59 protein-coding genes (1 of these 59 running past the window's edge) are annotated in these 49,810 nt (G+C 61.8%); 26 read left to right on the forward strand and 33 right to left on the reverse strand.

The features are described 5' to 3' along the window. On the reverse strand, positions 1-358 hold the beginning of the coding sequence (locus K3180_RS08010) for a lysine--tRNA ligase (protein WP_221539752.1). It extends 1,271 nt beyond the left edge of the window; 358 of the gene's 1,629 nt are visible here — the first part of the coding sequence; its start codon is at positions 356-358; its stop codon lies beyond the left edge, outside the window. A gap of 851 nt (positions 359-1,209) precedes the next feature. Between K3180_RS08010 and K3180_RS08015 the strand changes: the two genes are divergently transcribed. The 3 genes from K3180_RS08015 (at position 1,210) to K3180_RS08025 (ending at position 5,093) form a co-directional block, all read left to right on the forward strand. Further along, positions 1,210-3,975 carry an ATP-dependent DNA helicase gene (locus tag K3180_RS08015; RefSeq protein WP_221539754.1) on the forward strand — a complete coding sequence of 922 codons (2,766 nt, stop codon included), beginning with the start codon at positions 1,210-1,212 and terminating at the stop codon, positions 3,973-3,975. After that, on the forward strand, positions 3,972-4,502 hold the full coding sequence (locus tag K3180_RS08020) for a SixA phosphatase family protein (RefSeq protein WP_221539756.1): 531 nt from the start codon (positions 3,972-3,974) through the stop codon (positions 4,500-4,502). Before K3180_RS08015 ends, K3180_RS08020 begins: the two co-directional genes overlap by 4 nt. A gap of 84 nt (positions 4,503-4,586) precedes the next feature. Then, positions 4,587-5,093: a ComEA family DNA-binding protein gene (locus K3180_RS08025; protein WP_221539758.1), complete on the forward strand. Its 507-nt coding sequence runs from the start codon at positions 4,587-4,589 to the stop codon at positions 5,091-5,093. Here K3180_RS08025 and K3180_RS08030 read toward each other — a convergent pair. Together K3180_RS08030 and soxR are read right to left on the reverse strand one after the other, a co-directional pair. Next, positions 5,078-5,662 carry a protein-methionine-sulfoxide reductase heme-binding subunit MsrQ gene (locus K3180_RS08030; RefSeq protein ID WP_247710410.1) on the reverse strand — a complete coding sequence of 195 codons (585 nt, stop codon included), beginning with the start codon at positions 5,660-5,662 and terminating at the stop codon, positions 5,078-5,080. The two genes, K3180_RS08025 and K3180_RS08030, sit on opposite strands and share 16 nt — an antisense overlap. A 52-nt stretch (positions 5,663-5,714) precedes the next feature. Then, entirely contained in the window at positions 5,715-6,152 is a 438-nt protein-coding gene (gene soxR, locus K3180_RS08035) for a redox-sensitive transcriptional activator SoxR (protein WP_221539760.1), read from the reverse strand. 119 nt (positions 6,153-6,271) lie between these two features. On the opposite strand from soxR, the gene K3180_RS08040 reads away from it, so the two are divergent. Further along, positions 6,272-6,643: a VOC family protein gene (locus K3180_RS08040; RefSeq protein ID WP_221539763.1), complete on the forward strand. Its 372-nt coding sequence runs from the start codon at positions 6,272-6,274 to the stop codon at positions 6,641-6,643. Positions 6,644-6,699: 56 nt separating this feature from the next. Here the strand turns inward: K3180_RS08040 and K3180_RS08045 are convergent, their stop codons facing one another. Further along, positions 6,700-7,152, reverse strand: a complete 453-nt coding sequence (locus tag K3180_RS08045) for a tRNA (cytidine(34)-2'-O)-methyltransferase (RefSeq protein ID WP_221539765.1) — start codon at positions 7,150-7,152, stop codon at positions 6,700-6,702. A 48-nt stretch (positions 7,153-7,200) separates the two neighbouring features. Beyond that, complete coding sequence (ubiA, locus tag K3180_RS08050; RefSeq protein WP_221539768.1) at positions 7,201-8,115, reverse strand: 4-hydroxybenzoate octaprenyltransferase; 915 nt, start codon at positions 8,113-8,115, stop codon at positions 7,201-7,203. Between the two features lie 39 nt (positions 8,116-8,154). Between ubiA and K3180_RS08055 the strand changes: the two genes are divergently transcribed. The 3 genes from K3180_RS08055 to K3180_RS08065 are packed head-to-tail and all read left to right on the forward strand — an operon-like array spanning position 8,155 to position 10,641. Beyond that, the gene (locus K3180_RS08055) at positions 8,155-8,910 is read left to right on the forward strand and encodes a 16S rRNA (uracil(1498)-N(3))-methyltransferase (protein ID WP_221539770.1); all 756 of its coding nucleotides are present in this window, start codon (positions 8,155-8,157) and stop codon (positions 8,908-8,910) included. A 41-nt stretch (positions 8,911-8,951) separates the two neighbouring features. Beyond that, entirely contained in the window at positions 8,952-10,322 is a 1,371-nt protein-coding gene (locus tag K3180_RS08060) for a glutamate--cysteine ligase (RefSeq protein ID WP_221539772.1), read from the forward strand. A 16-nt stretch (positions 10,323-10,338) separates the two neighbouring features. Beyond that, complete coding sequence (locus K3180_RS08065) at positions 10,339-10,641, forward strand: putative quinol monooxygenase (RefSeq protein WP_221539774.1); 303 nt, start codon at positions 10,339-10,341, stop codon at positions 10,639-10,641. A 21-nt stretch (positions 10,642-10,662) separates the two neighbouring features. Here K3180_RS08065 and K3180_RS08070 read toward each other — a convergent pair whose 3' ends face one another. From K3180_RS08070 to K3180_RS08085, 4 genes are all read right to left on the reverse strand, one after another. Next, positions 10,663-12,015 (reverse strand): outer membrane protein assembly factor BamB family protein, encoded by a 1,353-nt coding sequence (locus K3180_RS08070; RefSeq protein WP_221539776.1) that lies wholly within the window; start codon positions 12,013-12,015, stop codon positions 10,663-10,665. A 17-nt stretch (positions 12,016-12,032) separates the two neighbouring features. Beyond that, a complete protein-coding gene (locus tag K3180_RS08075; protein WP_221539778.1) occupies positions 12,033-12,800 on the reverse strand; it encodes a tetratricopeptide repeat protein in 768 nt (255 codons plus the stop codon). Positions 12,801-12,932: 132 nt separating this feature from the next. Then, positions 12,933-14,036, reverse strand: a complete 1,104-nt coding sequence (locus K3180_RS08080; RefSeq protein ID WP_221539779.1) for a glycosyltransferase family 4 protein — start codon at positions 14,034-14,036, stop codon at positions 12,933-12,935. Then, positions 14,033-14,902: an alpha/beta fold hydrolase gene (locus tag K3180_RS08085; RefSeq protein WP_221539781.1), complete on the reverse strand. Its 870-nt coding sequence runs from the start codon at positions 14,900-14,902 to the stop codon at positions 14,033-14,035. Before K3180_RS08085 ends, K3180_RS08080 begins: the two co-directional genes overlap by 4 nt. A gap of 80 nt (positions 14,903-14,982) precedes the next feature. Between K3180_RS08085 and K3180_RS08090 the strand changes: the two genes are divergently transcribed. Both K3180_RS08090 and astD read left to right on the forward strand, forming a co-directional pair. Continuing rightward, positions 14,983-16,383, forward strand: a complete 1,401-nt coding sequence (locus K3180_RS08090) for a protein adenylyltransferase SelO family protein (protein ID WP_221539864.1) — start codon at positions 14,983-14,985, stop codon at positions 16,381-16,383. 89 nt (positions 16,384-16,472) lie between these two features. After that, on the forward strand, positions 16,473-17,909 hold the full coding sequence (astD, locus tag K3180_RS08095; protein WP_247710421.1) for a succinylglutamate-semialdehyde dehydrogenase: 1,437 nt from the start codon (positions 16,473-16,475) through the stop codon (positions 17,907-17,909). A 101-nt stretch (positions 17,910-18,010) separates the two neighbouring features. Here the strand turns inward: astD and K3180_RS08100 are convergent, their stop codons facing one another. Next, positions 18,011-18,418 carry a glycine zipper 2TM domain-containing protein gene (locus tag K3180_RS08100; protein WP_247710411.1) on the reverse strand — a complete coding sequence of 136 codons (408 nt, stop codon included), beginning with the start codon at positions 18,416-18,418 and terminating at the stop codon, positions 18,011-18,013. Positions 18,419-18,659: 241 nt separating this feature from the next. On the opposite strand from K3180_RS08100, the gene rarD reads away from it, so the two are divergent. Further along, positions 18,660-19,562 (forward strand): EamA family transporter RarD, encoded by a 903-nt coding sequence (gene rarD / locus K3180_RS08105; RefSeq protein WP_221539788.1) that lies wholly within the window; start codon positions 18,660-18,662, stop codon positions 19,560-19,562. Here rarD and pyrC read toward each other — a convergent pair. Then, a complete protein-coding gene (pyrC, locus tag K3180_RS08110) occupies positions 19,540-20,586 on the reverse strand; it encodes a dihydroorotase (RefSeq protein WP_221539790.1) in 1,047 nt (348 codons plus the stop codon). The two genes, rarD and pyrC, sit on opposite strands and share 23 nt — an antisense overlap. 39 nt (positions 20,587-20,625) lie before the next feature. Between pyrC and ygfZ the strand changes: the two genes are divergently transcribed. Further along, entirely contained in the window at positions 20,626-21,366 is a 741-nt protein-coding gene (gene ygfZ / locus K3180_RS08115; protein ID WP_221539792.1) for a CAF17-like 4Fe-4S cluster assembly/insertion protein YgfZ, read from the forward strand. Here the strand turns inward: ygfZ and K3180_RS08120 are convergent. Further along, complete coding sequence (locus tag K3180_RS08120; protein ID WP_221539794.1) at positions 21,356-21,949, reverse strand: TetR/AcrR family transcriptional regulator; 594 nt, start codon at positions 21,947-21,949, stop codon at positions 21,356-21,358. The genes ygfZ and K3180_RS08120 overlap by 11 nt on opposite strands. A gap of 115 nt (positions 21,950-22,064) precedes the next feature. Here K3180_RS08120 and K3180_RS08125 point away from each other — a divergent pair, with 115 nt between their 5' ends. Further along, the gene (locus K3180_RS08125) at positions 22,065-22,943 is read left to right on the forward strand and encodes a metal-dependent hydrolase (RefSeq protein WP_221539796.1); all 879 of its coding nucleotides are present in this window, start codon (positions 22,065-22,067) and stop codon (positions 22,941-22,943) included. 56 nt (positions 22,944-22,999) lie between these two features. Here K3180_RS08125 and K3180_RS08130 read toward each other — a convergent pair whose 3' ends face one another. The 3 genes from K3180_RS08130 to rplU form a co-directional block, all read right to left on the reverse strand. Then, the gene (locus K3180_RS08130; RefSeq protein WP_221539797.1) at positions 23,000-23,539 is read right to left on the reverse strand and encodes a GNAT family N-acetyltransferase; all 540 of its coding nucleotides are present in this window, start codon (positions 23,537-23,539) and stop codon (positions 23,000-23,002) included. 204 nt (positions 23,540-23,743) lie between these two features. After that, the gene (gene rpmA / locus K3180_RS08135) at positions 23,744-24,013 is read right to left on the reverse strand and encodes a 50S ribosomal protein L27 (RefSeq protein ID WP_221539800.1); all 270 of its coding nucleotides are present in this window, start codon (positions 24,011-24,013) and stop codon (positions 23,744-23,746) included. A gap of 12 nt (positions 24,014-24,025) precedes the next feature. After that, positions 24,026-24,550 (reverse strand): 50S ribosomal protein L21, encoded by a 525-nt coding sequence (rplU, locus tag K3180_RS08140; RefSeq protein WP_221539801.1) that lies wholly within the window; start codon positions 24,548-24,550, stop codon positions 24,026-24,028. 125 nt (positions 24,551-24,675) lie between these two features. On the opposite strand from rplU, the gene K3180_RS08145 reads away from it, so the two are divergent. Both K3180_RS08145 and K3180_RS08150 read left to right on the forward strand, forming a co-directional pair. Continuing rightward, entirely contained in the window at positions 24,676-25,272 is a 597-nt protein-coding gene (locus K3180_RS08145) for a hypothetical protein (protein ID WP_221539802.1), read from the forward strand. Next, on the forward strand, positions 25,269-25,949 hold the full coding sequence (locus K3180_RS08150; protein ID WP_221539803.1) for a Crp/Fnr family transcriptional regulator: 681 nt from the start codon (positions 25,269-25,271) through the stop codon (positions 25,947-25,949). Before K3180_RS08145 ends, K3180_RS08150 begins: the two co-directional genes overlap by 4 nt. A gap of 6 nt (positions 25,950-25,955) precedes the next feature. On the opposite strand, the gene K3180_RS08155 is transcribed toward K3180_RS08150, so the two are convergent. The 8 genes from K3180_RS08155 to K3180_RS08190 all read right to left on the reverse strand — a co-directional run bounded on the left by K3180_RS08155 (position 25,956) and on the right by K3180_RS08190 (position 30,548). Further along, on the reverse strand, positions 25,956-26,381 hold the full coding sequence (locus K3180_RS08155) for a hypothetical protein (RefSeq protein WP_221539804.1): 426 nt from the start codon (positions 26,379-26,381) through the stop codon (positions 25,956-25,958). Positions 26,382-26,456: 75 nt separating this feature from the next. After that, complete coding sequence (locus K3180_RS08160; RefSeq protein WP_221539805.1) at positions 26,457-26,924, reverse strand: molybdenum cofactor biosynthesis protein MoaE; 468 nt, start codon at positions 26,922-26,924, stop codon at positions 26,457-26,459. Continuing rightward, on the reverse strand, positions 26,917-27,159 hold the full coding sequence (locus tag K3180_RS08165) for a MoaD/ThiS family protein (protein ID WP_221539806.1): 243 nt from the start codon (positions 27,157-27,159) through the stop codon (positions 26,917-26,919). The genes K3180_RS08160 and K3180_RS08165 overlap by 8 nt, the downstream gene beginning before the upstream one ends. Further along, positions 27,156-27,461 (reverse strand): Rossmann fold domain-containing protein, encoded by a 306-nt coding sequence (locus tag K3180_RS08170; RefSeq protein WP_221539807.1) that lies wholly within the window; start codon positions 27,459-27,461, stop codon positions 27,156-27,158. The genes K3180_RS08165 and K3180_RS08170 overlap by 4 nt, the downstream gene beginning before the upstream one ends. Continuing rightward, on the reverse strand, positions 27,458-27,832 hold the full coding sequence (locus tag K3180_RS08175) for a dihydroneopterin aldolase (RefSeq protein ID WP_221539809.1): 375 nt from the start codon (positions 27,830-27,832) through the stop codon (positions 27,458-27,460). The genes K3180_RS08170 and K3180_RS08175 overlap by 4 nt, the downstream gene beginning before the upstream one ends. Before the next feature lie 11 nt (positions 27,833-27,843). Beyond that, positions 27,844-28,731, reverse strand: a complete 888-nt coding sequence (locus tag K3180_RS08180) for an RsmD family RNA methyltransferase (RefSeq protein ID WP_221539811.1) — start codon at positions 28,729-28,731, stop codon at positions 27,844-27,846. Further along, a complete protein-coding gene (thrC, locus tag K3180_RS08185) occupies positions 28,731-30,122 on the reverse strand; it encodes a threonine synthase (RefSeq protein WP_221539813.1) in 1,392 nt (463 codons plus the stop codon). Before thrC ends, K3180_RS08180 begins: the two co-directional genes overlap by 1 nt. 48 nt (positions 30,123-30,170) lie before the next feature. Next, on the reverse strand, positions 30,171-30,548 hold the full coding sequence (locus K3180_RS08190) for an ArsR/SmtB family transcription factor (RefSeq protein WP_221539814.1): 378 nt from the start codon (positions 30,546-30,548) through the stop codon (positions 30,171-30,173). Between the two features lie 49 nt (positions 30,549-30,597). Between K3180_RS08190 and K3180_RS08195 the strand changes: the two genes are divergently transcribed. Further along, on the forward strand, positions 30,598-31,077 hold the full coding sequence (locus K3180_RS08195; protein WP_221539816.1) for an SRPBCC family protein: 480 nt from the start codon (positions 30,598-30,600) through the stop codon (positions 31,075-31,077). Position 31,078: 1 nt separating this feature from the next. On the opposite strand, the gene K3180_RS08200 is transcribed toward K3180_RS08195, so the two are convergent. From K3180_RS08200 to coxB, 8 genes are all read right to left on the reverse strand, one after another. Beyond that, positions 31,079-31,654, reverse strand: a complete 576-nt coding sequence (locus K3180_RS08200) for an SURF1 family protein (RefSeq protein WP_221539818.1) — start codon at positions 31,652-31,654, stop codon at positions 31,079-31,081. Then, positions 31,654-32,043, reverse strand: coding sequence for a DUF983 domain-containing protein (locus K3180_RS08205; RefSeq protein ID WP_221539820.1), 390 nt, complete (start codon positions 32,041-32,043; stop codon positions 31,654-31,656). The genes K3180_RS08200 and K3180_RS08205 overlap by 1 nt, the downstream gene beginning before the upstream one ends. Then, a complete protein-coding gene (locus tag K3180_RS08210) occupies positions 32,043-32,864 on the reverse strand; it encodes a cytochrome c oxidase subunit 3 (RefSeq protein WP_221539821.1) in 822 nt (273 codons plus the stop codon). The genes K3180_RS08205 and K3180_RS08210 overlap by 1 nt, the downstream gene beginning before the upstream one ends. Positions 32,865-32,941: 77 nt before the next feature. After that, positions 32,942-33,505, reverse strand: coding sequence for a cytochrome c oxidase assembly protein (locus K3180_RS08215; protein ID WP_221539823.1), 564 nt, complete (start codon positions 33,503-33,505; stop codon positions 32,942-32,944). Positions 33,506-33,628: 123 nt separating this feature from the next. Then, positions 33,629-34,549, reverse strand: a complete 921-nt coding sequence (locus K3180_RS08220) for a heme o synthase (protein ID WP_221539825.1) — start codon at positions 34,547-34,549, stop codon at positions 33,629-33,631. A 31-nt stretch (positions 34,550-34,580) separates the two neighbouring features. Beyond that, positions 34,581-35,540 carry an alpha/beta fold hydrolase gene (locus tag K3180_RS08225; RefSeq protein ID WP_221539827.1) on the reverse strand — a complete coding sequence of 320 codons (960 nt, stop codon included), beginning with the start codon at positions 35,538-35,540 and terminating at the stop codon, positions 34,581-34,583. Between the two features lie 82 nt (positions 35,541-35,622). After that, positions 35,623-37,338 (reverse strand): cytochrome c oxidase subunit I, encoded by a 1,716-nt coding sequence (gene ctaD / locus K3180_RS08230; protein ID WP_221539829.1) that lies wholly within the window; start codon positions 37,336-37,338, stop codon positions 35,623-35,625. Positions 37,339-37,374: 36 nt separating this feature from the next. Next, entirely contained in the window at positions 37,375-38,433 is a 1,059-nt protein-coding gene (coxB, locus tag K3180_RS08235; protein WP_247710412.1) for a cytochrome c oxidase subunit II, read from the reverse strand. Positions 38,434-38,646: 213 nt separating this feature from the next. On the opposite strand from coxB, the gene pyrE reads away from it, so the two are divergent. The 10 genes from pyrE to K3180_RS08285 all read left to right on the forward strand — a co-directional run bounded on the left by pyrE (position 38,647) and on the right by K3180_RS08285 (position 45,383). Next, the gene (gene pyrE / locus K3180_RS08240) at positions 38,647-39,228 is read left to right on the forward strand and encodes an orotate phosphoribosyltransferase (protein WP_221539831.1); all 582 of its coding nucleotides are present in this window, start codon (positions 38,647-38,649) and stop codon (positions 39,226-39,228) included. Continuing rightward, on the forward strand, positions 39,225-39,965 hold the full coding sequence (locus tag K3180_RS08245) for a pyridoxine 5'-phosphate synthase (protein WP_221539833.1): 741 nt from the start codon (positions 39,225-39,227) through the stop codon (positions 39,963-39,965). The genes pyrE and K3180_RS08245 overlap by 4 nt, the downstream gene beginning before the upstream one ends. 163 nt (positions 39,966-40,128) lie before the next feature. Next, positions 40,129-40,530 carry a holo-ACP synthase gene (gene acpS, locus K3180_RS08250; RefSeq protein WP_221539869.1) on the forward strand — a complete coding sequence of 134 codons (402 nt, stop codon included), beginning with the start codon at positions 40,129-40,131 and terminating at the stop codon, positions 40,528-40,530. Then, entirely contained in the window at positions 40,527-41,408 is an 882-nt protein-coding gene (lepB, locus tag K3180_RS08255; protein WP_221539835.1) for a signal peptidase I, read from the forward strand. Before acpS ends, lepB begins: the two co-directional genes overlap by 4 nt. Beyond that, entirely contained in the window at positions 41,405-42,544 is a 1,140-nt protein-coding gene (locus K3180_RS08260; RefSeq protein ID WP_221539837.1) for an AI-2E family transporter, read from the forward strand. The genes lepB and K3180_RS08260 overlap by 4 nt, the downstream gene beginning before the upstream one ends. Position 42,545: 1 nt before the next feature. Continuing rightward, positions 42,546-43,784 carry a DUF3089 domain-containing protein gene (locus K3180_RS08265; protein WP_221539839.1) on the forward strand — a complete coding sequence of 413 codons (1,239 nt, stop codon included), beginning with the start codon at positions 42,546-42,548 and terminating at the stop codon, positions 43,782-43,784. Next, positions 43,763-44,251 (forward strand): Holliday junction resolvase RuvX, encoded by a 489-nt coding sequence (gene ruvX / locus K3180_RS08270; protein WP_221539841.1) that lies wholly within the window; start codon positions 43,763-43,765, stop codon positions 44,249-44,251. Before K3180_RS08265 ends, ruvX begins: the two co-directional genes overlap by 22 nt. Further along, entirely contained in the window at positions 44,251-44,403 is a 153-nt protein-coding gene (locus K3180_RS08275; protein ID WP_221539843.1) for a hypothetical protein, read from the forward strand. The genes ruvX and K3180_RS08275 overlap by 1 nt, the downstream gene beginning before the upstream one ends. 115 nt (positions 44,404-44,518) lie before the next feature. Then, a complete protein-coding gene (locus K3180_RS08280) occupies positions 44,519-44,977 on the forward strand; it encodes a PaaI family thioesterase (protein ID WP_221539844.1) in 459 nt (152 codons plus the stop codon). After that, positions 44,970-45,383 carry a PaaI family thioesterase gene (locus K3180_RS08285; RefSeq protein WP_221539846.1) on the forward strand — a complete coding sequence of 138 codons (414 nt, stop codon included), beginning with the start codon at positions 44,970-44,972 and terminating at the stop codon, positions 45,381-45,383. Before K3180_RS08280 ends, K3180_RS08285 begins: the two co-directional genes overlap by 8 nt. Here K3180_RS08285 and K3180_RS08290 read toward each other — a convergent pair. After that, positions 45,380-47,587, reverse strand: coding sequence for a transglycosylase domain-containing protein (locus tag K3180_RS08290; protein WP_221539848.1), 2,208 nt, complete (start codon positions 47,585-47,587; stop codon positions 45,380-45,382). The genes K3180_RS08285 and K3180_RS08290 overlap by 4 nt on opposite strands. A 50-nt stretch (positions 47,588-47,637) precedes the next feature. After that, positions 47,638-48,630, reverse strand: coding sequence for a cobaltochelatase subunit CobS (gene cobS, locus K3180_RS08295; RefSeq protein WP_221539850.1), 993 nt, complete (start codon positions 48,628-48,630; stop codon positions 47,638-47,640). A gap of 55 nt (positions 48,631-48,685) precedes the next feature. Here cobS and K3180_RS08300 point away from each other — a divergent pair, with 55 nt between their 5' ends. Beyond that, positions 48,686-49,531, forward strand: coding sequence for an oxygenase MpaB family protein (locus K3180_RS08300; protein WP_221539852.1), 846 nt, complete (start codon positions 48,686-48,688; stop codon positions 49,529-49,531). The last annotated feature ends 279 nt before the right edge of the window (positions 49,532-49,810 follow it).

The following is a 49,810-nucleotide window of genomic DNA, read 5'->3' on the forward strand; positions in this document are numbered from 1 at the left end:
CGGGCACGCGCGAAAGCGGCAGATGCAGGTTTTCCTGCAACAGTTCGCGGTTGGGCACATTGTCGGGCACCTTGCGCAGCCCGTCCATATCGTCCGAGAAGGCGACGAGACGCGTCTTGCCGTCTTCGGGCTTCGCCCCGATCATCGCCTCGAAGGCCCGGCGGACCAGCGTGGTGCGCAGCACTTCCTGGAAGGTGCCGATATGCGGCAGGCCGCTGGGGCCATACCCCGTTTCGAAAAGGACGGGTGAGCCATCGGGCTTCACGCCATCGGGATACCGTTTGAGCAGCCGCTGCGCCTCCTGGAACGGCCAGGCCTTGGACACGCGGGCGGCGGTAATCAGATCGGTTATGCTCATGAACGATGCCTCTCGCCGAACCGCGTTCCTGTTGCAAGTGCGAAGAGAGTCGCGGCATTCAGTTACGCGGCAGGAAAACTGAAACATGGACCACATGGACCACTGTCCAAAGGAAGAAAAACCGGCGGGCAGCCTGCGACCTCCAACGGCGGCTTTCTATTGGAGAAGCGGTCTTCCATTCCAGCTCGATACTTCGCCTGGGGGGTGTAGGACAGCTGCTGGGTTCAAAGGGCTGAAAGCAGTTTGACCAACAAGGGCGGTCACATCGGCACGACCCCATCCCAAGCGTGCTGTCCCAAAACGGACCCGTCGCATCTTGAGCAGGAAATAACTTTCGATTCCGCGTACACTGATTGCGGGACGGCAGGCCACCCGGCGCTTCTGCGACCCGGCGCCGGGAGTCCAACTCCCCAGGTGGTTTGTCGTTCCACCCACTCTGTTGAGATGCCGGATGGAGGATGCCTCCCGCCTCCTCGCCGTCCCTGTCCGACGCGCAAAAGGGACGCCCAACTCGGTAGTGGACGCCCCTTCCGCTGCGACACCTAGGGAGGGTCGGGAGACAAATCAGGTAGTCGCAGGTCTCCAGCCACGCAGTTCGGGCCAGATATTGGTATATTGGCTAAGATCGATCCGCGGCTTGCGGCTCATGTGTCCGGGTCTGGTCATGCCTCTAAGAACGGGCATAGTTTTGCCACAGTTCCTGTAATGACCTGTTCAGGAACAAGGAACATATTGTTTTTAATCCCTTTCCACTGTGGAAATCGGGACCGGTTGCCGACTCCTTGCGGTGAACCGAATGACCTCCGGCACATTGCTGCGCGCTTCTGTTTACTTTTCGTTCTGCCGCTTTCATGGTCTCAAGCGTGATCCAGGCGCTACCCCTACCTGCCCTTCATGCCAGCCACGCGGGGACCTGGCTGCGCGATGCGAACGGGTCGACGCGCGGCTGTTCCAAGGGTGAAGCGGTCATGGCCGCGGCCGATACGCCGCTGCTACTCATGAACGCGCCGCTCGTGGCCAGTCGGCTCGGCTATCCCGACCTTTCGGGACTCGATCTGCTGGAACTGTTCGCCTTCGTCCATCCCGCAAGGTTCTGCGTACCCACGCCCAAGGGCCTGGCGCATGCGCTGAACCTCGACGAACCGGAAGACGATGCAGGCGTGCCGTTGCTCTTGCAGCAGGCGGCAGGCGCTCTGGTGGCGCAGTGTGAGCGGGAAGACTGGGCCGAACGGGAGGGGGCGTGGTCCTCGCTGCAATCGCTCAGCCGGCTGCGCTGGCCTTGGGCCAATGTCCTCGCCCCTCATGTGCGCAAGCCGGAAAAGGCCGAGAAATGGCTGTTCACCCGGCTGCCCGAATGGGAGGAGACTCCGGAACGGCCACAGCCCGCACAGGTCCTGATCGAAGAACCGGAGATCGAGGCGCATCTCGAACGACTGACCGGAGAAGGGGCGGAACGGCGCGAAGGCCAGCGACAATTCGCACGCGGCGCGGGAAGCGTCTTCGCCCCGCGCGACCGGCAAAAACGCCCGCACGTTCTACTCGCGCAGGCGGGAACCGGCATCGGCAAGACGCTGGGCTATCTCGCCCCCGCCTCGCTCTGGGCCGCAGCCTCCGGCGGGACGGTATGGGTCAGCACCTACACCAAGAACCTGCAGCGACAATTGCGCCGCGAAAGCGGGCGGGCCTGGCCGATGACGCGCGAGGACGGTTCGCCGCCGGTAGTCGTGCGCAAGGGCCGCGAAAACTATCTCTGCCTGCTCAATCTGGAGGATGCATTGCAAGGCGGTTTCGCCGGCCGCGCCGCCATCCTCGCACACCTCGTGGCGCGCTGGGCTGCCTATACGCAGGACGGGGACATGATCGGCGGCGACCTGCCCGGCTGGCTCGGGACCCTGTTTCGCAAACGCGGCATCGCGGCGCTGACCGACCAGCGCGGCGAATGCGTCTATGCCGGCTGCCCGCACTACCGGAAATGTTTCATCGAACGCAGTGCGCGCAATGCCGCGCAGGCCGATCTGGTTATTGCCAATCACGCCCTGGTGATGGTCAACGCAGCACGGGGCCGCGACGTGGCAAGCCGCCCTACGCGCATCGTCTTCGACGAGGGTCATCACGTCTTCGACGCTGCCGACAGCACCTTTTCCGCCGCGCTGACCGGGCAGGAAGCTATCGAACTAAGGCGCTGGATCATCGGGCCCGAACGCAATTCGCGCGGGCGCCGGAGGGGGCTTGCCGCAAGACTTGCCGATGTCGCGAGCTATGACGAGGCGGGCGGCGACGCGGTAGAGGCCGCAGTCGAGGCAGCGGAGGCGCTCCCTTCGGACGGCTGGCTGGGAAGACTCGCCGAAGGTGCGCCGTCGGGTCCGCTCGAGGCGCTTCTGGGCCAGGTTCGCGCCGTCACCTACGCCCGTGATGAAAGCGGGCAGGAAGCGGGCTACGGCATCGAGACCGAGACCGCGCAGCTTCCGGGCGAACTGGTGGAAGCGGCGGGCACTGCCGCGCAGGCGCTGGCACAAATTCGCCAGCCGCTGCTGAAGCTTGCCGGACGGCTCGAAGCTGTAATGGAAAATGCGCCCGACTGGCTCGACGGACAGGACCGCGCGCGGATCGAGGGTGCGCGCCATTCGCTCGCCTGGCGGATCGACCTCATCGCGGCATGGGAAGCGCTGCTGGGCCGGCTGGGCGGGCCCGCGGACGAGGAATTCGTCGACTGGCTGGCCGTCGACCGCAACGATGCGCGCGAATTCGATGTCGGGCTCTACCGGCACTGGCTCGACCCGATGAAACCCTTCGCCAAGGTGGTTCTCGAGCCCGCGCACGGTGTCATGCTGACCAGCGCAACGCTGACCGACCGCGACGAGAGCGGGCACGACTGGCCGCTGGCCATCGCCAAGAGCGGCGCGGCGCATCTCGATCTCGTGCCGAAAACCGCACAGGCCGACAGCCCTTTCGATTATGCGAGCCGCGCCGAGGTGCTGATCGTCACCGATATCAAACGCGGAGACATTCCCGCCCTGGCGGGTGCCTATGCCCGGCTTATCGAGGCAAGCGACGGCGGCGTCCTGGGCCTGTTCACTGCAATCCGCCGGATGCGTGCGGTTTACGGCCGGATTGCGGATCGCCTCGCCAGGGCCGGGCTGCCGCTTTACGCGCAGCATGTCGATCCGATCGATACCGGCACGCTGACCGACATTTTCCGTGACGATGCGCGCGCCAGCCTGCTCGGCACGGATGCCCTGCGCGACGGAGTGGACGTGCCCGGGCGGTCCCTGCGCTGCGTGGTGATGGAAAGTGTGCCCTGGCCCCGCCCCACCATCCTGCATCGCGCCCGCCGCGCGGCCGCAGCCGAGGAGGCAGGGGGCGCGCAGAAATACGACGATCGCATCATTCGTGCACGGCTGGCACAGGCATTCGGGCGGTTGATCCGCAGCCGCGAGGATTTCGGGCATTTCGTCGTTCTATCGCCAGCCTTTCCCAGCCGCCTGCTTTCCGCTTTCCCCGAAGGTACACCCGTCATACGCCTGACGCTTGCGGAAGCTTTACAGCGCGTGACGAACGGTGTTGGAGAGCCCGCAGCGCAAGCCGCAGAAACGCCAACGGAGAACGAACGGCAGTGAAAGTCCTGGGATTATTGCGTCATGCCAAGTCCGACTGGGGCGAGAGCGACAAGCGCGATTTCGACCGGGGTCTCAACCGGCGTGGTCGCAAGGGGGCCGAGCTGATCGGGGCGCATATCCGCGATCACGGCGTCAAATGGGACAAGCTGCTCGCCAGCCCTGCGCAGCGGGTAAAGACGACCCTTGAAGAGGCCGACATCGGTCCCGAGCCGGAATGGGAGGACAGTCTCTATCTCGCCTCCACCGAAACGATCTGCGACCTGATCCGTGAACAGGGCGGCGATGCGGACCGCCTGCTGCTGGCAGGCCACAATCCGGGTTTCGGCGACATGGTTTTCGAACTGGTCTCCCCCCGAAACGAAAACGCCCTGTTCGACGAGGCCAAAGTCAAGTTTCCCACCGCTGCTTTCGCAGTATTCGAACTAGACATAGACGACTGGGCCGACCTGGCGCCAGGCTGCGGCAAGCTGGTGCATTTCGCCCGACCGCGCGATCTCGATCCAGAACTTGGTCCCGAGCACGGATAGGCAACACGCGGATTGCCGAAACTCCCCTTTCATTCTACGCACATTCCGCTAATGCGAATACTTATCAGTAAGAGGAGCATTTCTATGCGTAAGATTTCCATCGTTACCGCGCTTGCCAGCGCAGCCATCACTCTCTCCGCTTGTTCGGGCGGAAATGACGAAGCCGCCGAGGACACGACCGCCGAAGCTCCGGTGGCCGACTCTGCCGAGGCAGAGGCCCCGAACAGTGTGGCCGATGCCAACACCGCAACCGAGGAAGAGCTTGCCGGAATGATAGGCATGTCCACCGAACTCGCAGCAGCGATCGTTGCCGGCCAGCCCTATGAAAACGTCAGCGCCTTCAATGCCAAGCTCCTCGAAACGCTGAGCGAAGAAGAGGCGGCCACTGTGCGCGAAACGCTGTTCGTTCCGGTCAACCTCAACACCGCCAGCGAAGCCGACATCAAGCTGATCCCCGGCATGACCGACAAGATGGTCCACGAATTCCTCGAATATCGTCCCTATGAGGACATGGCCGAATTCGACCGCGAGATCGGCAAGTATGTCGACGAGGCCGAAGTCGCCCGCTTCCGCAGCTACGTCACTCTCTGACGCCACTGGATCACGATCCGCACCAACTCGATCACGGCCAGGATACCCACGTGGATCCAGGCCGTGGTCGGGTCGAATGCCGACCAGACCCAATGCAGGAAGGTCAGCACCGCCGCGGGATAGACCAGCCGGTGCAGCGACTTCCATGATCGCTTGAGCATCCGCATCGATAGATCGTTCGAGGTCACTGCCAGCGGCACGAACAGCGCCAAGGCCAGCCAGCCGACGAGGATGAAGTCCTGATCGAGCTCGGCGAGAACCAGCCCGAGCGATCCCTTCTTCCACAAATACATCACCGTATGCCCCGCCGCATAAGCGAAGCTGGCCACACCCAGATCGCGTCGGCGCCGCATGAGCCAGATCGCCCATCCCTGCTTGCGAAACAGCAATTTGATCGGCGTTACCGCAAGCGTCGCCATCAGTAGCCACGCGGCCCAATCTCCGCTCTCCCTAATGGCATGGCCGTATCCATACTCGTCAGGCGTCATGAGCCAGCGCCAGCCGATCCAGAGCCCCGGCAGAGCAAGGACGAGCCAGAGAAATGGCCGGGATTTCAGGATCGATTTCAAGACGACATCCAGCTTGGCACGGGCATCATCACGCTATGGTAGGTCCGGCATCCTACCGCAAGACCCGCGGGCCGACGCCGCCTTCACCCCACTTGTCGCCGGCGTTGTAGAGCGCGCATTTCTTCAGGCTGAGGCAACCGCAGCCTATGCATCCATCGAGATCCTCACGCACCTTTTCGAGCGCGGCAATCTGCGCATCGATCCGCTGCCGCACCTCCCCGCTGATCTTCTTCCAGTCCGCTGCGTTAGGCGTGCGTCCTTGCGGCAGGTCCGCCAGCGCATCCTCGATTTCTCCCAGTGACAGTCCGAGCTTCTGCGCGATCAGTATGAAACTGAGCCGCCTAATGTCGCTGCGCAGGAAACGGCGCTGGTTGCCGGACGTGCGCAGGGGTTCGACCAGTCCCTTTTCCTCGTAGAAACGGATGGCCGAGACGGACAGACCGGTACGGCGGGCAAGATCGCCGATCGGCAGGAGATCGTTCGCTTTCATCGATTACAGAGATAGTGCAAGTGAGGCTTGACCTCAACTTAGCTTGAGGTTGCATATACCCATGCATCGCAACCAGCGCCGCGTCTCTGTGAGGTCGGCGCGACACAAGGAGATGCATCATGGCACAAGGACGCCTCGAACACGCCAATATCTCGGTCACCGATCCGGAACGGAGTGCCGCGTTGTTGATCGATCTACTCGGCTGGCACGAACGCTGGCGCGGGCCATCCCAACTCGGCGGGCGCTCGGTCCATGTCGGCGCGGAGCATGACTATGTCGCGCTCTATACTGGCGAGCACGTTAAGGGCGAATATCGCAAGGGCCAGCCGCTCAACCATATCGCCTTTACCGTCGAAGATCTCGATGCGGCGGAAGAAGTGGTCAAACGCCATGGCCTGGAGCCCTTCGGACATGATGATTACGACCCGGGTAGGCGGTTCTATTTTTTCGATTGGGACGGGATCGAATTCGAGGTGGTCAGCTATGAATGAGTTCATGCCTCGCCGCCCGCTGTTCGGCTCACGAGAACACATGAAAGAGCGTGACGTCAGCCCGGAAGAGTCCCCGACTGCCGCAGTGCCTCTGCCAGAGCGATCGCAGCGCTTGTCGCCAGGTTGAGCGAACGCACCTCGGGTCGCATAGGCAGCCGCACGCTGGCATCGACGGACGCGCGCACCGCGTCCGTCACACCCGCGCTCTCCTTGCCGAACAGCAGCACATCGTCGGGGCGATATTCGAAATCGTAAGACGACTGGGTCGCTTTAGTGGTGAACAGCACCAGGCGGCACCCGGCACGCGCCTGACGGAAAGCCTCGAAACCGCTGTGCCGCACCACCTCGACTTGGTCGATGTAATCCATCGCGGCGCGCCGCACACGCCTGTCGTCCCATGCAAAGCCCATGGGTTCTATCAGATCTACGCCCGCACCCATGCAGGCACCGAGCCGCATCACGGCACCGACATTTCCGGCAATCTCGGGTTCGAACAGGGCTATGCGCATGGCTTCAGAGCAGCCCCACCCGACCGTTGCCCTTGGTCCTGATGCTCATCACGCATTGCCTACGACGAAGCAGGCGGCGGCGACCAGCGCGCCTGCCCAGCGGTTCGAACGGAAGCGTTCAAGCGGGTTGGCGGGATCGTCTCCATCGAGAGTCGAGACTTGCCACGCCAGATGGCCGGCCGCCGGGATCAGCGCCAGCAGCGCAATCCAGTCTGCGCGGTAAAGCCAGAAAGCCAGCGCCCACAGCGCCACCGCCCCGGTGTAGAACAGCGCAACGCCACCCTGGACCTGACCGCCGAGTCGCAGCGCGGAGGAGCGGATACCGACCAGCGCATCGTCCTCGCGGTCCTGCATGGCATAGATCGTGTCGTAGCCGATGACCCACAGCGCCGCACCCGCATACATGGCGGCCAGCGCATCGAGATTGTCGGCGCGGAGCTGGGTCCAGCCCACCAGCAGCCCCCATGTAAACACGAGGCCGAGCCAGGCCTGCGGCCACCATGTAATCCGCTTCATGAAAGGATAGGCGGCGACCATGGCGAGACTGGCCAATGCGACGATCTGCGCCAGCGTACGCAGTTGCAGCAGTACGACCAGCCCGACGAGGCAGAGCGCCAGCAACCAGCCCCAAGCGAGTTTTTTCGGCACCCGTCCGCTAGCCACCGGGCGGCTGGCAGTGCGGGCCACCTTCCGGTCAAGATCGGCATCGACGATGTCGTTATAGACACAGCCCGCCCCGCGCATGGCGATACTGCCCAGCAACAGCCAGCCGAGCAGCGCCCATTGCCAGCCGGCACCTGTCAGCCACACGCCCCAGACGCAGGGCCAGAACAGCAGCCACCAGCCGATCGGCCGGTCGAATCGTGCGAGCTGCGCAAGGTCTCGCAGGCGCTGCGGCAGGCGCCCGACGAGCCCGCGATGCTCGCTGTCCGGTACGATATCATTCGAAGCTGGTTCGCTCATGGGTTGCTCCCTACCCTCACCCGTGCCACCTGCAAAGCCATGCCCGCAACTCCCGCCTGGCCGCCCAAGAGCGCACCGCGTCTGTTCGTCGACAGCCTCTTGTCCGAAGGTGCGGAGGTGCGCATCGAAGGCAATCAGGCGCATTACCTCGGCAAGGTCATGCGTATCTCGCCAGGCGATACGGTGATCCTGTGCGATAACGAAACCGGCGAATGGGCCGCGGAAGTTATCGATGCAGCCAAACGACATATCACCCTGACGGCGCGGCAACATCTGCGCGAGCGGGAGGAGGTCCCCGACTTCTGGCTCTGCGCCGCGCTTCTGAAAAAGGACCGGTTCGACATGGTGCTGGAAAAGGCGACCGAGCTGGGCGTCGCCGCGATCCATCCCATCGTCACCCGCCGCTGCGTGGCCGACAAGCTCAATTCCGAGCGCGCTTCCGCCATCGTGACCGAGGCGGCGGAGCAATGCGCGCGCACCGCGCTGCCCGCAGTGGCCGAGCCGCGCAAGCTCGATGCGCTGCTGCGTGACTGGCCCGAAGACCGGATACTTTTCTTCGCCGACGAGGAAGGCGGTGAACCTGCCGCAGACGCCTTCTGTTACGCCGAAGGTCCCGCTGCCCTGCTCACCGGCCCGGAAGGCGGGTTCGACGACGAAGAACGCGCGGCGATTCGCGCGCATCCCAATGCCCGGCCCATCAGCCTCGGTCCGCGGATTTTGCGCGGCGAAACTGCCGCTCTTGCCGGCATCTCCGTATGGATGGCGGAAGCGGGTGACTGGATCGACGCAGAATAATTCTCTTTCCTCGCGAGGTTGGGTTTCCTAACGCAACTTTCATGAGCACGCGCGACACATCCGCCAGGGAAGACCCGATCATCGAGAGCCGCGACCAACTGGTCGCCCCGATGCAAAAGGGAGAGAAACCCAAGGCGGACTGGCGTATCGGAACGGAGCATGAAAAGCTCGTCTTCAACAGGTCGGACCACCGCGCTCCATCTTACGAGGAAAAGGGCGGTATACGCGATATCCTGCTGAGTTTACGGCAGTTTGGATGGGAACCTGTGGAAGAAGGCCGCAAGGTCATCGCCATGCGCGGCGAGGACGGCACCGTCAGTCTGGAGCCTGCGGGCCAGCTGGAACTTTCCGGTGCGCCGCTGGAGAATCTCCACGAAACCTGCGCGGAAACCGGCCGCCACCTCGATCAGGTGAAGCAGGTCGGTGAAGCCTGCGATGTCGGTTTCCTCGGTCTCGGCATGTGGCCGGACAAGACCCGCGAAGAGCTGCCCATGATGCCCAAGGGCCGCTACGAAATCATGAAACGGCATATGCCCCGAGTCGGCACGCTGGGCCTCGACATGATGCTGCGGACCTGCACGATCCAGGTCAATCTCGACTATTCTTCCGAAACCGACATGGCGCAGAAATTCCGCACCGGCCTCGCGCTGCAGCCGCTGGCCACCGCGCTGTTCGCCAATTCGCCCTTCACCGAAGGCAAGCCGAACGGCTACCTATCCTACCGCAGCCATATCTGGAGCGACACCGATCCGCACCGCACGGGCATGCTGCCTTTCGTGTTCGAAGACGGTTTCGGCTACGAACGCTGGGTCGATTACATGCTGGATGTGCCGATGTATTTCGTCTTCCGCGACGGGAAATATATCGATGCGGCGGGCCTCAGTTTTCGCGATTTCCTCAAGGGTGAACTTTCGGTCCTTCCGGGCGAGAAGCCGACCGAAAGCGATTGGTGGGACCATCTCTCCACCGCCTTTCCCGAAGTGCGCCTGAAGAGCTTCCTCGAAATGCGCGGGGCGGACGGCGGGCCGTGGAGCCGGATTTGCGCCCTTCCCGCCTTCTGGGTCGGCCTGCTCTACGAGCAGACCGCGCTCGATGCGGCGTGGGACCTCGTCAAACACTGGACGATGGAAGAGCGCGAGGAATTGCGCAACGCGGTTCCGAAACTGGCTCTCGATGCGCCCATTCCCGGCGGGGGCAAGCTACAGGATCTTGCGAAAGACGTTCTCAAGATCGCACGTTCGGGGCTGACCGCACGCGCCCGCGTCAACGCGTCGGGTGATAACGAGACCGGTTTCCTCGAGACGCTCGACGAGATCGTGGCGAGCGGCAAGGTGCCCGCGCAGATACTGCTCGACCGTTATCATGGGGAATGGGGCGGCGATATCAGCCGGGTTTACAAATACAGCTTCTGACCAAGGGAAAGCGTGGATGATCCAGATCAACGGAACGATCAAGCTGGGGCGCACGATCGACGCCACGATGCAGAAATCCCTTGTCGAGATGGTCCGCGCCAGCCGCGCCGAAGACGGTTGCCTCGATTACAGCTTTGCGCGCGATCTTGCCGATCCGGACACGCTGGTCCTATTCGAACGCTGGCGCGACCGTGCAGCGCTGGATGCACATGGGCAATCCGCGCACATGGCGGAATTCCAGAAGGTCATGGCGGCCAACCCGCCCGCCTCGCGCGATCTCAGGATCTACGAGACCGACGAGGGCCAGCCGCTCGGCTGACCCCCGGCACATCAGGCGCGTCTAGCGGAAAGCCGTGATCCGACCGCTGTCGTCGAGCACGTAGAGCGTATTGTTGGCAACGATCGGGGGAAGGCTGATCGGCTGTTCCAGTTCGCGGAACAGGGTGGCCGAACCTTCGCCCGTGCTTACGGTGTAGATCTGGCCTTCTGAATTGACCGCCCACAGGCGATCGCCTGCGAGAACCGGCCCCTGCCAGAAGATCGGATCCTCCTTGTCTTCCTCGTCACGGAAGCGCGGAAGCTGGGTGAGCCAGCGAACCTTGCCGGTGCCGCGCGCAATCGCCAACATGCGTGCATCGTCGGTCAGCGCGAAGATCCAGTCACCCGCAATCGCAGGGGTCGAAATGCCCGCGACCGTAAGTTCCCACAGGCGCTGGCCTGTGACCAGTTCGTAAGCTGCCATCCGACCGCCTTGGCCGAGCGCGAAGACCTGGCCCCTGTCGATAATCGGATCGGCATCGATATCGCTCAACGCCCCGACTTGCGTCGAGATCGAGGTGCGTGCCAACGCATCGGCCCACAGGCTGCGGCCGTTTTCGTACCGATAGGCAACCAGTTCACCCGAAGTATAGCCGGCGACCACTGTCCCGTTTCCGGCTGCAGGTGCGGCAACTCCGAATACGCCCGCCATCGTGGTGGAACCGGATTCCTGCCACACTTGGCGTCCGTCGGCAGCGTTCAGCGCAAAAAGCTGGTTATCCTGGGACATGACAAAGACATTGCCAAAAGAAACCGTAGGGGAACCGCGCAGCGGTCCGCCGGGCTTGACCTTCCAGAGTTCGGCACCGTTGTCGGCGTCCAGCGCATAGACGTTACCGGCACCATCGGTGCCATAAACCCTGCCACTATCGAAGCTCACCCCGCCGCCGAAGGCCGAAGGGCGCGTGTCGTCGGTCAAATCACCCTGATAGGCCCAGATGCGAGATCCGGTCTGTGCGTCGAAAGCGGAAACCTGCCCGTCCGCGCCGACGGCAAAAAGCTTGCCGCCTCCCACGACCGGTGCCGCACCCAGGCGGCGCTTGTTGCTGGCGCCTTCGACCTGGGCGGTGAAGGCCTGCGCGGGAGTCGCCCCGAGAGCCAGATGGCCGTAGCTCTTGCTCGCGGTCCCGCCAGCCTGACCCCAGGTATCGTTGGACCGGGCTGCCGGAAGCGTGACCGCCGTTCCCGCCAAGGCAGGGTCGACTTTTGCGCCGCTTTCGATCCGCGAAAGGATCGGCTGGCGGTCGCCTATGGTAGGCGTGTCCTTCTTTCCGTCGCCGCCGCCGAACAGGCCGCCACTGCACGCTCCAAGCGCAACCGCGGAGGTTGCAAGGATCGCGCCTCTGAAGAGGGATTTAGCGTAGTTCTGGCTCATCGAGTTTCCGTTTCGTGTCATTCGGTGCCTTCACCGCCTGCGCCTTGCGCATCGAGGATATCCTGCACATCGTCGACTGCGTCGACGCCAAGGATACCCGCCATGTTGAGCATGCGGGCCCGGGCCGGTTCGGGAGTATTTTCGTCTCGCGCTATCTCGGCAAACAGCGCACCAGCTTCGTCGCGCTGGTTCTGTGCGAGATAGGCGTGTGCGACCAGTTCGCCCGCGCTGGCGAAGAACGGTTCGCCCGGGACAGCGAGCGGCTTCATCGCAGCGATGACCTCGGCCGGTTCCGTCTGGTCGAAAAGCAGAGCCGTGCGGCGGATGAGCGCAAGGTTCCGCATAACGTCCGGCGCGTTTTCGTCATCGGCAATCTCGCCGAACAGGGTGGCCGCCTGTGCGGCATCCCCGCCTTCGGCGGCAATTCCGGCCCTCAGCATCTTCGCGCTGATGGCGGGCGTACCCTCTCCCTCGAACGCTTCGAGACGCGCGGTTGCGGTATCGACGTTCCCGGCTTCCAGCTGGTCGAGCGTCGTGACGAGTTCCTCGCTCGATGATTCAAGCGCCGTTTCCTGGCGGTTGTCCCAGTAGAGATAGCCGGCGAAGGACAGAAGTCCGATCACTACCACCCCGATGAGCGGCTTGCCGTAGCGGTCCATGAAGCTTTCGAGATCGCCCTGGCGAACGGCATCGTCGACTTCGCGCAGCAGTGCTTCCTGCTCTGCTGCGCTGGCTTTCGCCTTTTTCTCTTCACGGGTGAGTTCGGTCTTGGGTGTTCGTGCCACTGCGGCGCGGTCTCCGGTCCTTGGATATCAGGTCTGCGGGTCTTTAGGCATGGCACCTTCGAAGGGCAATGCCTTGGCGACCGTGCACCAACGCCTGTCCCCGTTCGCGTGAATGTGCGATGAAAGCCACTTTCAAAATTCGCGTCTCATTGCGCTGGAATAGAGACGCCGGAAGGTGGCGATCATCTTGTCTCGGTCGAATTCTCGTACGGCCTGGACCCGGTTCGCCTCGCCTATGGCCTTGCGCAAGCCCCCGTCTTTGGCGAGCGCGTGGAGATTTGCCGCAAACATGCTTTCGCTGGCACCTTCCGTCAGCCACTCGCGATTGGGTTCGCTTACGATATCTGCAGTTCCGCCTTCCCGGGGCGTGATGACCGGCACGGACGCCGACATCGCCTGTACGAGCCGTTCCGGAAATATCGATGATACGCCCGGATCGACGAAGATGTCGAACAGGCCGAGCACGCGCGCCGGCTCCTTCACCGCGCCGGGGAAATAGACCCGGTCGTTCAGGCCGAGCCGGTCGATTTCCGCCTCGACGCCAGTTGTATTCTGTCGTTCTCCCAGAACAATCAGCTGCCACTTCTCGTCCAGGTTGGCGAATGCCCTCACCAGACGCTCAATTCCGGACGCGCCGGGATCATCGGGCCATGTGCCGACCCAGTTCTCACCGGGATGCTTGATAAGACGGAATCCGTCGTTTTTCGGCTTCTTGGCGAAAGCCTTGGTGTCGATTCCCGGAGCGATGCGTTTCACCCGGCCTATAGGCTGTTGCCAGTCGACCAGCGCGGCCTCTTCAAGCCTTTCGCCCGGTACAACGACACCGGCGGATTTCCCCAGCGCGATCCGGCGATACCACTTGCGGCGAAAGGTGCGCCGCTGATCCGGCGCATATTCGTGATGCACCAGCGGCGGCAGGTTCATCGCATCCTTGAACAGCGTATGAGCCATCGCAACGTCGAGCGCTTCCGGCCCGTGGGTCAGCACCAGATCGAACGGGGTTATCGCGCGCGCCAGCTTGAGCATGCGGCCAGGCATAGGCAGGCCCTCCAGCGCGGGGAAGTTGCTTGCAGGCTTGAGATAGGCGCTCCGGCGAAGCCCGGTCGGCAATTCTCCGTCCTGGGTCACCAGCGTGTGTCGCAACTTGTTGCCGAAGGCAGATATCAGCTCGACTGAAGCGCCTTGGGGAAGGACATGGAGGATGTGCGGCGCCAGCTCGCCTTTCCCACCACTCATCCCACTTTGCCGAGCAGTGCATCGATGGCACTGCGCACTTCAGGCTCGTCGAGCGTCGGGGCATGTCCGGCATTCGGGACCACGACGATATCGGCGCCGGGGGCGCGGCGCTGCATTTCGGCCAGCGTCTCTTCGCTCAGGATCGTGGAAAGCGCGCCGCGGACGAGTACCAACGGCTTTCCGGCCAATGCCTCGAAGCCGGGCCAGAGATCGGGCGGAACCGCATTTTCATCGGCCTCGTTGAAGGGATCGGCGATCTTCATATCGTAATCGAAGGCGATCCGGCCGTTGTTGCACAGCGTCATCGAACGCTTGGCCATCCTGATCCAGTCTTTCGTGTCGAAGGTGGGGTGCGAATCGCCATGGACCTCCTCGAGCGAACGTGCGGCATGCATCCATGTCGGAAAGCTGCCGCCCTTGCCGAGATAGGTCTTGATCTTGTCGATCCCCTGAGGGTCCACGACCGGGCCGATATCGTTGATGACCGCTCCGGCAATCCGATCGGGCGTGAACTGGGCGATCAGCATGGTCATCAGACCTCCCATCGATGTTCCGATGGAAATGAAGCGCTTCATTCGCTCCTGTTCGAACAACGCCATGACGTCCGCGATATAGGTCGGCACGGCGTAACTCGCGCTGTCTTCGGCATAGGCGCTTTGCCCGCGCCCGCGCATATCGGGCACGATGACCCGGTGCCCCAGCGTCGCAATATGCGGCGCCAGCGCATCGAAATCGCGGCTGTTCCGGGTGAGACCGTGCAGGCAGACGACCGGAACCTTGCCTGTATCGTCGCCCGCATAATCGCGGAAATACAGCTCCAAACCGTCGGGGCTTTGCCAGCTGCGTTCGATGAATTCGCTATTCATGATTGTTCCGGTAGCGCCACTGCGCGCAAATTTCGAGAGACGACTTGCATGGATGGTGCATGACCCCCATCCCCTATGGCATGCCCAATCCCCCAGCACCTTCCGAATATCGCCCCGACACGCCGATTCTGGGGGTCGCGGACTGGCTGGCAGATCCGGTCCAGCCGGCCGATTTTCCCGAAACGCAGCTGCGCTTCCGCAATGATCGCTGGGCAAAGGCTGTAGGGCTTGCAGGTTTGTCCGACGCAGAATGGCTCAGCCATTTCGGGCGTTTCGAACCGCTTGAGGGCAATCTGCCCCAGCCGCTCGCGCTGCGGTACCACGGCCACCAGTTCCGCGTGTACAATCCGAAAATCGGTGACGGCCGCGGCTTTCTTTTTGCGCAGCTACGCGACGGCGAAGGCCGTTTGCTCGATCTCGGCACCAAGGGATCGGGCCAGACCCCCTGGAGTCGGGCAGGAGACGGTCGGCTTACTCTAAAGGGCAGTGTGCGCGAGATCCTCGCCACCGAAATGCTCGAAGCACTGGGCGTCAATACTTCCAAGACCTTCAGCATCGTGGAAACGGGTGAGGAATTGGTCCGCGGGGACGAGCCTTCGCCCACCCGTTCCGCAGTGATGACACGGCTCAGTCACGGCCATATCCGCATCGGTAGCTTCCAGCGCCTGCTCGCGCTCGAAGAAAAGGCGCATATGGAACAACTGGTCGACTATTGCCTCACCCAGTTCCCCGGCCCTCCTCCGCCGGAGGACGCACCTGGACGTAACGAACCGGCCGTGAAGTTGATGCATCTGGTCGTCGAACGCCTCGCCGACCTTGCGGCAAGCTGGATGGTAGCAGGCTTCGTCCACGGCGTCCTGAACACGGACAATATGAACATCACGGGCGAAAGCTTCGACTACGGCCCCTGGCGGTTCCTGCCCAGATGGGAGCCGGGATTCACCGCCGCCTATTTCGATCACGCGGGGCTATACGCCTTCGGACGCCAGCCGGAGGCACTGCATTGGAACTGCGGCCAATTCGCGATTGCACTGCGGCTGATCGCCGATGCGCCGCCGCTGATTGCCGCGATGGAACGCTTCGGGTCTCTTTACATGGAAGCCGTTGCGCGGCGGTGGTGCTGGCGGCTCGGTATCGAAAGCAAGGGACTCGAAGTAGACAGCAAGCTTGTCGGGGCCTGCGAGGCATCGATGGCGGAGAGCGGCGAACAACCGGACGCCTTCTTCTATCGCCATCGCGGCGGAAAGGATGGCGATGACGAACTCGGCGATCTGCTCTCCACCTATCGTGCGCTCGGTAGTAGCCATCCATACTGGTCGGAAGGCAACCCTGAAAGCTTGGTATTCGACGAGGTCGAGGAGATCTGGTCCGCGATCGACGAGCGCGATGACTGGCAACCGCTATATGACAAAGTAGAGCGTCTGCGCCGCATGGGCGAGGCTCATGGGGTGGCTCCTGCCCCTGCAGCACACAGCGCCTAGACTCAATTTGACGCGCCATGGCAGAAAGCACATAGGCCATTTCATCCAAGGCAACCGTTTCAAGGACAGGCTATTCAGTGTCGGACAAGATGATTTCCACCGAACCCGCCACAGGCAACCAGATCTGGCGCGGCAAGGTCGGCAATGTCGATGAAGTCCTTGAACGCGCGGTCGCCGCCAAACGTGGATGGGCCACTGAATCCGTCGCGCGGCGGATTGAATTCGTGCGCCGTTTTGCCAACCAGGTTCTCAAGCACGCCGAACCCTTCGCCGAACTGATCGCGCGCGAAACCGGAAAGCCCCTGTGGGAAGCTCGCACCGAGGTCGAAGCAGTCAAGAACAAGGTCGAGATTTCAATCACGGCCTATGCCGAACGGACGGGCCAGAAAAAACTCGACAGTGCACTGCAGGGCAGCGCCGCCCTGCGCCACAAGCCGCACGGTGTGATGGCGGTGCTTGGACCCTATAATTTTCCCGCGCACCTTCCCAATGGTCATATCGTCCCTGCACTCATCGCGGGCAACGTCGTGGTCTTCAAGCCGAGCGAGAAAACGCCTGCAGTGGGCGAATTCCTGACCAAGCTGTTCCATGAAGCAGAAGTACCGGAAGACGTGGTGCAATGCCTCCACGGCGGCCCCGACGCCGGCAAGGCGCTCGTCGCGCATGATGCGGTCGACGGCGTTCTGTTCACCGGTTCGGCCCCGGCGGGCATCGCGATCAACAAGAAGCTCGCATCCAATCCAGCAAAGATCGTTGCGCTGGAAATGGGAGGGAACAATCCCATTGTCATGCTTGATACGCCAAAGATCGAGGATGCGGCCGTTACGATTATTCAGTCGGCTTATACAACGGCCGGTCAACGCTGCACTGCTGCGCGTCGCCTTATCGTGCTGGACAGCGTATACGATGAGATTGTTCCCGCTGTAAAAAGGCTTGCCGAGCGTCTTCTGGTCGACGAACCGTTTGCCGAGCCGCAACCGTTCATGGGTACCGTGATCGACAATGCAACCGCCGAAATGCTGATGGAAAGCCAGGAGGCTCTGCTATCGCACGGCGGAGAAGCGATCCTGGGCATGACCCGTCCACAGGGAAAATTGCCTTTCCTCACGCCCGGCATCGTCGAAGTGACCGCAATCGACGAACGGCCGGACGTCGAATTGTTCGGCCCGTTGCTGCAGGTAATCCGGGTGAAGGATTTCGACGAAGCGATCGCCGAAGCCAATAATACGCGTTACGGCCTATCGGCCTCGCTGGTCGGCGGTAAACCCGAAGATTTCGAACGCTTCTGGAGCGAAACCCGTGCCGGGATAGTCAACTGGAACCGTCCGACCAACGGCGCTTCCTCTGCCGCGCCCTTTGGTGGGATCGGCCTTTCCGGCAACCACCGCCCTGCGGCCTATTATGCTGCGGATTATTGCGCTTATCCGGTCGCAAGCACAGAGATGGATCAGCCGCGCGCCAGTATCGGCGTTGGCCTGAAAGACGCCAGCAAGCCCATTCGCAAGACCAAGGACGCGCATAAATAAAGGGCGCCGCCGGTTCCTCTTATATTAAGGATACCGACGACGCCCACAACGACCCGAAGGCCGCCTTCGAACTGCGGGTGGGCGCAGTTCGAAGATCGTAATTATCCGCAGCGCGTGCTGGAACGATCGATTGACCGACCCAGGAGTGCGCCGGCTGCTCCGCCAAGGATGGCACCGAGCGTCCGATCACCACCACGGCCGGCTACTTCGTGGCCAAGCAATGCACCCACCCCGGCTCCGACCAGCAGGCCGGTAGTGCCATCATCCTTGCGGCAATAGTAACGGTTGTCGCGGCCGCGCCAGATACGGGTGTCGCGGCGCACTGGCTGCCCCCAATCACGCGAGTAGCCTTGATAATAACCGCGCTGACGATCACGCCCGTAGTATTGGCGCTTGTTATGACGCTTGCGCCCATGCTCGAAGACCGTTCCGCTGGCGATATCGATATATCCCTGTGGCGCCGCGCTTGCAGGCGCGACATTGGAAGGCACGGCAGCGGAAGCCGGCATTGCCAAGCTTAGACCGGCTGCTGCGAAAGCTAGTGATAGAGCTTTTGTAATTTTTGGCATGGCGCTCGTCCTTTGGTCGTTTTCGACTCGCTGGTTGCTGATGCCGTTCATCAATAACGATGGTTTTCTGAACCAATTGCAACCGAAGCGTCAGATTTGAGATAATCGACCAGCCGTGCAGAGCTGATGGACGAAATGAGGCTTGCAGGCCCTTACAGGCCCACCTAGGCGCTCGGAGTTCATGGAAACGACAGGAACCGAACACCCGAAGACGGGTCTCTGGGCAGCCGTTGGCGCCTATCTGATCTGGGGGTTTTTGCCGCTCTACCTGATTCTGGTGCGCAGCGTTCCGGCGATGGAATTCGTCGGCTGGCGGATTGTCTGGACTCTGCCGCTGTGCCTGGTGATCGTGACCGTGCGCAAGCAGTTGCCGCAATTGCGTGCGGCATTGGCCAATCGCAGGACGATGGGTTGGCTCTTCATCTCGGCCACCCTCATTGCGGTGAACTGGATCGTCTATGTATGGGCGATCCAGAGCAATTACGTCTATGCTGCGAGCCTCGGTTACTACATCAACCCGCTGATCAATGTCCTGCTCGGCACCCTGCTTTTGAAAGAGAAGCTTTCGCGTTTCCAATGGGCGGCCGTTGCGCTTGCAGCGATCGGCGTATCGTTGCTCCTTGGCGGCGCTCTGACCACGCTCTGGATCAGCCTTACACTGGCATTGAGCTTCGGAACCTACGGTCTCATACGCAAGCAGGTGGATGTAGGCGCCCTGCCCGGCCTGACCATCGAATCCCTATTGCTGCTGGTCCCCGCCTCCGGCGTGATCTGGTTCTACTCGGGCACACCTGGAGGTTCGTCATTCGCCCAGTCGACCGAGCTTAGCCTCGCGATCATGCTGGGCGGTGTACTCACGGCGATACCGCTGCTTATGTTCGCCATCGCCGCCAAACGACTTCCTTATTCGACGCTCGGTTTTATTCAGTTCCTCGCTCCGAGCATCGTCTTCGTTCTCGGACTGACCGTCTTCGGCGAGGAATTGAAACCCGTCCAGGCCGCATGCTTTGCCTGTATCTGGGCAGCGGCGGCGATCTTCGTGTGGGATCTGTGGTCGCGCTCTAGGAAGCCAGCCGCCATTTGAGTGTTTCGCCCGCGTGGAAGGGCACGATGGCTGCTTCTCCGCCTTCCACTTCGGAAGGAACTTCGACCGGCCTTTTTTCCAGCGTGATGCGCGCCTCGTTCACCGGCAAGCCATAGAATGCGGGACCATTGAGGCTGGCAAATCCCTCGAATTGCTCGAGCGCATCTTCCTCGTCGAAGACCGTGACGTAGCTTTCGAGAGCGAAGGGTGCGTTGAAAATGCCCGCGCAGCCGCAGTCACTTTCCTTGGCGTAACGATGGTGCGGCGCGCTGTCCGTCCCGAGGAAGTATTTCGCCGAGCCGCTCGTCGCCGCCTTGCGCAGCGCCAGGCGGTGTTCCTCGCGCTTGGCAACCGGCAGGCAGAACATGTGCGGGCGGATACCGCCGACGAGGATCGCGTTGCGGTTGATGTGCAGATGCTGGAGCGTGATCGTCGCCCCGACCCTTGGCCCGGAAGCATCGACGAACTGCACTGCCTGTTTCGTGGTGATATGCTCGAAGATAACCTTCAACTCGGGCAAACGCTCGACAAGGGGGGCGAGGACTTGGTCGATGAATACCGCCTCGCGATCGAAGATATCGATTTCAGCGTGGGTAACCTCGCCGTGAACGCATAGCGGCATTCCGATCTGCGCCATGCGCTCGAGAACGCCAGATATATTTGCAACGTCTGTCACGCCATAAGCGGAATTGGTCGTCGCCCCCGCAGGATAGAGCTTCGCCGCTGTAAGCACGCCATCGGCGAAGCCCGCGGCCAGATCATCGGCATCGGTTTCGTCCGTGAGATAGGCGGTCATCAGCGGAGTGAAATCCAGCTCTTCGGGCACGGCCTCGAGAATCCGAGCGCGATAGGCGGATGCAAGCGCGCTTGTAGTCACCGGCGGGGCGAGGTTCGGCATTACGATGGCGCGTGCGAACTGGCGCGCGGTATGCGGCACGACTGCGCGCATCGTGTCACCGTCTCGGAAATGGAGATGCCAGTCGTCGGGGCGGCGGATCGTCAGCGATTCGGTGGCGGTACTCATGGCGGTTGCCTATGGCGGCAGGCAGCCTATCTGTCACCCATGACAGCTACCCGCCTGACCAACCGCGCGGTCATCCGCCTCTCCTCGCAGGACGATAGCGAAAGCGTCGCCGATTTTCTCCAGGGACTGCTGACCAACGATGTGAAGCAGAAACTGCCGGTCTATGCCGGCTTGCTGACTCCGCAGGGCAAGGCGCTGTTCGACATGATCGTCTGGCCCGCAGGCAACGGTCAACTCCTGCTCGACTGCGAAGCGGAGTTTGCCGAGGAACTGGTCAAGCGCCTCTCGCTCTATCGACTGCGCCGGAAAATCGACATTGCGGTGGACGAAAATGTCGGTGTGCACTGGGAGAAGCATGGTGGCGACGGCGGCGCGCCCGATCCGCGGCTCGCTGCAATGGGCCAGCGCTGGCTTGCCCCCGTGTCCGATGGCGACAAGGCGATAGATGATGCGTATATCGCCCACCGCCTATCGCTCGGCGTACCCGAAGGTCGTGCCGAACTGGGTGACATATTGTGGCTCGAGACCAATGCCGTCGAGCTACACGGCGTCACTTTCGACAAGGGTTGCTATATCGGGCAGGAAAACACTGCGCGGATGAATTGGCGCAGCAAGGTCAACCGGCGGCTGGTGGTGGTGCCGTTCGACATGTCGGAAGAGAAACGCCGCAATATCGGCTATCCCGATCTTGGCTTCGCCGTCGATCACTTGCGTGTGAGCGACATCGATCCGCTGATCGCTCCCGACTGGATGCGTTCGGGCCTGGTACCTAAAGAATAGTCGTTTCGAGCGAGCGGACCAGCATCCGCTCCGCCCGGTCTCGCGCAGCGGTTTCAGGGAGGCCCAGCGAGCGAGCGAGCGCTGATCCGATCAGCGCATCGCCCATTGCCATCAGCACGAGTGCCAGCGTTTCCTCATGGACCTGGGTCGCGTTGCCCGAATGCGCGGCTTCCTCAGGCGCTATCTCGTCAACCAGTGCATGGATCGTTTCGACGATAGGGGTCAATGCATCTTCATTGCCGGTCAGGATCATCCAGCTGGCGAGCGCGCCTGCACCTTCCTTGTCGAAAGCATCGAATGCGAGATCCACGACTTCGCGCGGGTGGCCAAGGCCGGCCCGGCTGGCACGCACGGCATCGGCAATGGTGGAGCAGACAGCCTGAGCCAGATGGCCCGCGAGCTCTTTCTGCAATCCGGCAGCCGAACCGAAATGGTGCAACAGATTGGCATGGGTACGTCCGATCCGGCCCGCCACGGCCTTGAGCGTAACCGATTGCGGCCCGGTCTCGATCAGCAGGCTGCGCGCCGCTTCGAGTGCGGCGAGACGGGATTCTTCTGGAGATAGACGTTTGCGGGTTGCCATGGCCACATAGCGTTATCGTATCGACCGTTTAACGCAAGGCGTTAAGCTCACGTTATTGACATGAATGTAAGTAACAACTACTGACATCAATGTAAGTTAACCCGGAGCCGTCCCGATGAACGCCCCCGCGCATTTCGATCACTCACAAACCAAATCTACGCCCACTCCGGGAGACCTCACGATCACCGTTCGTGACGAGCGCTTCAATCGCGCCACTACCCCGCGTCGCTGGTGGGCGGGCGAGCCATTCGGCACAGCCTGGCACAATGCCCTGTCTGCCACCTTCCCGCGTGGCGAAGCCTTCTTCATCGAAGCCGTAAAGGCGCATCGCGACGGCGCCGATCCGCAGCTTGCGGCAGAGATCCGCGCTTTCGTAAAGCAGGAAATCAATCACACCCGCGAACATATCGCCTTCAACCGTCTCGCCGAGGATCATGGCTATGACATCAAGGCGATCGACAGGCGGGTGGAGCAAATGCTCGCCCTGACCAAGGATCGCCCGGTCATCGTGAACCTCGCCGCAACCATGGCGCTCGAACATTACACCGCCATGATGGCGAGCGAGTTCTTGGCCAATCCGCAGCATTTCGAGGATGCCGATCCGGAAGTACGCGCGATGTGGGAATGGCATGCGATCGAAGAGATCGAACACAAGGGCGTCGCTTTCGACACCTGGAACCATGCCACGAAGGACTGGTCGAAGTGGCGGCGCTGGAAGCTGCGCAGCCTGATGATGCTGATCGTCACCTTCAACTTTTTCCGCAACCGCTGGATCGATACACTCGAACTGCTCGCTCAGGACGGGATCAAAGGCGGAAAGGCCAAATGGGGTCTGCTCAAATACCTTTTGGTCAGCCCGGGCGTGGTGCGCCGGATCTTCCCCGCATGGCTCGCCTACTTCAAGCCCGGCTTCCACCCATGGGATCACGACGACCGTGAATTGATCGGCAAGTACGAAGGCGAATTCGAAGCCGCTCTCATCCCGGCAGAATAATTTCGCGCGCCTCGCCAGAGAAACAAGGGCCCCGCGATTATTTGCGGGGCCCTTTTCTATGCCGCCTGGAGCGGAGCGGCGATCTCGTCGCCTAAATCGATGCGATAGAGCATGCATTGAGCCTCTTCGCCGCGTCCGCAGCTATGCCGCAGCGCGACCTTGCCGGTGGGCCGGAAGCCTAGTTTACGAAGCACCCGGCCAGATGCCGGATTGTCCGTGAAATGGCCCGCGCTCAGGCTGTTGTGGCCGAGCAGACGCGCGATCTCCATAACCCCGCGCGCCGCTTCGGTGGCATATCCCTGCCCCCAGAATGGCCGGGCGATCCAGTAACCGAGCTCTGTGCCGTCCACTCCGGGATCGATTCCGATGCAACCGATTAGGTCAGAACCAGCGGCTGTCGGACGGGTAATCAGGAACACCGGATGGCGCGGATCGTGATCGCGCTGGACGAAGCTTCGGGCATGTTCGGGAAGATAGGGCCAGGGCGCCGAGGCGAGATTGCGAACGACTCCCTGATCGGCGATTACGCCAAACAGCGCTTCGGCATCTTCGGGCCAGGCAGGCCGCAGCAGCAACCTGTTCGTAACATGGAACATCGGCATTCTCCCCGTGAGATCCACGCTCCGGGCTCCTAGGCCGGACGCGTGACAATTGCGTGGCGGCGATACAAAGTTTCGCCGAATGGAGAGGGAGAAACGACAAGAGGGAGACGGGTCGGCCCCATCTCCCTCTTCGTCTGCCGGATCGTTAGCCCGGCTGGGACCGTCCCGTCTGGACGATCCCGTTATCGGAGCGTCCTGTTATTCCGCAGCTTCCGCCATCATATCGACCGATACGTATTTGCGGCCGAGCTTGCCCGAGTGGAATCGAACGACGCCGTCGGTAAGCGCGAACAGCGTGTGGTCCTTGCCCATGCCGACGTTGACGGCGGGATAGAACTTCGTGCCACGCTGGCGCACGATAATGTTGCCGGCGACCACGGACTGGCTGCCGAACTTCTTCACACCAAGACGACGACCGGCCGAATCACGACCGTTACGCGACGAACCGCCTGCTTTTTTATGTGCCATGGTCCGGTTTCCTTACTTCTTGGATTCGGTCTTCTTAGGCGCTGCCTTCTTGGCCGGAGCCTTTTTGGCAGGTGCCTTGTCGGTAGCTGCGGCCTTCTTCGGTGCAGCCTTCTTCGCCTTGGGCGCGGCCTTCTCTTCGGAAGTATCCTTCTTCGGAGCGGCCTTCTTGGTTTCAGCCTTCGGCGCGTCGTCCTTCTTGGCCGCTTCCTTCTTCGGAGCAGCCTTCTTCTCGGCCTTAGAATCGCCCACCGCCGTGATACGCAGCAGGGTCATCTGCTGGCGATGGCCGTTCTTGCGGCGATAGTTGTGACGGCGACGCTTCTTGAAGACGAGGACCTTTTCGCTCTTCGCCTGCGCAATGATTTCGGCCGACACGGTAACCTTGCCGGCGTCCGAAAGCTTGTCGCCTTCGCCTGCAAGCAGGACGTCGCCCAGCGTGATGGTATCACCGGCTTCGCCAGCCAGCTTCTCAACCGCGATCTTGTCTCCGGCGGCAACCCGGTATTGCTTGCCGCCCGTGCGCACTACTGCGAACATGGTACGTATCTCTCGTTCAAATTGCTGTGCCGCAATCCACAAAACGAACTCTTGCGAATCCGCGGCGCACCCGTCGACCCACCAATTGGCGGGCCCGGAAAGAAGCGTGCCGTTAGGCGAATGCCGTGCCCAAGTCAACGCCGGACAATGCGCTTTTTTGCATTCCCGCTGGCACGAAGCCGCGCCCGTGCTATGTGGCGGGCATGCCGCGTCATGCAAGAGCTTCCCTTCTCACCTCGCTGGCAATCCTGCTGGGTGCCTGTGCTTCGACCGACGGGAATTATCCTTCGCTCGCCATACGCGATGCCGAGCGGGCGGAAGGACAGTTCGACACGGGTGAACCCGCCCGCCTCGACATTCCACCTGTCGAAGTCGACCTGACCGGAGGACTGGACGCACGTCTATCCAGCCTGGTCGCAGCTGCCGAAGAAGCTCATGCTGAATTCGGGGAAGTCCGGCCCCGCGCCGAACAGCTCGTTTCCGCCGCAGCAGGCAGTGCCGTGGGCAGCGATAGCTGGGCCAGTGCCCAAGTCGCCCTCGCCGAACTCGATTCGGCTCGTAGCCGTGCAGCCGTTCCGCTGGGCGACCTCGACGCGCTCTACGCAGCGGCGCGCGTCGCCGCCGAAGATACCACCGCCGTCGATCTCGCCCGCGACCGGGTTATTGCGCTGGTCAGTGAAGAGGACGCAGTTCTGGAATTCCTGCGCGCCCAAATCCGATGAGTCTCGCGTGTTCGACCTGTCCGGTTCGCGATCGGGCGGCCTGCTCCGTATTGGGCGAGGCCGAGCGAGAAGAACTGGCCAAGGCGGGACGGACGCGCAAGCTGGCGAAAGGCGAAACCCTGTTTACCGCAGGAATGAGCGCAGCGTCCTGTGCCACCCTGCTCAGCGGCGCACTCAAGATTACGTCGACCGATGCCGACGGGCGAGAGCGTATCCTTTCCCTGGTCCACCCTTCCGGCTTCGTGGGTGAGATGTTCGCACCCTATATGCGGCATGACGTTGTCGCCTTGGGCGATAGCGAGCTTTGCGTATTTTCCGGCCCGGCCTTCGCCGAGGCGATCGATCGTTACCCGAAACTGAGCCAGGCGCTGCTGCGGCGGACGCAGGAAGATCTTTTCGCTAGCCGCGAGTTGCTGGCGCTGACCGGCAATGCCTCGGCAGAGCAGCGCGTCTCCGGCGCCCTGCTTTCGATTTCCCGCGCAGCGAGCGATTCGCCCTGCCATCTGGCCAGCCGGTTCGATTTGCCGATCTCTCGTGGCGAACTTGCCGACATGCTGGGTCTTACGATCGAGACGGTGAGCCGGATGCTGACCCGCTTCGAACGGGAAGGCGCGATAAGGCGCGACGGAAAGCGCGGGATCGAACTGGTCGACCCCGCGCTCCTCCCCCTGTCTTGAGGCGATCTAACGGACCAGGGTCGCTATAGAGACCGTTGCCACGCCCCAGCAGAAGATGATGATTGGCAGTATGAGCATTTGCACGCTGGCGTCCCGCGCGCTCAATCGGCCCGTCAGCGTGGCGATGCCATCGCGCCGAAGCTTCGAGAAGGTCATTTGCTTTGACGCGGTCTCCGGAGCCAAGCGCGTCCAGATGGCCGGGACACCGAAGCCCGCGACGATGAAGACCGTGAAGATCGCCATCGGAATGACGAGGCCGGGCGTCGACAAGCCTGCCGCCATGACGAGCAGGAAGCCGAGATAGAGCGCCACTGTCGCGGCATAGAGACCCTTTGGCAGCTCGAAAGTGCGATCGACTTCATGCCGCGGCTTCGGCGCGTCAACTATGATAGCCTGTTCGGCAACGAGTTCGCGAGTGAGGTGCTTGGACATTTCCGATCTCCTTCGTTGGAGATGGATTGCCTCTTTGGCGGGCCGTTTTCCTTGATCGAGATCAAACGGCCGAATTTAATTCCAGCGTGCGAGGTCGATCCGGTCCTGTGCGCGCGGCTCGATCCAGTGCCAGCCATCGGCGCGCCGTTCGCGCTTCCAGAACCACGCAGCGGATTTGAGATGATCCATCACATAGTCGGCCGCATCGAAGGCGCTGCGTCGGTGGTGGGCGGCAGTTGCGACCAGTACGATTGTCTCGCCCGGGCTCATTACGCCGACCCGGTGCCAGACAAGAGCACCTTCGAGATCGAAACGCACACGTGCTGCCTTGGCCAGTTCTTTCATTCCCGGGAGGGTCAAGGGCTCGTAGTGCGAGAGTTCGAGGGCGCGAACATCGTCACCGGGGCGAACCTTGCCAAGGAATGAGACGATCCCACCTGCCTCGTCATGCGCGGTATTGAACGCAGCGAGCGCCTCCCCCACCGAAAGGCCCTTGTCCAGCAGACGCACGTCGAGCGGACTGGAAAGCGCGAGCCTAGCCACCGCTCACCGGGGGCAGCAAAGCCACCTCGTCGCCGTCTTCGGCTTTCAGCGCGCGCTTGTCGGCGAGTACGCGGCCCTTGCAGGCGAGATTGACGCGATCCTCATTCAGCTGTGCCGCGACTTCTGGCCCGACCGCTTCTCGCAACCCTGCCCAATCGAGCGGACCGTCCACCTCACGCGATTGCTCACCCGCAATATCGCGCAGCGGGCCCAGGAAAAGGATGGTGACGCTCACGTAGCGGCCTGAAGATATTGTCCGGTGATGCCCGGCGCATTCGAGAGATAGTCCTCGATCGCCACCAACGATTCACCCGTTCCCGCAATGAGGTTCACACGTTGCGGCGTATATTTGCGGGCCAGCATTGCGGCAGCGGCCTTCCGCCATTCGCCATGGGTATGGTCCGCAGGTTCCAACGCCACCATCACGTCCTGTCCCGCGCCAAGCGCACGTTCGATGGGGTCAAGCCAGTTCTGGTGGAACAGCCCTGCAGCGGCAAGGGGTTCGTCCGGCAGACCTTCGACTTCGATCCGCTTCATTCACGCCGCTCGCGGTGGAGCGTGATGCCGATCTTCTCTCCGGCTTCGGCGATGGCCAGCTTGACGATCTTCACCGTCACCGCCTCGACGCGCCGGTCCTGCAAAAACAGCGTTTCGCAGATATGATCGGCTACCGCCTCTATCAGCTTGAAATGCACGCCCTCGGGTAGCGCGCCTGAAGCTGCGAACTTGAGATCCATGTAATTCTTCGAATCATCGAGCGAAGTGTCCGCGTGATAATGCCGCAGCGGCTTCATCCGTGCCTGGATCGTGAAGCGCAAAGGCTGCGGCTTACCCGTCTCCTCCGAGTAGATTCCGGTAAGCACGTCGTGTTCGAAATCGGCGACTTCGAGGATAAGCGAATCGTTCATGCGACGGGGCTTTAGCGCGGATTGGACCAGCGCGCGAAAATTGCGGTCGGCAGCAGGCGTCCGCCCTCTTCCTGCACCGCCAGATCGCCATGTTCGATTGTGCCGGGAAGTTCCGCGAGCATCTCTTCCAGCAGACCGCCCAGCGCAAGGCTGCTCATGCGCACGGCATAGACGGTTAGAAACAGGAAACTGCTTTCGTCATCGAGCAGCTGGCGACAATCGGAAACGAGGTCGGGTAGGCCCTGCTCCAGCCGCCAGACTTCCCCGTCCGGACCGCGGCCGAATTTGGGCGGGTCGAGAATGATCCCGTCATAGCGGCGCCCGCGGCGAACCTCGCGCGCGGTGTATTTCATCGCATCCTCTACCAGCCAACGGATCGGACGATCCTCCAGTCCCGCCAAGGCAGCATTTTCCCGGGCCTGCGCCACGGACTTCTTGCTCGCATCGACATGGGTGACACGGCCAAAACGGGACAGGGCCTGGCTACCAACGCCTGTGTAGCCGAAGAGATTCATCGTTTCGGCATCGGTGCGGCCGTCCAATTGCTCCCCCATCCACGTCCACACCGGGGCCATGTCCGGAAAGAAGCCGAGGTGGCGGAAGGGTGTGCATTGTGCAGTAAAGCGCGCTTCGTCGCCCCAGCCGAGTTCCCAGCCGTCACGCGGTACGTCGCGGGAGAATTGCCAGCGCCCGCCGCCGTCTTCGTCGCTTCCGGGGACGAATTCGCCATGTGCATACCATTCATCGAGCCGCGGCGACCACATTGCCTGCGGCTCGGGGCGGATCAAGCGATACTCGCCATAAGCCTCGAACTTGCGTCCGTGACCGCTATCGAGCAGCCGATAGCCGTCCCAACCCTCGCCGACCATCAGCCCCGGATTGTGCAAGAATTCGGCCATCAAGCGGCGTTCTCGAGGATATGATCGCGCACGGCCTCATATGTACCGGGCAGTTCGACATAGCTCTCTTCGCGAGCGAAGAGATCGCCAATGCGCGCGGGCAAGCCGGGGCGGATACCGGTGGCCCGCTCGACCGCGTCGGGGAATTTCGCCGGATGCGCGGTGGCGAGAGTGACGACCGGAACCGTGGGATCCACATCCGCCAGCCGCGCGGCGTGGAGACCGATAGCGGTATGCGGATCGAGCAATTGGCCGCACTCTTCATAGGCCCAGCGCATGGCCTGCGATGTTTCGGCCTCATCCGCCCGGGCACTGGTGAAGAGTCTTGCTGCGCCTTCGCGCTGGGCATTGGTTAGGCGCATCGCCTTCTGCGCATTGAAACTGTGCATCTGGTCGGCCAAAGCCGCCCCGTCACGCCCGCCGACATCGAACAACAGCCGCTCGAAGTTCGAGCTTACCTGAATGTCCATGCTGGGCGCGGCAGTGGGCGTGACCGTACCGGCGGAATAATCCCCCTGGCTCAGCGCACGGTGGAGGATATCGTTGACGTTGGTGGCGACGATCAATCGCTCGATTGGCAGACCCATTCGCGCCGCAACATGGCCGGCGAAGACATCGCCGAAATTACCCGTCGGGACGCTGAAGGCCAGCTTACGCTGTGGCCCGCCCAGCTGAAGCGAAGCAGCGAAGTAATAGACGACCTGCGCCATCAGTCGCGCCCAGTTGATCGAATTGACTGCGCCGATGCGAAGCTTGGCTGTCACGTCACCATCGGCAAAGATGCGCTTTACCATCGCCTGAGCGTCATCGAAACTGCCCTCGATGGCGATGTTGTGAACATTGGGTGCACGCACAGTCGTCATCTGGCGGCGCTGGACATCGCTCACCCGGCCCTTCGGGTGGAGCATGAAGATTTCGACATTCTCGAGCCCCGCCACCGCATCGATCGCTGCGCTGCCCGTATCTCCGCTGGTTGCGCCAACAATCGTCAGGCACTCATTCTTACCGCTGAGAAATTCCTCGAACAACAGACCGAGCATTTGCAATGCCACGTCCTTGAAGGCCAGCGTTGGGCCATGAAAAAGCTCGAGCACCCAATGGCGTTCGTCCAATTGCCCTAACGGTGTCACCGCCTTGTGCGAAAAGCGGTCATAGGCCTTGGCAGTCAGCCTGCGCAGGCGTTCGGGCGTCAGGCAGTCGCCCACGAAAGGCTGCATGATCCGCGCCGCCAGCGCCGGATAGGAAAGGCCTGCCAGCGCGGCGATCTCCTCCTGCGAGAAACGAGGCCATTCGCGCGGCAGGTAAAGCCCACCGTCGTTGGCCAGCCCGGCGAGAGTGACGCCTTCGAAATCGAGCGCCGGTGCGCTGCCGCGTGTTGAGACGTATTCCATCGGATCGAGCGACTAGCCGCGCCCCGCGCGCCTCGCAAGCAACACCGGCTAGGCCCGGTCGTGGCTTTGCTTCTTTTCGGCCTGTTTCCCGGCGCCTTCCTCGGCCGCTTCCAGCCCAAGCTTGAGGCGATGGAGGCCGGCAGCAGCAGCAGCCGCGTGCGGCCCGATCCAGCGTTCGTGAATCGCCTGGATCGGCATGGCGTCGAGGTGATTGAACCGTTCGCGCCCCTTGCGCACCGGCACCACCAGCCCGGCCTCTTCCAGCACGCGCAGGTGCATCATCACCGTTGTGCGGTCCAGTGCCGGAAAGCAGGTGCACAGTTGCTTGGTGGTGAGCGGCCGCAATTTCAGCGCATCGCAGATTTCCCGCCGCACCCGGTTGGCCAGCGCCTTGAAAACATGATCGAGTTCATCTTCGTTTGACATGTTAGATTTTTATAACATAATTGGCCGCGACTCAAGTGGAGTATGAAGTATGCAGGTGAATTTCAGAGTGTCGGGGCGGATCGCTAAGCCGGTGGCAGAAGTGTTCGAAGCGGTCGCCGATCCGGAAAAGCTATCCCGATATTTCACGACCGGCGGCGCCGAGGGCAGGATCGAGCCGGGTGCCACGGTGACATGGGATTTCCACGATTTTCCCGGCGCCTTCCCGGTCGAGGTGATCGAGGTCGTCCCGAACGTAAAGATCGTTCTGGAATGGGACGCAAGCGAAGGCGAAGGCGGCGAGATTGGCACGAAAATGCGGGAGGCGGGCTACAAGACCACCGTCACCATAATGTTCAAGCCCATCGAAAACGGGCGCACGCTGGTGGAAATCGCCGAGGAAGGCTGGCGGGACGCGCCCGGCGGGCGGCGCAGTTCCTACAACAACTGCGAAGGCTGGACCGGGATGCTGATCGCAATGAAAGCCTGGCTGGAGCACGGCATCAACTTGCGCGAAGGGTTCTACAAATAGATCACTCGCCCGGCCGCCGCCTGCGCCGCAGGGCGAGCACATAGATTACCAGCGCAGTGAGGGCGAAGAAGAACCACTGTCCCGCATAGGCGAGATGGTTATTGGGAATGTCCGCAGGATCGGGGGGTGAGAGCGGTTCCAGCCCGGCTTGCGGCGGAGATGCGACGAGCCGGGCTTCCTGCCCTGCCGGCCCAACGATACCCTCGACGGGCCCACCACTCCACTCGACGACCTGTGGCCGTGCGCTCCAGCCGAAGGCAACTTCAGCTTCCCCGCCCCCTGCGAGCCTGCATCGCGCCATCTGCGCCACGCCGCTCTGTCCCGTGAGATTCCGTCCGGAGGTGGTTCGCTGCGAAAGAACTTCTCCGCAAACAAGGTTGCTGCGCCTGTAAAGTGTGCCTTCGATTTCTTGAGTACTTCGCGGAAATTCGACCGGACTCGCGAGATCCTGCGCCGAGGCAAAGCGGGCCAGCATCGCTTCCTTCTCGTCCATTCGCGCCAGCTGCCAAAAGCCCAGTGCAATCATGGTCGCAATGGCCGCAGCCACGACAATCGTCGATATAATCGGAACACGCATCACAGCTTTCGGCTCCCAGCCTCGCGCGCGTCATTGCCGTATTCGCTGGCCAGCAACCCCGCCTTGGTCACCCGCAGCAGGGCGATGACGAGCGCGAGGGTCAGCGGAATCCATAGCAAAGCATGCACCCACCAAGGCGGTTCGACCGACAGTTGGAGCCAGATAGCCAAGCCGACGGTAATCGTCCCCACTACCAGCGTAACCAGTGCAGCGGGTCCATCACCCACGTTGAAGCGCGAATAGTCGAGTTCGCAATTCGAGCATTTATCGGAGAACGCCAGCACGCCGTCGAACATGGTCTTCTCGCCGCAGCGCGGGCACAAACCGAAAAGGGCAGCCTGGCCAATGCCGGGCTGCCCCTTGTGCGGTTCCGGCGAACCGGACGTCATCAGTGGGTCGCGGCGCCCCAGCCGCCCCATACGTAGACGACAGCGAAGAGGAACAGCCATACCACGTCGACGAAATGCCAGTACCAAGCAGCCGCTTCGAAGCCGAAATGCTGGCGCGGAGTGAAGTGGCCCTTGTAGGTGCGGATGAGGCAGACGATCAGGAAGATCGTACCGACCAGCACGTGGAAGCCGTGGAAGCCAGTCGCCATGTAGAAAGCGGAACTATAGGTGTTTCCACCGAATTCGAAGGGTGCGACGGCGTATTCGTAAACCTGGATGGAGGTAAACAGCACTCCGAGAAGGATGGTGAGCCAGAGTCCCCTCTTGAGACCTTCACGATCGCCGTGGATCAGCGAGTGGTGCGCCCAGGTTACGGTCGTTCCCGAACAGAGCAGAATCAAGGTGTTAAGCAAGGGAAGGCTGAAAGGATCGATAACGTATTCGATCGCCGCTGGCGGGAATGTCCCCCCGATCACTTCGGAAATCTCGCTTGGAAACAATGCGAAATCGAACCAGCTCCAGAACCAGCCGACGAAGAACATCACTTCCGAAGCGATGAACAGGATCATACCGTAACGCATGTGCAGTTGGACGACAGGCGTATGGTCGCCGCGCTCGGCTTCCTTCACTATGTTGGAAAACCAGCTGAAGAAGGTCGCGATCAGGCCGGCAATGCCGAGGCCAAGCACGAGATGCGCGGACGGCAATTCGTGCATGTAAAGCACCATGCCGCTGGTGAAGGTCAGTGCCGACAGCGAACCGACAAAGGGCCAGATGTCGGGTTCGAGAATGTGATATTCGTGATTGACGTTACCAGCCATTGTATTCGTATCCTGGGTTTCGCTTTGCGTGAGGCCCTTAATGCGCGATCGCCCGCGGGTCTAGGGGCTAGGCGCGCTTAATCCTTCGCCTCGTGGAAAGTGTAGGAAAGGGTGATCTGCTCCACGCCTTCCATGTTCGGATCGTCCAGCGCCTTGGGATCGACGAAGTAGAGCACCGGCATGCGCACTTCCTGCCCTGGCTGGAGTGTCTGCTCGGTAAAGCAGAAGCACTGGACCTTGTTGAAATAGGCGCCGGCCTGTTCGGGCTCGACGTTGAAGGTCGCGGTCCCGGTAATCGGGCGGTCCGAATTGTTCTTGGCGAGGTAGATGGCCATGTCACGCTGCCCGATGGTGACCGTGTCCGTCACCTGCTCGGGCCTGAACGACCAGCCGAGGCCCGGCGCGACCGTTCCGTCGAACCGGATGGATATCTGCTGGCCGCCTGCGGCCTGCCCCAGCCGCTCGGCAATCGCCGCTTCGCTTTCAGTAGCGCGCTGGGTGGTGCCGCCGAAGCCGGTTACCTGACAAAAGAGCTGGTAGAGCGGCACCGCCGCATATCCGAGGCCCAGCATCCCCGCAGCCGCCGTCAGCGCGAGCAGCGCGGTCCGGTTCTTGCGGGATTCGAGCGTCGCGGTAGTCATGTCTGCCTCACATTCTCACAATGGTGATAGCGTAGAACAGGATTGCCATAAACAGCAGGATGCCGCCGAGTACGAGGTTGCGGCTCTTCTGACGCCGGCGATATTCCTTCTCTTCTTCGGGGGTCATCCGAATACTCCATATTGAGCTGCGACACGATCGATCACCAGCGCGCCAAACAAGGCGAACAGGTAGAAGACGCTGAAGGCGAACAGCCGCTTTTCGAGGCCCATCTTGTCACCTTCCTCCGCCGTGCGGAATGCCACGGGCAAGCTCATCAGCAGGAAGACCAGCGACAGCAGGATCGCGGTCACACCGTAAAATGCACCGGTCCCGCCGATCAGCCAGGGTGCGGCGGCGATGGGAACCAGCACGATGCAATAGGCGAGTATCTGGCGGCGGGTCGACTTCTCGCCCTTGACCACCGGCATCATCGGGATACCAACCTTGGCATAATCGCTCTGCACGAACAGCGCGAGCGCCCAGAAATGCGGCGGGGTCCAAAAGAAGATGATAGCAAACAACAGAACCGGCATCAGCGTGATGTCGCCTGTTACCGCAATCCAGCCGATCATCGGGGGAAACGCCCCTGCACCGCCGCCGATCACTATGTTCTGCGGCGTGCGCGGTTTCAGCCAGATTGTGTAGACGACCGCGTAATAGACAATGCTGAGCGCGAGGATGGCGGAAGCCAGCCAGTTGACCCCCAACCCCATGATCACGACCGACGCAGCAGAGATAAGTACGCCAAAGTCGCGCGCATCGGTGCGTTGCATCCGGCCTGCGGGCAGGGGACGCTTCGATGTGCGTTTCATCCCCGCATCGATATCCGCTTCCCACCACTGGTTGAGTGCCGCCGCCCCGCCCGCACCCAGGGCGATGCACAGGATGGCGGTAAACCCTATGATCGGATGGATGCTTCCCGGCGCAGCGAGCAGGCCGCACAGGCCGGTGAAGATGACGAGGCTCATCACACGCGGCTTGGTCAGCGCGAAAAAGTCGCGCCAGTCCGCAGGGAGCTGGGTAGTTGAGACGGCGTCGGTCATGGGATTCGCTTGTGGCAGCGCCTATAGGCGGTCAGACTCGCTTAATCCAGTCAATCAGCAAGCGATTGACTGCCTCGGGCCGTTCCTGCTGCGTCCAGTGGCCCACACCATCCAGAATATGCCCCTCTACCTTCGGAGCGAACATTTTCATCAGCGCTACGGGATCCGTCACAGCCCCGAAGAGATAGGTTGCGGGATCGCGCGTTCCACCAATGAACAGTGCAGGCTGTTCGATCCGCTTGCCTTTCCAGCCCTGTAGCCATTCGTAGTCGCGCTCGTGGTTGCGATAGCGGTTGAGCGGGCCGCGAAAACCCGACCGGCTGAATTCACCTTCGTAGAAGTCGAGGTCTTCCTTTGTAAGCCACGGTACGGGCTGCGGGTCCGGCAGTCCTTCCAGGAAGGTCGCACCTAGCGGCTTCGTCCAGTAATCGCCCGGCGGCACATCGCCGCTGATTGAATACATCATTCGCGCCACCCAGTCGCGCGGGTCCTTTTCCGCCTCGGCTTCGGCAATGCCCGGTTCCTGGAAATATTCCTGGTAGAAGAACATGCCCTTGCTGGTGAAGTGTTCGCGAAAGACTTCAGTGAAAGGCCGCTGCGGCACGCCTGCGAAGGGGACTGAGAGGCCTGCCACAGCTTTGAAATGTTCCGGATGGGTCAATGCCGTGTTCCAGACGATCGGCGCACCCCAGTCATGACCGACGAGGATCGCCGGCTGGTCGGGCTGTAGAGCCAACTTGAGCCCCACGAGATCGCCGACGATACGCTCCATCGAGTATGCTTCGACCGGATGCGGTTTGTCCGAACCGCCATATCCGCGCACGTCGATTGCGCAGGCGGTGAAACCTGCTTCCGCGAGCGGGGCCAGTTGGTGACGCCAGCTATACCAGCTTTCGGGAAAGCCGTGGACGAGGATGACTAGCGGGCCCTCCCCCTCGATGGCGCAGCGAAGGCTCAGTTCTCCGACGTCGATGTTCCGCAATTCGGCCATGATGTTCCTCGATCCGTACAAAAAGAAAACGGCCGGCCCTTCATGGGGCCGGCCGCTCTCACTTGTCCAGTAGCGGTGACGCTCAGGCCTTGGCAGGCTCCGGGTCGCCGATATGGTCGTGGTAATCGTGGTGTTCCTCGATCACCGGCAGTTCGCTGAACTGGTGAAACGGCGGCGGGCTCGACAGGCTCCACTCGAGCGTAGTCGCACCTTCGCCCCAATAGTTGTCTTCCGCCTTCTTCCCGGCCACGAAAGCGTAAATGATGTTGATGAAGAAGAACACCATCGAGAACGCCATGATCATGTAGCCGATAGTGCTGATCTCGTTCCAGTACTGGTACGCGTCGGCATAGTCGGGATAACGGCGCGGCATGCCCTGCCAGCCAAGGAAATGCTGCGGGAAGAAGATCACGTTCACGCCGATGAAGAACAGCCAGAAGTGAATGTGGCTGAGCAGTTCGGAGTGCATCTTTCCGCTCATCTTCGGGAACCAGTAGTAGAAGCCCGCGAACAGCGAGAACACCGCACCCATCGACAGGACGTAGTGGAAGTGCGCAACCACGAAGTAGGTGTCATGTACCACGTCGTCCACGCCGCCATTGGCGAGATAGACTCCAGTCACGCCGCCCACGGTGAAGAGGAAGATGAAGCCCAGCGCCCAGACCATGGGTGACTTGAACTCGATCGATCCGCCCCACATGGTGGCGATCCAGCTGAAGATTTTCACACCGGTCGGTACCGCGATGACCATGGTGGCAGCCGTGAAGTACATCTTCGTGTTCACGTCGAGGCCCACGGTATACATGTGGTGCGCCCAGACGATAAAGCCGACCACGCCGATAGCGACCATGGCATAGGCCATGCCGAGATAGCCGAACACCGGCTTGCGGCTGAAGGTCGCCACGATCTGGCTGATCATGCCGAAGCCCGGCAGGATCATGATGTAGACTTCGGGGTGACCGAAGAACCAGAACAGGTGCTGGTACAGGATCGGGTCACCGCCGCCAGCGGGATCGAAGAAGGTCGTGCCGAAGTTACGATCGGTCAGCAGCATGGTGATGGCTGCGGCCAGCACCGGAAGCGCGAGCAGCAGCAGGAAGGCAGTGACCAGCACCGACCACACGAACAGCGGCATCTTGTGCAGGGTCATACCCGGCGCCCGCATGTTGAAAATGGTGGTGATGAAGTTGGTCGCTCCCAGGATCGAACCTGCACCGGCAAGGTGTAGCGAGAAGATCGCGAAGTCGACTGCCGGACCGGCCGAGCCGCTGGTGGAAAGCGGCGCATAGACCGTCCAGCCGGTGCCCGCGCCCGGTCCCGTGCCGCCAGGCACGAAGAGCGAGAACATCAGCGAGGCAAAACCGGCGACGGTCAGCCAGAACGAAATGTTGTTCATGCGCGGGAAGGCCATGTCCGGCGCGCCGATCATAAGGGGCACGAACCAGTTGCCGAAGCCGCCGATCATCGCGGGCATGACCATGAAGAAGACCATGATCAGGCCGTGGGCGGTGATGAACACGTTCCACATGTGCAGCGACGTGTCGAAATCGGCGGTACCGCCCATGAATTCGGCCCAGAACTGCAGGTACTGGATACCCGGCTCTGCAAGCTCTGCCCGCATGATACCCGAGATCGCACCACCGACGATACCGGCGATGATCGCGAAGATCAGGTAAAGCGTACCGATGTCCTTGTGGTTGGTGGACATGAACCAGCGCGCGAAGAAGCCGGGTTTGTGGTCGGCATGATCGTGCGCGTGGTCGGTATGGGCCTGGAAGTTATCGGCGGTGGTAGCCATGATGCTAGTCTCTCGCGTAGGAAATCGTCGTCGGTCTTATAAGTTGGTCGCGTCTTCGACCGGCGGTGCACCTGCTCCCGGAGCAGACGGTTCGGAACTTTCCGGCTCCTGCGCGGGCACGGCGGCAGGATCGGCTTCCACGCCCTCCTCTTCCGCCCCGGCAATGGTGCCGCCCTGCGCCAGCACCCATGCATTATACTGGTCCATCGGCAGAGCCTCGACGGCGATCGGCATATAGCCGTGACGCGCGCCGCACAGTTCGGAACACTGGCCGTAATAGACGCCCGGTTCGTCAACCTGGAAAATCTTCTCGTTCAGACGACCTGGAACGGCGTCCATCTTGAACCAGAGGCTGGGTACGGCGAAAGAGTGGATCACGTCGGCCGCAGTAACCTGCAAACGGATCGGAACGCCGACCGGCACGACCATGCGATTGTCAACTGCCAGCTGGTGCGGCTCGCCGCGCGCCAGAGCTTCTTCCTTGTCGAGCATGTTCGAGACGATTTCGAAATCGCCATTATCGGGATAGGCATAACCCCAGTACCACTGATAGCCGATCGCCTTGATCGTGATCGCATCCTTGGGCGGGGATTCGTACTGCTTGGCAATCAGCGTGATCGAAGGGATTGCGATAGCAAGCAGAATGAGCGCGGGGACAACGGTCCACACGACTTCGATCAGCGTATTGTGGCTCGTCTTAGAAGGAACGGGGTTAGCTTTCTTGCGGAAGCGGAAGATGGTGTAGAGCATCAACAACAGGACAAAGGCACAGATTGCCACCATCACCCAGATGAGGCCGAAGTGCAGGCCATAGGCAAAATGGCCCGTCTCGGAATACTGCGGCTGGATATCCCAGCCCGCATCTACCGGCATGCCCTTGCCTTCTGTCGGCGCCATAGGCGTGTAAGCGCCGCTGCCTTCCGAAACCGCCTCGGGATTCGCTACATCCGCCGCTTCGGCCGGATCTACGGATTCGAGTTGTTCGGTCGCGGCTCCTTCCGCGGCGTCCTGGGCCAGCGCGATATTTGCGCCGAATACCAGCATGAGCGCCATCGCAAGGCTGGCTACGATCCGGTGAAATCCGAGAGTTTTCATTACTTTGGCACTCTTCCGTGTCGTGTCGTATTTCGGGTATGCGTCGCCCGCGGATCCCACTTGCGCGCGGGAATCCGTCCCTCAAGCGAGGCCCGATTGCGTTGCGCCCTATAGGCAGGGTTTCCGCCAGCCTCAAGCGGGACGCGGATAAAAATGTGCAAGGCCCTTTGCCTCTTGCGCAATCGTGCACAAGTCGCTTTGGCTGCCCCCATCATGACCGAAGATGAAATCCTTTCCGAATTCCGCGCGAGCGAGGCACTGCTCGAAGGCCATTTCCTGCTCTCGAGCGGACGCCATAGCGGCCATTATCTGCAGTGCGCCCGGGTTCTCATGAACCCCGAGCGGGCCGGAAGGCTGGCCTTCGCGCTGACGCAGAAGATCCCCCGCGATATCCGCAGCCGGATCGACGTGGTAATCAGCCCTGCGATGGGCGGAATCATTATCGGCCAGGAAATGGGGCGCGCCCTGGGCAAGGATGCCATGTTCCTGGAACGACCTGAGGGCGAATTCCACCTGCGCCGCGGTTTCCGTCTGGAAGCGGGCGCGAAAGTTCTGATGGTGGAAGATGTGGTGACTACCGGCCTCTCCAGCCGCGAGGCCATCGACGCAGTGAGCCGCGAGGGCGGCGAAGTCATTGCCGAAGTAGCCTTGGTCGATCGCAGCAATGGCGAGGCCGATCTTGGGGTACCCTTCTACCCGCTTATCGACATCAATTTCCCGACCTATGCCGATGACGAGGTGCCCGAGGCATTGGCCGCTATCGAAATCACCAAGCCCGGGAGCAGAAAAGCTTGATCCGCCCCCTCCGTCTCGGCGTAAATATCGATCACGTCGCCACCATCCGCAATGCGCGCGGCGGCGACCATCCCGATCCGGTGCGTGCAGCAGAAATCGTAGCACGCGTCGGTGGTGACGGCATTACAGCCCATCTGCGCGAAGACCGGCGGCATATCCGCGATGCTGATTTGAAGCGAATACAGGAAGCGACAGACCTCCCCCTCAACCTCGAAATGGCGGCTACCGAGGAAATGCTCCAGATCGCGCTGCGCCATAGCCCCCATGCCGCCTGCATCGTTCCCGAAAAGCGCGAGGAGCGGACGACAGAAGGCGGGCTTGATGCTGCGGGCCAGCACAACACGCTCGCGCCGATCGTGGGGAAACTGCGCGACAATTGCATTCGCGTGTCCCTGTTTATCGAGGCGGACGAACGCCAGCTCGATGCGGCACTGCGGCTGGGCGTGCCGGTAGTAGAATTCCACACGGGCGAATACGCCCACGCTCACCTCGATGGCGACAGCGAGAGGACGGCGCGCGAACTGAAGCGTATCGCCGACATGTCAGCGCTCGCCGCGAAGAACGGGATCGAACCGCACGCGGGCCACGGCCTTACTTACGAGAACGTCCAACCCATCGCCGCAATCCCGCAATTGGCAGAACTCAACATCGGGCATTATCTCGTCGGCGAAGCAGTGTTTGTAGGGCTGGAACAGGCCGTGCGCCACATGCGCGAGCTGATGGACGAGGCACGGTGATGGGCAGCGGGTTTCCGATCCTCCCAGACACGGGGAGGTGGCAGACGATGCGGCAGCATCGGCTTGCGGAGGGGACTCGCGGTAAGGTACTGTACTGGTGGCCAGTCCCCTCCACCACCGGGCTTTTCCCGGCGATATCCCTCCCCGGAGCGGAGAGAATATCGTGATCATCGGCATGGGCAACGACCTGACAAACATGGACCGGATCGCCAATTCGCTCGAGCGGTGGGGCGAAAAATTCGAAGTGCGCTGTTTCACCGACATCGAGCGGGCCAAGGCAGCGAAGCGTCCCTTCACCCGCGTCGGCACCTTCGCCAAGCGCTGGGCAGCGAAAGAGGCCTTCGCCAAGGCGATTGGCACCGGTTTTGCGCGCGGCGTGTTCCACAAGGATATCGGAGTGGTGAACGCGCCCTCGGGTAAGCCGACGCTCGCGCTCACCGGCGGGGCAGCGGAAAGGCTTGCCGAAATGCTGCCATCCGGCCATGAGGCGCGCATTCATCTCACCCTCACCGACGACCATCCATGGGCACAGGCATTCGTGATTATCGAGGCCTTCCCCGCATGAGCGCTGACACTGCCGACGTGACCCAATCTACCGACAAAAAGACGCAGGAAGACGACAAGAAGGTCGACTGGATCGCGGAAATCCGCGGTCTGGCACTGATGCTGCTGGCGGTATTCGCCTTTCACAGCTTCATCGCCAAACCCTTCTACATCCCATCGGAATCGATGCTGCCCAACCTGCTGGTGGGTGACCGGCTGGTGGTGAGCAAATATCCCTATGGCTGGAATTGGTCCTCGATCAGTTTCCATCTCGCCCCACGCGGCGACTGGCGTGTGGCCGGATCGACGCCCGAGTATGGCGACATCGTCATTCCCGTGCACCCGGAACGCGACGAGGATTACATCAAGCGCGTGGTCGGTCGCCCGGGAGACCGAATCGCAGTGCGCAACGGCCAGATCATCCTGAACGGCGAACCCGTTCCGCAGGAAGCAGAGCCCCCGCTGGACCTGCCGATTGATGCGAATTCGGATTGCATGGGTTTCTACGACCCCTCCTTCCTCGCCACCGATGAGGCGGGAAACCGGGTCTGCCGCGTGCCGGTCTATCGCGAAACGCTTCCCAACGGGGCGAATTACCTGATCATCGATCATGTAAACGGCGGGCTGGATAATTTCGCCGAGATGACCATCCCCGAGGGTCATGTCTTCGTGATGGGCGACAACCGCGATCATTCTTCCGACAGCCGCGAACTCAATTCGTCGCGAGGCTTGCTCGGTCCTGTGCCACTTGAAAATATCGGCGGCCGGGCGGAGTTCATCACCTTCTCGCTCGACGGAACGACCACGCTCAACCCGATCAGCTGGTTTACAAGCTTGCGCGAAGGACGTGCTTGGACCACGCTGCGCCCGGCAATCGATGCAGAGGCAAGTGCCGAATGACAGATACGACGTCGGATGGGGGTCGCACGAGCAGGAACGACCTCGCCTATCATGACGATCCCGGAGCCAGTCCGACTTATATCGGCAACCCCAAACTGCGCTTCGAAGCCGGTCGCGCGCTGGTCTGGGGCCTCGTCCTCGGGATTCTCTGGCTGACGGTACATATCTCGCAATCCCTGCTGGTCATCTTCGGTGCGATGGTGTTCGCCTGCATGATCGACGGCGGCGCTCGCCTGATTGCCAAGGTCCTGCCCATCGGCAGAGGCCTGAGGGTCGCCATCGTCCTGCTTTTCGTGACCGCCTTCTTCGTCTGGCTGGGCTATTTCGCCGGTTCGCAGATCTCTCAGCAGGCTGCCCAGTTTCCGGCCATCGTCAACGAGCAGCTGGCAAGGGTGTTTGCCTATCTGCAGGAACAGGGCTTCGCCATCGGGCCCGACGACATCGAACGGCTTGCCGGTAACCTAGCCAGCGGCGTAGGCACGGTCACCAAGGCGATCGGCGGTATCTTCGGAGGCGTTACCACGCTGGCGTTGATCGTCATCATCGGCATCTATTTTGCCATCGACCCCCGGATTTACGAGCGGGGTGTCGCCTGGATGGTGCCCGCCGGGCAGCGCGGCGCTTTCTACGACACGCTGAGCCACCAGGCCTATACGCTGCGCCGCCTCATGGCGGGTCGTCTCGTCGGCATGACCTTCGAAGGGTTCTTCACCTGGATCATGCTAGCCTTCGGTGGCATGCTGATCGGCATACAGCCGGTACCGATGGCGGCCTTGCTAGGTTTGCTGACCGGTCTTCTCGCCTTCATCCCGAATATCGGAGCGATCATTTCGGGCGTGCTGATGGTACTTGTGGGCTTTTCCGGCGGTGTCGACATGGGACTTTATACGATCTTCGTCTATTTCCTCGTCCAGAATTTCGATGGATACGTCCTTGTCCCGATGATTGCCAAGAAGACTGTCGATCTCGCGCCGGGGCTGGTGCTTTCAGCACAGCTCATCTTCGGCGTTCTGTTCGGCATCCTCGGACTCGCCCTTGCCGATCCGCTTCTTGCGATGATCAAGGTCGCGCTCGAACGGCGCAGCTCGCGCCGCAAGGGCGATGTCGAACCCGCCCAAGCACCGGAGCCCGCCTGACATGGCCCGCAAGTTTCTATTCATTGTTGCTCTGATCATCGTGCTGGTGATCGGCGGGGCCATCGCCCTGTCGATCTGGTCGCGCGAAGCAACGGAAATTGCTCTCGTCCCGCGCGGTGAGTTCGTGGAGCAGGAATCGCTTGCCGCCAATGCCTATGAAGATCCCGAGATGTGGTATTCGCGCCCCGGTCTCGGCATAAACGATCCCTCACGCTACCAGCCCGCGGTCGCCCAGCCTGCGACGGACCCGGCAGACGAAGTTCCCTCACCCGACAGCCCGGCCGCGGAGCGCAGTCTCGATGCGCCCGGCAGCCTCGATACCGGACCTTCACGCCCGGGCGAAGCGGCAGATGCGGCCGAAGTGCCCGGTTTTGCAGTGTTCTTCGTGCCGCCCACGAGCTTCCTCAAGGCAGGCGGCACCGAATGGAATGCAACGCTCGACGACGCGACCACCAACAGCCGCGCGCGGACCTTCCTGCGCGGACTGGCCAGTCCGTTCAACCGCGCCGACGAGCTGTGGGCACCGAAATACCGCCAGGCGGCGGCCGGTGCGTTCCTGACCGATCGGCCCGAAGCGCAGATGGCTATCGACGCGGCCTATGCCGACGTCGCGCAAGCGTTCGACTATTTTCTCGACAGCGTGAACGCAGACAAGCCCATCGTCCTTGCCGGCCACAGTCAAGGCTCGGTCCATATCCTGCGCCTTCTGATGGAAGCGGCAAAAAAGCGGGGAATTACGGACCGCATCATTGCGGTCTATGCCATCGGCTGGCCCATCTCGATCGAACATGACCTGCCCGCCCTTCCCCTTCCGGCCTGCGCTTCGCCAGACCAGTCGGGATGCATCCTGGCCTATTCGGCCTTTACCGATGATGGCGATGCCGATCTCATCAAGCGGCGCTATGAAGCCACCCCTGGATTCACCGGCCGTCCGCGCGGCGACGGACCGATTCTCTGTGTCAATCCGCTGACCGGAAGCACCGGCGGTCAGGCTCCTGCCTCCGCCAATCTGGGCACGCTGAAACCAAGCGAGGATCTTCGTTCGGGCGAACTCATTGCCGGTGCCATCCCTGCCCGATGTGACGAACGCGGCCTGCTGCTGATCGGCGATCCGCCCGAACTGGGCCCCGGCGTTCTTCCTGGCGGAAACTATCACGTCTACGATATTCCGCTCTTCTGGAAGAACCTGCAGGAAGACGTGCTCCGGCGCGTGAATGCATGGACCGACCGGGAAGCGTGATCACCGACAGTGCGCTGGAATATGGCGATGCCCTTCCTGAAGGTGGGGCGCTGCTGGGACTCGACCTTGGCACCAAGACAATCGGGATCGCCACCTGCGATGCGGGTTGGCGCTATGCCACCGCTGGCAAGACCATTCCTCGCAGCAAGTTCACGAAGGATTGCGGCAAGCTGCGCGAGATCGTTACCGAACGCTCCATAAAGGGTATCGTCATCGGTCTGCCGCGCAATATGGACGGCAGCGAGGGGCCCCGCGCGCAGGCAAGCCGTGCCTATGCGAGAAACTTATCCCAAGCGCTTGAACTTCCGATACTTCTATGGGACGAACGCTGGTCCACTTCGAGCGCCGAAGGCGCCATGATCGGCCAGGACATGAGCCGTGCAAAGCGGGCGGAGAAGATCGACAGCCATGCCGCTGCGGTCATCCTGCAAGGTGCGATAGACGCGCTGGCAGGAGGAGGAATTTGATGGGGAAGGGTCGCACAATGATGGATTTCGACGAAAGGCTGGATGCGCTGTCCGGCCGCAGGCGCAGCGGAGTGGTCAATGCAATCGGAAGGCTGGTTGGAATTGCCCTCGTCGGACTGCTCTTTATCCTGACTATCGCGATCCTGCTTTAGCGCGATCCCGCGGCGTGATATCGGGCACCTTGGGCACCAATCCAAACCGGTCCCAATCCGGGCGAATTAAAAGGTTGGCTTCGGCGAGAGCTCGCGGCTATCCGCGCAATCGCACATGAGCCAGCAAGCTGCCTTCGATCCTAAAACGGCCACTCCGTTTCTTACCAGCAGGGGGCATCCCGGCTGGCTCGGCATGCGGTATTCCGACCATGGCGACGATTGGGTCGAACTCGAACTGCCATGGCGGGAGGATTTACTGGGCGAGGAAGGCCAGCACGTGCTTGCGTCCGGCCCTATCCTCAGCCTGATGGACATGGCGAGCGGCCTTGCGATCTGGAAAGCAATGGACCGGTTCGAGGCCATCGCCACTCTGGACCTTCGCGTCGACTATGTTCGCCCGGCCCGCGACGGCGCGGCGGTATTCGGACGTTCGCAATGCTACCGGATCACCCGAAGTGCGGCCTTCGTCCGGGGACTCGCGCATGATGGCGATGCGGATGATCCTGTTGCCCACATCCAGGCTGTCTTCATGAAGATCGGCGGCGATCCGAAGCGGGAGCTTCCGGGTGGCTGACAACCCCGATATCGAGGCGCTGACGCCCTATGCGCGTTCTCTTGGCATCAAGCTTGCCGATTGGGAAGATGGCGTGCCGGTCCTGTGCGTGGAGTTCGTCGAAGCTGTCGAAGGACGTCCCGAACATTTCCATGGCGGGGCCACCGGCGGATTGCTCGAAACGGCGGGCTATGCCGCCTTGCGCGCCGAACTGGCACGCATCGAACGCGAAGCCGTGCTGAAGCCGATCAACATCACCGTTCAGTATCTCGCCGCAGGCAAATCGCAGACCAGCTTTGCCAAAGGCCGGATTACCAAGCTTGGGCGCCGCAGTGCGAATCTGACGGTAGAGGCGTGGCAGGAAGACCGTTCGCGCCCGATAGCTACAGCAGTCATGAACGTATTGATGGCCAAGACCGAGGGCTAGTTGCCCTCGATCCGCCCTTCGGTCTCGAGCTGGTCGCGGACCTCCTCGTAGCGTTCTTCTTCTTCCCGGCGTCTTTCCTCGGCCCTTCGGCGCGCGGCTTCGATCGTCTGTTCATCCACACCGATGCCCCGATCGTCGAGCCGGATGTCGATCGGGATGCCGTCGACTTCGGTACTGAAGACGGCCTCATTGTCGCGGATACGGATGCGCGAATTGCCATCGCCAAGAGGAATGTCTTCGAGATTCGGCACGTCGAGTGGTTCGACAGGACCTTCTGGATCGGGGCTGGTTGTCGGGGTGGGGCGGGATGGGGTCGTAGAAGCACCCAGAGCCTGGCTCATGAAATCGCGCCATATGCGGGCTGGTAACCCCCCTCCCGATACGCCCCTCAAGGGCGAGTTGTCATCATTACCGATCCAAACGCCGACCACCAGATCGCCCGCATAGCCAACGAACACCGCGTCGCGATTGTCCTGCGTGGTGCCGGTCTTGCCGAAAGCGGGCATAGAAAGGCGCGCCGCAGTCCCGGTCCCGCTGTCAATCGCGGCACGCAACAAGCGGTCCATCTTTTCGCTGGTCGAGCCGGAGAATCTGGACGGCCCATCGATCATGTTCTCGAACCATCCCCGCTCGGGCGTCGGGAAAGCGCGTGGCTCGACCGGATAGGCATTGCCTGCCACCGCGGCATAAGCGGCCGTGAGTTCGAGCAGGCTCATGGTAGAAGTGCCCAGAGCCATGCTTGGATCGCCGCTCGCCAATGGAGAGGTCACGCCAAGGTCGCGCGCAGTCTCGATCACCTTTTCACTACCGACCTCGCCGAAGAGGCGAACCGCTGCGACATTGCTCGATTGAGCGAAGGCCTGTTCAAGGGTCAGGCTTTCCGAATAGCGTCCACCGGAATTCTCGGGCCGGTAACCGCCCTGCTCGATCCTGGTATTCGCGATCCGGTCGTCCGGGCTCCACCCATCGCGCATCGCCGCGAGGTAAACGAACAGCTTGAAGGTGGACCCGGGCTGGCGTTTTGCCTGCGTCGCCCTGTTGAAAGGCGATTTCTCGTAATCCTTGCCCCCGATCATGGCGACTACCTCGCCATTGGGCCGCATCGCCACCAGCGCCACCTGTGCTTCACCCAGCGGCGCATTCGACGTTACGCGGCGGGCGATATTCTGCAGCCGCGCATCGAGCGTAGTGGTCAGCGTCTGGCGCGAATACCCCGTTTCGGACATTTGCCGCGCTTCGGGCAGTGCCCAGTCGGCAAAATAGGTCCCCGTCGGAAGGTCGCTTTTGAGCCTTACGTCGAGCGCGGGCGAACGCATGTTGCGCGCTTCCGCCTCGGTGATGAATCCCGCCGCGACCATCGATTGCACGACCAGTTCCATGCGCCTCTCCGCCCGCTCGTAATGCCGGGTCGGCGCATAGGCGCTCGGAGCCTGCAACAGCCCGGCCAGCATGGCCGCCTGGTTTGGGAGCAGGTTTTCCGGCTTGCGGTAGAAATAATGGAGACTCGCCGCGCGCAGGCCGTAGACGTTATCGCCGAAATAGGCGTTCGACAGATAGCGTTCGAGGATTTCGTCCTTGGTCAGCCAGGCTTCCAGCCAGAAGGCTATCAGAGCTTCGCGCGCCTTGCGTGTCAGCGTGCGTTCGGGCGTCAGAAAGGTGAACTTGGCGAGTTGCTGGGTGATGGTGGAGCCGCCACCCGTCCCGGTGAAGGCCGCGCGGGCGATGCCGCGCGGGTCGACGCCCCAATGATCGTAGAACCGCCGGTCCTCGATTGCGAGAAAAGCGTCGACCACATGCGGCGGCAGCGTATCGATATCAACCGGCTCGTCCACCACCGCGCCATTGCGCGCGATCGGCGTACCGTCAGACGCGAGCAAGGTGATCTGCGGCGGCGCGATGGGTTCGAGCGACTTGTTCAGCGGCGCGGTAATCGCCAGCCAGGCCACCAGTACCATGAACAGCGCAAGCATTGCCGCCAGACCGCGAACGATCCACCAGCGCTTGCGGCGTCCGAACCAGTGTTCGCGCTGCCACCATTTCTGTCGCTTCCGCTCTTCGGCGAGCACGGCATGGTCAACTGCATCGAGTCGATCATCCCACGCATCGTCGTCGTCCCAGTCGTCGCTGAGCGAGTAATAGCCGCGATGGCCGGACATTTCCGGTTCGGGCTTCCTGCGTCGGAACATGGAGTCGATCACGCCCATCGGTTTACTGTGCTACACAAATAACACAGCCATGCATAGGCCCCGCAACCTTAACTCTTGCCAACCACGCTCTCGGGCAGGTCTTCGCCGAATACGCGCTGGTAATATTCGGCCACCAGCATGCGCTCTTCCTCGTCGCATTTGTTGAGAAACGACAGGCGGAAGGCGAAGCCGACATCCTTGAAGATGGCATAGTTCTGCGCCCAGGTGATTACCGTCCGCGGGCTCATCACGGTGGAGATATCGCCATTGATGAAGCCCTGACGCGACAAGTCGGCCACCTTGATCATGTCAGCGAGGATCTTGGGATCGATGTCCGGATTCTTCGCCTCGACGATCTTCTGCTCGGTCTCGGCGGGCAGGTAATTCAGTGCGGTGACGATGTTCCAGCGGTCCATCTGGCCTTGGTTGATCGCCTGCGTGCCGTGATAAAGCCCGCTCGTATCGCCGAGCCCGACGGTGTTGGCCGTCGCGAAGAGGCGGAAGTTCGGATCGGGGCGGATCACGCGGTTCTGGTCCAGCAGGGTCAGCTTGCCCTGCTGTTCGAGCACGCGCTGGATCACGAACATCACGTCCGGGCGGCCCGCGTCATATTCGTCGAACACCAGCGCAACCGGATGCTGCAGCGCCCAGGGCAGCAGGCCTTCGCGGAACTCGGTCACCTGCAATCCGTCCCTGAGGACGATCGCATCGCGCCCGACCAGGTCGATACGGCTAATATGCGCATCGAGGTTAATGCGGATGCACGGCCAGTTGAGACGCGCGGCGACCTGTTCGATATGGGTCGACTTGCCGGTACCGTGATAGCCCTGCACCATCACGCGGCGATCGTGCGCGAAGCCGGCGAGGATGGCGAGCGTGGTATCCGCATCGAAGACATAGGCTTCGTCGAGATCGGGGGTGCGCTCGTCCGGCTTCGAAAAGGCCGGGACCTTCCAGTCGATATCGATGCCGAAAGTCTCGCGCACGTCCACCTCGGTGTCGGGCGCGGGAAGCACGGTCTTGGCGGAAGGTTCGAAGCTCTTGTCGGTCATGTCATTCATCGCCTCGGCGACGTAGGGATTTATCTCCGGCGCGCCAAGCCTATATTGGCTGGCGATGCCGCAAACTCCCCTTTCCGAAAAGCTCCGCCTGAAGCTGGTCGAAAAGGTTCGCGGCGTGTTCAACGATGTCGAAGGCGGGGAGAAGCCCGTCCCGCCATCGGAGGAGGCACTGTTCGAAAAGGACACGCCGATCCGCATGGTCCATGCCGATATCGTGGCGATGATGGTCGGCGGCATCCGCGGGCTGCTGCTCCAGATGCTCCACCCCCACGCGCTGCAGGGCGTGCTCGATCATTCCAATTTCCGCAGCGACATGCATGGCCGGCTGCGGCGAACGGCGCGGTTCATCGCCGTGACGAGCTTCGGGCACCGGGATGACGCCAAGGCGGCAATCGAGCGGGTCAACCGCATCCACGCCGCTGTCGGGGGCACACTTCCAGACGGGAACACCTACTCCGCCACCGATCCGCGCGTGCTCGCATGGGTCCATGTGGCCGAGGCAACCAGCTTCCTCGCCGCCTATATGCGCCATGTCCGCCCGGATATGCCGGGCGGTGAGCAAGACGAATACTATCGCCAGTTCGCGGTCATCGCCCGTGCACTGGGGGCCGATCCGGTACCGACCGACCGGCGCGAGGCGGAGGCGATCTTCCGCGAGCTGCGCGCCGACTTGCGGACCAGCCCCGAAGCGCGCGAGATCGCCGATCTCGTCCTCAGTCAGAGACCGCAGGGCGCCCCGCCCGCCGTGCAGGCCATGCTCGGCGCAGAGGCCGTAGCGCTGCTCCCGCCCTTCGCCCGCTCGATGCTGGGCCTCGAACGTCCCGGTCTCGCCGCCCTCCCCGCCCGCGCTGCGACATGGGGTATGGGCAAGACGCTGCGCTGGGCGTTTCGGCAAGGGTGAGACGCACGTTCGGCTGTGGCCGAAGTTGGAACGCCCTCCGTCGTTTTCGAGACATGGACCACATGGACCGCAGTCCAGGGGAAGAAAAAACGGTTGCGGCGTAAGGCCAGATATGAAGCTCTGCGAGCCAGTGAGAATGGTGTCGACGGCCATGGATGAAAGATGGCACTGCACATGAAGAGTAGGAAAGGAGCAAATGTCCGCTAACGACGCCTGTGTGGACGGCTCTCCGTTGGCAAGGGATAATTTGAACTGAGCTTAGCTTGTTGAGGCGCCCAT

It is taken from the genome of Qipengyuania huizhouensis (assembly GCF_019711635.1).
In the GTDB taxonomy this organism is placed as follows: Bacteria; Pseudomonadota; Alphaproteobacteria; order Sphingomonadales; family Sphingomonadaceae; genus Qipengyuania; species Qipengyuania huizhouensis.

Excerpts from the sequence above, each read along its gene's own strand:
- K3180_RS08085 (WP_221539781.1), bottom strand. The coding sequence starts at position 14,902 with ATGAATAGCGAATTCATCGAACGCAGCTGGCAAAGCCCCGACGGTTTG.
- K3180_RS08060 (WP_221539772.1), top strand. The coding sequence starts at position 8,952 with ATGAGCACGCGCGACACATCCGCCAGGGAAGACCCGATCATCGAGAGC.
- K3180_RS08100 (WP_247710411.1), bottom strand. The coding sequence starts at position 18,418 with ATGCCGGCTTCCGCTGCCGTGCCTTCCAATGTCGCGCCTGCAAGCGCG.
- K3180_RS08065 (WP_221539774.1), top strand. The coding sequence starts at position 10,339 with ATGATCCAGATCAACGGAACGATCAAGCTGGGGCGCACGATCGACGCC.
- K3180_RS08220 (WP_221539825.1), bottom strand. The coding sequence starts at position 34,549 with ATGACCGACGCCGTCTCAACTACCCAGCTCCCTGCGGACTGGCGCGAC.
- ctaD (WP_221539829.1), bottom strand. The coding sequence starts at position 37,338 with ATGGCTACCACCGCCGATAACTTCCAGGCCCATACCGACCACGCGCAC.
- K3180_RS08130 (WP_221539797.1), bottom strand. The coding sequence starts at position 23,539 with ATGTTCCATGTTACGAACAGGTTGCTGCTGCGGCCTGCCTGGCCCGAA.
- K3180_RS08175 (WP_221539809.1), bottom strand. The coding sequence starts at position 27,832 with ATGAACGATTCGCTTATCCTCGAAGTCGCCGATTTCGAACACGACGTG.
- soxR (WP_221539760.1), bottom strand. The coding sequence starts at position 6,152 with ATGAAAGCGAACGATCTCCTGCCGATCGGCGATCTTGCCCGCCGTACC.
- K3180_RS08215 (WP_221539823.1), bottom strand. The coding sequence starts at position 33,505 with ATGACTACCGCGACGCTCGAATCCCGCAAGAACCGGACCGCGCTGCTC.
- K3180_RS08265 (WP_221539839.1), top strand. The coding sequence starts at position 42,546 with ATGGCCCGCAAGTTTCTATTCATTGTTGCTCTGATCATCGTGCTGGTG.
- K3180_RS08120 (WP_221539794.1), bottom strand. The coding sequence starts at position 21,949 with ATGGCAACCCGCAAACGTCTATCTCCAGAAGAATCCCGTCTCGCCGCA.
- ygfZ (WP_221539792.1), top strand. The coding sequence starts at position 20,626 with ATGACAGCTACCCGCCTGACCAACCGCGCGGTCATCCGCCTCTCCTCG.
- ruvX (WP_221539841.1), top strand. The coding sequence starts at position 43,763 with ATGGACCGACCGGGAAGCGTGATCACCGACAGTGCGCTGGAATATGGC.
- K3180_RS08190 (WP_221539814.1), bottom strand. The coding sequence starts at position 30,548 with ATGTCAAACGAAGATGAACTCGATCATGTTTTCAAGGCGCTGGCCAAC.
- rarD (WP_221539788.1), top strand. The coding sequence starts at position 18,660 with ATGGAAACGACAGGAACCGAACACCCGAAGACGGGTCTCTGGGCAGCC.
- K3180_RS08040 (WP_221539763.1), top strand. The coding sequence starts at position 6,272 with ATGGCACAAGGACGCCTCGAACACGCCAATATCTCGGTCACCGATCCG.
- K3180_RS08150 (WP_221539803.1), top strand. The coding sequence starts at position 25,269 with ATGAGTCTCGCGTGTTCGACCTGTCCGGTTCGCGATCGGGCGGCCTGC.
- K3180_RS08225 (WP_221539827.1), bottom strand. The coding sequence starts at position 35,540 with ATGGCCGAATTGCGGAACATCGACGTCGGAGAACTGAGCCTTCGCTGC.
- K3180_RS08070 (WP_221539776.1), bottom strand. The coding sequence starts at position 12,015 with ATGAGCCAGAACTACGCTAAATCCCTCTTCAGAGGCGCGATCCTTGCA.
- K3180_RS08170 (WP_221539807.1), bottom strand. The coding sequence starts at position 27,461 with ATGAAGCGGATCGAAGTCGAAGGTCTGCCGGACGAACCCCTTGCCGCT.
- rpmA (WP_221539800.1), bottom strand. The coding sequence starts at position 24,013 with ATGGCACATAAAAAAGCAGGCGGTTCGTCGCGTAACGGTCGTGATTCG.
- K3180_RS08080 (WP_221539779.1), bottom strand. The coding sequence starts at position 14,036 with ATGAGTGGTGGGAAAGGCGAGCTGGCGCCGCACATCCTCCATGTCCTT.
- pyrE (WP_221539831.1), top strand. The coding sequence starts at position 38,647 with ATGACCGAAGATGAAATCCTTTCCGAATTCCGCGCGAGCGAGGCACTG.
- K3180_RS08055 (WP_221539770.1), top strand. The coding sequence starts at position 8,155 with ATGCCCGCAACTCCCGCCTGGCCGCCCAAGAGCGCACCGCGTCTGTTC.
- K3180_RS08260 (WP_221539837.1), top strand. The coding sequence starts at position 41,405 with ATGACAGATACGACGTCGGATGGGGGTCGCACGAGCAGGAACGACCTC.
- thrC (WP_221539813.1), bottom strand. The coding sequence starts at position 30,122 with ATGGAATACGTCTCAACACGCGGCAGCGCACCGGCGCTCGATTTCGAA.
- K3180_RS08195 (WP_221539816.1), top strand. The coding sequence starts at position 30,598 with ATGCAGGTGAATTTCAGAGTGTCGGGGCGGATCGCTAAGCCGGTGGCA.
- K3180_RS08205 (WP_221539820.1), bottom strand. The coding sequence starts at position 32,043 with ATGACGTCCGGTTCGCCGGAACCGCACAAGGGGCAGCCCGGCATTGGC.
- pyrC (WP_221539790.1), bottom strand. The coding sequence starts at position 20,586 with ATGAGTACCGCCACCGAATCGCTGACGATCCGCCGCCCCGACGACTGG.
- K3180_RS08155 (WP_221539804.1), bottom strand. The coding sequence starts at position 26,381 with ATGTCCAAGCACCTCACTCGCGAACTCGTTGCCGAACAGGCTATCATA.
- coxB (WP_247710412.1), bottom strand. The coding sequence starts at position 38,433 with ATGAAAACTCTCGGATTTCACCGGATCGTAGCCAGCCTTGCGATGGCG.
- cobS (WP_221539850.1), bottom strand. The coding sequence starts at position 48,630 with ATGAATGACATGACCGACAAGAGCTTCGAACCTTCCGCCAAGACCGTG.
- K3180_RS08090 (WP_221539864.1), top strand. The coding sequence starts at position 14,983 with ATGCCCAATCCCCCAGCACCTTCCGAATATCGCCCCGACACGCCGATT.
- K3180_RS08125 (WP_221539796.1), top strand. The coding sequence starts at position 22,065 with ATGAACGCCCCCGCGCATTTCGATCACTCACAAACCAAATCTACGCCC.
- rplU (WP_221539801.1), bottom strand. The coding sequence starts at position 24,550 with ATGTTCGCAGTAGTGCGCACGGGCGGCAAGCAATACCGGGTTGCCGCC.
- K3180_RS08210 (WP_221539821.1), bottom strand. The coding sequence starts at position 32,864 with ATGGCTGGTAACGTCAATCACGAATATCACATTCTCGAACCCGACATC.
- K3180_RS08200 (WP_221539818.1), bottom strand. The coding sequence starts at position 31,654 with ATGCGTGTTCCGATTATATCGACGATTGTCGTGGCTGCGGCCATTGCG.
- K3180_RS08300 (WP_221539852.1), top strand. The coding sequence starts at position 48,686 with ATGCCGCAAACTCCCCTTTCCGAAAAGCTCCGCCTGAAGCTGGTCGAA.
- lepB (WP_221539835.1), top strand. The coding sequence starts at position 40,527 with ATGAGCGCTGACACTGCCGACGTGACCCAATCTACCGACAAAAAGACG.
- K3180_RS08180 (WP_221539811.1), bottom strand. The coding sequence starts at position 28,731 with ATGGCCGAATTCTTGCACAATCCGGGGCTGATGGTCGGCGAGGGTTGG.
- K3180_RS08025 (WP_221539758.1), top strand. The coding sequence starts at position 4,587 with ATGCGTAAGATTTCCATCGTTACCGCGCTTGCCAGCGCAGCCATCACT.
- astD (WP_247710421.1), top strand. The coding sequence starts at position 16,473 with ATGATTTCCACCGAACCCGCCACAGGCAACCAGATCTGGCGCGGCAAG.
- K3180_RS08275 (WP_221539843.1), top strand. The coding sequence starts at position 44,251 with ATGGGGAAGGGTCGCACAATGATGGATTTCGACGAAAGGCTGGATGCG.
- ubiA (WP_221539768.1), bottom strand. The coding sequence starts at position 8,115 with ATGAGCGAACCAGCTTCGAATGATATCGTACCGGACAGCGAGCATCGC.
- K3180_RS08290 (WP_221539848.1), bottom strand. The coding sequence starts at position 47,587 with ATGGGCGTGATCGACTCCATGTTCCGACGCAGGAAGCCCGAACCGGAA.
- K3180_RS08045 (WP_221539765.1), bottom strand. The coding sequence starts at position 7,152 with ATGCGCATAGCCCTGTTCGAACCCGAGATTGCCGGAAATGTCGGTGCC.
- K3180_RS08280 (WP_221539844.1), top strand. The coding sequence starts at position 44,519 with ATGAGCCAGCAAGCTGCCTTCGATCCTAAAACGGCCACTCCGTTTCTT.
- K3180_RS08015 (WP_221539754.1), top strand. The coding sequence starts at position 1,210 with ATGGTCTCAAGCGTGATCCAGGCGCTACCCCTACCTGCCCTTCATGCC.